We start from the raw sequence: 54650 nt of genomic DNA, 5'->3' as shown, positions 1-54650 counted from the left end.
GCTCGGGGCTGCGGCCCAGGCCGCCCGGATTGGCGAGGCGGATGGCTCGGTAAGCGTCCTCCGCGTCTTTCACGTCCAGGCGCTCGAGCAACGCCGCGAGCCGCTCCCGCAGCGCCATTCCAGGCTGAGCCGCCAAGGCCGCCTGGGCGAGGGGCGCGCAGGCGAGGACGATGCCCAGATTGGTGTTGCAGCCCACCGCCGCCCGGGTCGCCTCGACCGCCCGCAGGATGCGCGTTCCTACCTTGAGTCCCGGCGCGGTCAGGGGGGCCACGATGGCCTGGGCGCTTAGGACGAAGTCCTCGGCCATCATGCCGTGCCCGTCCGAGTACACGCTCACGTTGCCGGGTTTGAGGGCCCGCACGTCGGCGAGGCAGGCCCCCATCAGGGCTCGAGCGACTTGGGCAGCGCGGGACACGGGCTCGTCCATGCTCAGCCGGCCGCCTCCAGCCGGACGCTTGAGCGGCGGGAGACGAGATCGTCCACCAGGAAGCGGGCGATGGGGACGCCGGTGGCGCCCTGGAGGCTGCGCCACGCCGGCATGCCGTTCACCTCGATCACGTAGGGATCGCCCTGACGGTCGACGATCACGTCCACCCCCGCGTAGTCCGCCTCCACCGCCCGGGCGGCGTCGCAGGCGAGCCGGGCCAGGGCCGGCTCCAGGGCCACCGCTTCGCAACGAGCGCCGCACGCGGCGTTGCTCACCCAGCTCGTCCCCCAGCGGCGCATGGCCGCCACCGCCGCGCCGCCGACCACGAAAACCCGGTAGTCGTGCCAACGGCCTTCTCCCGAGTCGATGTAGCGCTGCAGGTAGGCGACCCCATGGTACTCGGCCAGATCCGGCATGTCCGTCCCCGCGCCCAGCCGGCGCAGCCCCACCCCCCGGGAGCCGAACAAGGGCTTGATGACTACTTGATGGCCGGCGGCCGCTTCCTTGTCCAGCACCGCCCGCGCCTGCTCCCGGCTCTCCACCACCCAGGTGGGCGGGGTCGGCACCCCGGCCCGCCGCAGGAGAAAGCTGGTCATCGCCTTGTCCACGGTGCGCTCGATGGCCCGGGCGTCGTTATACACGGGAACGCCCACTTCCCGCAGGGCGTGGAGCACGTCCAGCCGCCACACCACCTGCTCCAGGGTGCCGCCGGGCACGCTTTTCACGAACACCGCCTCGGGCAGTTGGCGCTCGAACCCCGGCATGACGATGCCATGCCAGGCGGCGGCGAGATCGAGCCGGCACTCGGCAAGTCGCACGTAGCAGGTCTTGAGCCCCCGCGCCTGGAAGGCGCGCTTGAGCCGGGCGCCATGCCAGCCCGGCCCGTCGGTCACGATGGCCACGCGCCTAGTCATTCCCGCTCCCGAAGGAAGCTTCCAGCAAGGCGGCATCGATCCGCCCGGCGTGGAAACTGCGGCCGCTTCTCAAGCTGGTCACCACCACCTGGGCCGGGGCGAACAGCAGGGGATCGATGCGGTAGAAGTCATAGCCGTAGTCCTTGAACACCTGGGCGAAGGGCTTGCCGTAGTCCCGGGAGGCGGAAGAGGGCAGCCGCTCGGCCAGAGAGCGGGCGTCCTCGTCGGCGGCGTCCACGAACAGGTGGACCTCCCCCGCAAAGAGGATGGCGTCGTTGGTGCGGCCCATGGCGACGATGAAGTCGGCCGCCGGCGGCGGGATGGGAGCGGCTCCCGCCCCGTCCACCACCCGCTCCAGGGGAAAACCCAGGGCGTGCACCTTGTGCAACGCCACCTCCAGCACCCGGGCCACCACCTGGACCACCCCGGCGAGGCTACGCGTCGGAGTGAGGATGAGGGTGAGCCGGGAAGAGGCGACGCCGCAGTCCCGGATGACCTTGTCCACCACTTCCGGCGGCGGGCGCCGGTCCACTTCCAGCACCAGGCAGGCCTGGTCGGCCCGGTCCCGGTAGCCCAGCTCCTCGAACAGGGTTTCCCGGCCGGCCAGGGCCCGGGCCGGTCCAGACCCCAGGGCGTGAAAAGCCTCTTTGCCGCTGCCGGCGGACAGGCTCCAGCCCGCGTACTGGCTGCCCAGGCAGGCGAGCACCGGGTTCGACGAGTGGACGCACACCGCGACCGGCCAGCGCCCGCTCCGGCACAGGAGACTCACCCGCCCGAGTCCGCCCATGCAGATCTCGGCGATGCGCCGCCCGGCCTCGAGCCCGCCGCGCCCCTCGATCCCGGCGTCCACTAGGATGACCCCGTTCGCAAGCCGCTCCACGCCGATGCGCAGCGCCGGGGCCTCGGCGATCAAAGCCGACACCAGGGGGGCCGCCAGGGCGTTTACGCTGGGCAGCCCGGCGACGGAGGGTTCCCGACCGCTTTCGGTGTTCAATCCTTTCTCCAATGAACCCCGTGGCAGGGGCGTCGCGTTTTATCTGTCCTCACGCCGCGGCCGCGCCCAGGGCGGCGGCGATCCGGGCTTTTCGCCGGGCGGCGAGCCGCCAGGCGGCGCCGGGGGTCGCACCCCGGGAATGCACGGTACACACCGGCGCCCCCGGAGGGATACGCAGGCCTCCGCGGGGCAGGTCGCTGCACCAGGCGGGCCAACGCCACCCACCCGGGATGCGCACGGGAGCAGGGGCGTACACGATGGCGTGGGCCCGGATCTGGACCCGGCGCACCAGGGGCTCCCGGGGCAGCTCCCCCCTGCAGGCCCGCAGGTGCCCGTCGAACAGGCTCTCCCGGCAATCGACGTCGTACAGATCCAGGGTGGCGGGCGGCCGCGGGTTCACTTCCAACACTTGGACCTGCCCCAGGGGGTCCACCAGGAAGTCGAGGCCGTTCAGGCCCCGGAGCCCGGTTGCAGGGACCAGTCGTGCCAGGATGGCTTCCACCGCTTCCCGGATCCGGGCGGGAAGCCGGGCATGGCTGACCGCGCCTCCATAGAGATAGGGGGCGGAGGCCTCGTCCGCCGTGCGCTGCTCGCTGAACCCCACCAGGCGGGCCTCCCGGCCGTCGGCGAGAAACAGGGCGGAGCAACTGCGGCCGGGAATCCAGCGCTGGTAGTAGGTGCGCCCCCGTCCCCGGCGGGCCTTGTCCCCGGCTGGTGCCACGTGCCCCCCGCCCGCGCCCCCCGCCTGCTTGCGCAGCCATCCCTCCAGGACCGGCGGCCGCCTCAAGCGGGTTTCCGGGTACGGAATTTCCAGACGTTCCAGGAGGGGAAAGAACCGGCCCGGGTCCTTGACCAGGGCCAGGGTTTCCGGGGTATTGCCCCAGAGCCGGCGCCCGCGGGCAAGCCGGGCCAGCAGCCCGGGCCGGCGCTCGAATCCGGCCCCGTACACTAGGCCCGCGCAGGCCTCAGGCGGGCACAGGGCCTGGGCCGCACGGAGCAGCCGCCCGGCGTCGAAGCCGCCCGGACCCGCGCAGGCCCGGGAATGGATGGCGCAAGCCCGGGTGTCCAGGTCGTTGAAGAAATCCAGCACCACCACCCCGTGGCCCGCCCGCCGGGCCGAAGCCGCCAGCGCCCGGCCGGAAACGGCCGCGATCAGGAAGGGCGCCTCAGGCCGCATAGCGGCGCGCGGCGGCGAAAGCGTCCCGGAAGTCCAGGTAGAGCGCTTTGTCGCCCTTGAGCATTTCCTCGAACAGGCCCCGCTGAACCTGGTACTTGATGTTGCCGATGGCGAGGGCCCCGATGCCCACGGCTTTGCCCGAAGCCGCTTCCAGCGGGGCGCCGTCGTCCATCACGCCGACGCCCTCGATGCCCGCCGGCGGCACGGCGTTCACGTCCGCCGCCACGAGCAGCCGCGTGGCCCGGGCCAGATCCTTCTTGCTCGCCACCTGCACCCCCGCCTTGGCGGTGGCGAGCAGGATTTCCGTCTCGGCGATGAGGTCCGCCCGCTCCGCTGCCGAGGTGGCGCCCACCGCCTCGGTGCTGACCCCGTAGCGGGCGTTGGCCACCTGGGCGGTCATGCGGGCCCGCTCCAGGCTGGTGTGGCTGGCAACTTTCACCCTCGCCCCCGCCCCGGCGGCCAGCACCGCCGCGGCGGTGCCCACGGGCCCGGTGCCCCCGAGGATCAGCACCTGGCGGCCGGCGAAATCGGTCTGGTGGACTTTCTTGAGCTGGCGCTCCACCGCAGCCACCATGGCCGCCGCGGTGGTGAACGCCCCGCTCGGGTCGGCGAACACCGACACCTCGAAGGGCGGCACCATGGCGTTCCTCGCCGCGTCCAGCATGTCGGCGGCGAGCCCGATGTCCCGGCCGCCGATGAAAATGCCGGTGCGCTTCACGCCCTTGGGGCCGCGGGAGAAGATGGCGTCCTGGGTAAGGGAGGCCACCTGGTCCAGCATGACATCGGTATAGGGCACAACGGCGTTGTAACCCGCGTCCAGCGCCATGTTGACGTCGAACGGGCTCGCCTGGCGGGTCGGAGTAAAAAGGTGAAGGATGTAGGGCCTTTCCATGGAACGCGAGGGTCCTGTCGCTTAGCTCAACGGCGCGCCATGCGCAGCGCCGCCCGGATGCCGGGCCGTTGCTCCTCTTCGACGCTCAAGGCCGCGCCCTGGTTGCGGGCCCGGCACACCCGGAAGGAAAGGGGGCCGCCGTCGCCCCAGCGCGCCTCGAGGTCCCGCACCAGGGCAAGCGCCTCGGCCTCGCTGCCCGCCAGCGCGAAACCGGTGGGTCCCCAGGAACTCTGGCCGACCCCGGCCGCTCCCTGGCCTTCCAGCCAAGCCAGAACCTGGGCCACCCGGGGGCTGGCGAAGCGTCCGCCCTGGGCCGGGGCGAAATGGTCCCCCACCACCCGCTGCAGCTCGCTCACCGCCGCCCCGAAACTCGCCACGTCCGCCTCCAGCAGGGCCGGCAGGGCCTTGAGCAACACCAGCCGGCACAGCCGTCCCGCCGCCTCCTCGGGGAAGGGCGGAAGCCGACGAAAAGCCTCCATCTCTGCGGGGCCGTGCAGGCCGCGGGCCTCCCGGTCGAAAATCAGGATCACCCGCCACGCCTCGGGAAAGGGGACGCGGCTCACCACTGGGGGCGGAGCTTCACCCCGGCGGCCTCCGTCCACGATGAACCCGCCCTGCTCGAAGGCGCCCACGCCGATCCCGGAGCGCGCCCCCCGATCCAGCAGGCGCGCGATTTCCCGCGGCGGAAGGTCCAAATCGTACAGCCGGGCCACGGCGGCCCCCACCGCCAGGGCGAGCTGGGTTCCCGAGCCTAGGCCCACGTGCTCCGGAATCGCCGTCTCCACGGTCAGCCGCACGCCGCCCGGGAGGGAAAGCTGCTGCGCCAGCAGGCGCAGGCTGCCAAGGACCCGCTCGGCTTGAGGGCCCGAGGCGCTCAAATCGCCGGCCGGCTCGGCCCGCAGGCGCGTGGCCAGTCCTTCCAGGGTGAGCCCCAGGCTGCCGTAACACCGGTCCGCCGTTTCGCTCAGGTCCAGGAAGCCGAAGTGCAAGCGACACGGCGCTTCCACCACGACCACGCGGCGGCGATTCACGGATTGAAACATTTTCTTATTCTAGGGGCAGTCAGCGGGTGCCTCGAGTTCGGAACAAAGGGTTCAGCAACTATCATGCCACTACCGCCCGCTCCGCTGCATCAAGCCTTCCCGACGCCGGGCACCGAGAACCTGCGACGGGAGCGGAGCATTTTGTCACAGGGCACCCTTTTGAGGATTTCACAGAAACCGGGGCGCAGCCGTGTTTGCCTTGTCCGGCGCCCGTTTCGCTTTTATAAGGAGGGTAACGCGAGCACGGGAGGCTTTCTCCGCTGGCACGCTCTGTGCATTACTACCCGACCGCCAGATGCCATGGGCCCCCTTGCATTCCCAGCGCTACGATTCCTGCCTCGGATGCATCCCCGGCTGAGCCGCCGATGAGTTCCACCGGAGTGCTTGACCCTGTCGCCTGCCCGTTCTGCGGGCTGCTCTGTGACGATCTGCGCATCGCCGTCGACGAAGACCGTCTGACGGTGGCCGCCCACGGCTGCCCCATCAGCGTGGGCGCCTTCGCCGGACTGCCTCCTCAGGAGGCGGCACCCCGGATCGCGGGCCGCGCGGCGAGCCTCGAGGAGGCGGCGGTGGCGGCGGCTCATCTCCTCAAGGGCGCCCGCCAGCCGCTCTTTGCCGGCCTGGGAACGGACGTGGCCGGCATGCGCCGGGTATTGGAGCTGGCCGATCGCTGCGGCGCAGTGCTGGACCACATGAACGCCGAAAGCCTCTTGCGCAACGTGCGCACCCTGCAGGAGGCGGGCCTCATGTCCACCAGTTTGAGCGAGGTGAAAAACCGCGCCGACCTGGTGCTCATCGTGGGCGGCAACGTGGCGAGCCGTTATCCCCGCTTCTTCGAGCGGGTGGTGTGGAACGAGGACGCTCTGTTCCGCCCGGAGGGCGCCTGGCCCGAAGTGGTGTATCTGGGGGAGGCGGCCGACCCGTCCCCGGGAACGTCGCCGGACGGGCGCCCTCCCTGGGTGGTGCCCTGCCCCCGGGGGAAACTGATCGAGGTCATCGGCGCCCTGCGCTGCCTGGTGGCCGGCCGTCCCCTGGACGCCCGGGAGGCGGGCGGCGTACCCATGGAAAAGTTAGAGGCCCTGGCCGATCGGCTGCGCCGCGCCCGCTACGGGGTGGCGGTGTGGAGCGCTACCGACCTAGACTTCCCCCACGCCGAACTCACGGTCCAGTCTTTGTGCGATCTCGTCAAGGAGCTCAACCGGGAAACCCGCTTCTGCGGGCTACCCCTAGCGGGAAGCGACGCCGACTTCACGGCCAACGAGGTGCACGTGTGGCAGACGGGGGTTGCCTTGCGCTCAAGCCTCGCGGCCGGCTATCCCGAATACGATCCGTACCACTACGCCGCGGTGCGGCTACTCGCGCGCGGCGAGGCGGACGCCCTGGTGTGGATCTCCAGCCTAAGCGACCGTCCCCCGCCCGAGACCGACGTTCCCACAGTGGTGCTCGGCGGCGCGGGCCTCCTCCCGCCGCGGGAGCCCGAGGTCTTCATCCCGGTGGGAAGGCCGGGGGTGGACCACGCCGCCCATTTGTTCCGCGCTGACAAGGCGGTCGTGATGAGGCTCGGGCCCTTGCGGACGAGCGCGCTCCCGAGCGTGGCCCAGGCACTCTCCGCCATCCTGGACGCCTATTGCGCCTGACGGCCCACCGAGGAAAACCATGCTCATCCAGCTCGCCCGCGGCAAGGTCTACGATCCCGCCCACGGGGTGGACGGGGAAGTGAGGGACATTTACATCCGCGACGGGCGCATCGTCTCCGCTCCCGAGCCCGGCGCGCCGGTGGACCAGATTTACGATCTTGACGGCAAGATCGTCATGGCGGGCGCCATCGACCTACACACCCACATCGGCGGAGGCAAGGTGAACATCGCCCGGGCCATGCTGCCGGAGGACCACCGGGATAAGCGTCACCCCCGCACCGCCCTCACCCGCTCCGGCAGCGGCCATGCCGCCCCGTCCACCTGGTCCACCGGCTACCGCTACGTGGAGATGGGCTACACCGCCTGCTTCGAGCCCGCCATCGTGCCGGTCAACGCCCGCCAGGCCCACCTGGAGATGGGGGACACCCCCATCGTGGACCACGGCGGCTACGCCATGCTGGGCAACGACGATTTTCTCCTGCGCCTGATCCAGGAAGGCCGGGATCAGCGCTTGATCAACGATTACGTGGCGTGGATCCTGCACGCCACCCAGTGCATCGGCATCAAGGTGGTCAATCCCGGCGGCATCAGCGCGTTCAAGTTCAACCAGAGGAGCCTCGACCTGGACGAGCCCCACGCCCACTACGGGGTCACCCCCCGCCAGGTGGTACAGGCCCTCGCCCGGGCGGTGTACGAGCTGGGCGTGCCCCATCCCCTCCACGTGCACGCCTCCAACCTGGGGGTGCCGGGCAACGTGGAGACCACCCTGGCCACCATTGCGTCGGCGGAAGGTCTGCCCCTGCACTTGACCCATGTCCAGTTCCACAGCTACGGCACGGAAGGCGACCGCAAATTCTCTTCTGCGGCTGGGCGCATCGCGGAGGCGGTCAACGCCCATCCCAACGTCACCGTGGACGTGGGCCAGATCATGTTCGGCCAGACGGTGACCTGCTCTGGCGACACCATGGCCCAGCACAGGAACAGCGGCCACGCCCACCCGAAGAAGTGGATGGCCATGGACATCGAGTGCGAAGCCGGCTGCGGAGTGGTGCCCTTCCGCTACCGGGACAAGAACTTCGTGAACGCCCTGCAATGGGCCATCGGCCTGGAAATCTTCCTGCTGGTGAAGGATCCCTGGCGGGTTTTCCTCACCACCGACCATCCGAACGGGGCGCCGTTCACCAGTTACCCCCATCTCATTCGTTTGCTGACGGACCGGTCCTTCCGCCGGGACATGCTCGCCACCCTCCACCCGGACGCCGTCGCGATGAGCGCGGTGGGCGCGATCGAGCGGGAGTACTCCCTGTACGAAATCGCCATCATGACCCGGGCCGCGCCGGCCCGCATCCTGGGCCTCTCCGACCGGGGCCATCTGGGCCCGGGGGCCGCGGCGGACATCGTGGTCTACACCGAGCATCCGGACCGGGAGCGCATGTTCGCCGCGCCAGATTACGTGTTCAAGGACGGAGCGCTGGTGGCCCAGGGAGGGCGCATCGTGCAGGTCACCCGCGGACGGGTGCACATGGTGCGCCCGGCGTTCGACCGGGGGATCGAGAAGGAGCTCGAATCTTATTTCGACCGCTACCAGACCCTGGGCATGGAGCGCTTCAAGATCGGCGACGAGGAGATCCGGGAGTTGAGCGGTGAGCCAGTGGTGCATCCCTGCGCCGGGAGGGCGTCGGCGTGAAGGTGAACGGCGTGCTCATCGACGACACTTTCGCGGAGGCCTTCCCCATGCGGGCCACCCGGGTGATCATCACTGCCGACAGCCTGGAGTGGGCCTGCCACGCGGCCCGATCGGCCACCGGGTTCGCCACTTCCGTGATCGCCTGCGGCTGCGAGGCGGGCATCGAGCGGGAGCTCGCCCCCCACGAGACCCCCGACGGGCGGCCCGGCGTGGCAATCCTGCTCTTCTCCGTCTCCGGCAAGGAACTGGCCAAGCAGCTCGAGCGCCGCATCGGCCAGTGCGTCCTCACCTGCCCCACCACCGCCGCCTTCTCCGGCATCGAGGGCGGCGAGCCCATCCCCCTGGGCAAGAACCTGCGCTATTTCGGCGACGGGTTCCAGCTCTCCAAGCTGATCGGCGGCCGACGCTACTGGCGCGTCCCGGTGATGGACGGGGAGTTCTTGTGCGAAGAGTCGAGCGGCATGGTCAAGGCCGTGGGCGGGGGCAACTTCCTGATCCTGGCGGCCAGCCGGACGGCGGCGCTGCAGGCCGCCGAAGCGGCAGTCGCGGCGATGCGCCGCGTTCCCAACGTCATCCTGCCTTTCCCCGGGGGCGTGGTGCGCTCGGGCTCCAAGGTAGGCTCTAAGTACAAGGCCCTGCCCGCCTCCACCAACGACGCCTTCTGCCCCACTCTGCGGGGGCTCGTTGCCACGGCCCTCAGCCCGGACATCGAGGCGGTGCTGGAGATCGTGATCGACGGGTTGACGGATGCGGACGTGCGCTCCGCCATGGGCGTTGGTCTCAGGGCGGTGTGCGGGCTCGGCGCCGACGCCGGAGTGCGGCGCCTGAGCGCCGGCAACTACGGCGGCAAGCTGGGCCCGTTCCACTTCCCTCTGCGGGAGATCGTGGCGTGAGCCCCCTCACCTTCACCCTGCGCGAAACTCCGCGGCAGCGGGTGGACCTCTCGCCCCTCACCCCGGAGCGCCTCGCCGGAAAAGCCCTGGCGGAGATCGAGGCCCTGGAGCTCACGAGCGGCAACCGCAGGCTGCAGGTGAGGGAGCTGTTCGAGGTGAGCGGGACCGACGCTGCCACGCTGGTGATCCGGGGAGGCTGCGACCGTCTGGACCGCATCGGTCAGGGCATGGGGAGCGGCTCCATCCTGGTGGAGGGGGACGCGGGGGCCTACCTGGGTCTCGACCTGCAGGGCGGCGCGATCGAGGTGCGGGGCGATGCCGGCGCCTATTGCGCGAGCCGCATGGCGGGGGGGCTCATCCACATTCACGGCAACGCCGGGGACTTCCTGGGAGCCGCCTTGCCCGGGGAGCCCCACGGCATGCGGGGAGGGACCGTGGTGGTCCGGGGCAGCGCGGGGGACCGGGCCGCGGACCGCCTGCGGCGCGGCCAGGTGCTGATCGAGGGGAACGCGGGCCGGTATTGCGCCTCCCGTATGATCGCCGGCACCGTGGCCGTGCTGGGGCGGGTGGGGGAAGGCGTGGGCAGCGGCATGCGGCGCGGAACCCTGCTCCTCTCCGAGACGCCGCCCCTCCCGTCCACGTTCAACGAGAGTGGGACGTTCGAGCTCACCTTCTTGCCCCTGTTGATCGGCTCCTGGCGGGGATTGCCGGGGGCGTTCGCGACGCTCGCCCCTGCCCACCGAGCACGCCGCTACGTGGGCGACCGGGCGGCGGGAGGCCTGGGAGAAATCTTGATCCGGGCGTGAACGGTCAGTGGTTGGAGGAGCGCTTGACCAGGGCTTCCGCCCCGCTGAAGGTCATGGTCTCTTCGATCAGGGGCTTGCCATCGCCCGCGGCTTCTCCAGGGACGACCGTGCGGACCTGATAGACGCCCCCCGGCAGCTTGGGCGCCAGCACGAAAACGTAGACCTTGTCGGCGAAGCGTTGGTAACGCTCCTTTCTCGGGTCGCTCACGTAGGGAGCGACCTTGATCTCCGTGCCGGCGAACTCCTCGCCGCGGAAGGACACCTTAACCGGACGCACCTCCGCGCTCTCGGCGAACGCCTTGCTGATCAGGCGCTTGAAATAGCGCCAGTTGCCTCCCGTCAAGCGCTGCATCTCCAGGATATCCCGGTTGAGAAAGTACATGAGCACCGGATTGCCGCGGGCGTTTTCCACCGGGGGAAAGCTCTTCTCCCGGTCACCGGTCAGGAACTGGGTGGATACGAACTTGCTGCCATCCGGTTGCACCCGTTCGACGAACACATCCACGTTATCCTGGAACCCGGACTCCAGAACCCCCTCCTTCTTGAAGCTGTAATGGAGGGTGTTCGGCCGGGTGATGGGCTGCAGGTGGTCGGTGAGGAAAAGGAGCGTCTCGGCGCTGGAATATTTTTCCCCTCTCTCCTCCGCCTGGGCGGTGGAAAGGACAAGGCCGGCGGCGACGAGCACCGTCAGACCAAGGGACTTCACGGGATTCAAGCGGCTCATGATGGCAGAGTTCCTTTCGATCAAAACGATTATTTCCGCTCCCAGGCGTCGAGGCCCAGGAGGGCCGAAGCGTTCAATGCAGCGCCATGGACTGCCGAAGTTTTTCCGCCAGCCGGGGACTCAAACCCGCCAGGACCTTGAGGGCGTAGTCCGCTTCCGCGTTTTCCGCCAGGGCCACCTGGGCGAGCCCCAGGTAATACCAAGTCTCGGCGCTTTCCGGGTCTAAGGCCAGCGCCCGGCGGTAGGCCTGGACGGCCTGGTGATCCTGGTTCAGATAGTGCAATGCCTTGCCCAGGGCGAGCCAGGCGTTGGCGTTGTCCGCCTCTTTCCAGGACCAGGCCTCCGCCACCTCCCGCAGGGCCGTCCATTGGTTTCCCGCCTCCAGGGCCGCGGCCCGCAGGAAATAGGGCTGGTCTTCCAGGGGCCGCTCCCAGAACGCCCGACCGCCCGTGAGGGGCTCCACTTTTTCCAGGGCGTGGTCCAGGTTGCGGAAGATCCATTCCAAGGGCAGGGAAAAGTGATAGGCCTGCTCGCCCCGGTATTTGAAGGTCACCAAGCCCACAAGGCGCCCTTCCTCGTCGAACAGCCCTCCGCCGCTTGCCCCCGAGGTGAAGGGGGTCGTGCTCTGGATGACGCCCCCCCCGTCGTAGTCGTAGAGGGCCTTGATTTCTCCCTTACTCATCTGGGGCGCAACGCCCCCCACGTAGCCCACGGCGATCACCGCCTGTCCCACCTTGAGCTTGTCGGGGCTGAAGGCCACCACCGGGGCGGTAGCATGGGGCACGTGCAGCAGGCACAGGTCGTGGTCCATATCCCTGGACTGGGTATGGGCGGTCCATCGGGCGCCGGCTTGCCCCACCTGGATGGAGCGGGCCTTGCGGGTCACGTGGCAGTTGGTGGCCACGATCCCCTCCTTCACCACTACGCCGCTGCCGATGTTGACGCTCCCGTCGGCGTTGTAGGCCTCCACCTTCACCACGCTCGGGATGAGCTTGAAAAACAGCTTGGGATCGAAATCGGCTCGGACGGAAAAGGGGAGCAGGACACCGACCATCGCCGGAAGCCACATGCAGCGTCGCATCACGTCAACCTCGCGCCACCGCCCTGCCCTCCCCTTGACCGGGCAGCAACCTGATCAAACCATTCTGCCTATCCGTATCCCGCGATCCTCGCCGCGCCCTCCCGGGGGTTCAGTTGGCCTTCCCGTGGATGATCCGACCTTGGTCGTCCACTAGGGGCACATTGTAATCCTCCAGAATCGCCCGGATGCCCGGGGCGTTGCGCTCGATCAACTGTTCGACCTGCGCCTTCCATTCCCGTTCGCCGAAACGAACCCCCATGGCGATGGGGTAATCGAACTTGATCTCCGGGTCCGGCCCGAACGGCACCACCGCGAGCTGCGGGGAATTCAACCGCTTGGCGAAGTAGCCGGCGATGGGCCCCCAGACGAAGGCCACGTCGATTCTCCCGGAAGCTAGGTCCCGCTCGATGATCTCGCCGGGGTAGTCCTCCGGGTCGCCGCTCATGCGCTGGTAGAAGATGGCCTGGCCGATCAGGCCATGGCGCAGCAGCCAGTCCACCGGCGGCGTCTGGGCGAAGACCCCCAGTTTCAGCGCTTTGAGCGTGGTTCCCTCCAGCCGCGGCAGATCTTCGGGCGTCTTCACGCCGTCCAGGCCTCTGCCTTTGACGTAGACCAGGGCGTAGGTGGAGCGGTAATAGGGCTTGGTGGTGGAAGCCAGCTCGTAGCCCACCGGCAGGCCCATGATGAGATCGCACTTGTAGTTTCCGCTCGCCGGGTCCCGGGCTCGCAGGGTGTTGCGCACGAAGCCGATGCGCTGGGGAAACCAGGTGTAATCGAGCCCCCAGCCCAGGTCCCGGGCGAACAGCTCGGCGATCTTGTTTTCGAAGCCTTCCTGGTTGCGGTGGGAGAAGGGCAGGTTGTTGGGATCGGCACAAACCCGCAGCACCTTGCCCTCGGCGCTGGCCCTCTCCTGGGCCTGGGCCGCCAGGGCGAAGCCGGCAAGGGCCGCGGCGGCCAGGACGACCCGCCACCCGGCACCGCCCCGCGGCGAGATTCGGTTTTTCATCCGGAATTCCTCGGGAAGGAGGCCTTACTTCAACTCCTCCAGCCGTCCCGGCGGAATCTTGCCGTCGGAGCGGCCCTTGAGATAAGCGTACAGGTTGTCCAGGTTATCGGTCACCATCTTGCTGTTGGCGAAGCCCGGCATGCCCCGCTCCGGCCGGCCGTTGAGCAACGTTTCCTTGAACTGCTCCCTGGTCATGACCTTCAGGCTCTCGATCAGGGACGGGCCCACCAGGCCCTCCTGCCGGGCGCCGTGGCAACGGTCACAGGCAAGCGCCCGCCAGGTTTTCCACCCCGCCAGGGTATCGGGATCCACCTTGTTCCCCTCCACCCGGTAAAGGGGTTTGCCCTCGCTCTGGCCGAGCGGCGCGGTCCCTGCCGCATGAGAAGCCGAGGTTACCATCAAAAGCGCCGCCGCTACCGCAATCGATCCTCTCATCTTCCTTTCCTAAGAAACAGTGGACGCAGAAAAAATTACTGACATCCCGACGCGGGTCTCGGCCGGGATGTCAGTAACGAAGCTTAGAACAAAGGGACCCTGAAGGGTTAGCCTTGTCCCTGGGTTACGGCAGGGAGAAGACCGTCAGCACGCCGCCCAGCTCGGTGTAGCGGGCGAGCTCCCGGTAGCCGCCCACCGCGCCCAGGCCGTCGGTATCCTTCTCCAGGCCCGCCGCCAAGCCGATGCCGGCCCAGCCGCCGATCCCCGAGAGAATCCCGATGTACTGCTTGCCCTTGTATTCCCAGGTGGTGACGTTGCCGATGATGCCCGAGGGGGTCTTGAATTTCCACAGCTCCTTCAGGTCTTTGGTGTCCACGGCCTTGATCCAGCCGTCGAGGGTGCCGTAGAAGGCCACGTCGCCGGCGGTGACCAGGGCGCCGCTCCACACCGAGAACTTCTCGGGCTTGGAAGCTACGATTTTGCCCTTGTCCGCGTCCCAGATGATGAAGTTGCCCATGCCGCCGTGGCTACCAGGCGCGGGATACATGGACAGGGTCGCCCCCACGTAGGGCTGGCCGGCCACGTATTCCACCTGGAACGGCTCGTAGTCCATGCACACATGGTTGGTGGGCACGTAGAAGAGACCGTTCTTGGGATTGAACGCCGCTGGTTGCTGGTCCTTGGACCCCAAGGCCGCCGGGCAGATGCCCTTCACGTTGATGTCCGGCCCGCGATCCGGCGAGGTGTGCTTGGAGGTGGCGTACTTCTTCACCACCTGCGGACGGCCGGTCTTCATGTCCACGTGGGTCGCCCAGTTCACCTTCGGATCGTATTTCTCGGCCACCAGCAGCTCGCCGCTCGCCCGGTCCATGGTATAGGCGAAGCCGTTGCGGTCGAAGTGCACGAGCGCTTTACGCTTCTTGCCCTTTACCGTGATGTCGGCCAGGATCATCTCGTTGACGCCGTCATAGTCCCACTCGTCGTGGGGCGTCATCTGATAGACCCACTTGGCCTGGCCGGTGTCCACGTCCCGGGCGAAGATGGTCATGGACCACTTGTTGTCGCCGGGGCGCTGGGTCGGGTTCCAGGTGCTGGGGTTGCCCGAGCCGTAGTACATCAGGTTGAGATCCGGATCGTAGCTGTACCAGCCCCAGGTGGTGCCGCCTCCGATCTTCCACTGGTCCCCCTGCCAGGTCTTGAGCGACGAGTCCTTGCCCACCGGCGCCATCTTGCCGTCGGTCCAGGTCATGGTCTTGTCCGGATCGAAGCACATCTCGTTGTCCGGACCGGTGCTGTAGCACTTCCACACCTGCTTTCCGGTGTTGATGTCGTACGCCGCAATGAAGCCGCGCACGCCGAACTCGCCGCCGGAAATCCCGGTGAAGACCTTGTCCTTGAACACGTGGGGGGCGTTGGTGTTGGTCTCGCCGATCTTCGGGTTGCCGTTGACCGTCTTCCACACCTCCTTGCCGGTCTTGGCGTCCAAGGCCACCAGGGTGGTGTCCGCCTGCTGCAGGAAGATCTTGCCCTCCGCGTAGGCGAGGCCCCGGTTCACCGTGTCGCAGCACATGACCGGGATCACGCTCGGATCCTGCTTGGGCTCGTACTTCCACTTGATGCTGTAGTCGTCCAGGCTGATGGCGAAGACCTTGTTGGGGAACGGCGTGTGGACGTACAAGGTGTCGCCGAGCACCAGGGGACCGCCTTCGTGCCCGCGCAGCACCCCCGTAGAGAACTGCCAGGCGACCCGCAGGTTCTTGACGTTGTCCTTGTTGATCTGCTTGAGCTCGCTGTAGCGCCAGTTGTAGAAGTTCCCGGCCGGCATGACCCATTGCTTGGGGTCTTTCTGCAGCTTCGCCAGCTCGGCGTTCGCCGCCGCCAGCCCCGGCACCGCCAGGGCCATCAACGCCAGCGGCCATTTGAATTTCGCTCTCATCGCCAGATCCTCCATTGTCGTTCAGCACGGGTTTGAGAATCTCATCCCCCTCACAGCGCGCAACACCTTCCCCCGATTCCGGGAGAAGGTGAAGGGTAATGCTTCCATTACCTGATGGGCGCGAAGCACATCGTATGCCAATCCGGAAAGCGCCCCTGGGCCGGGACGGCGGCGACACAATCCTTCTTTTTCATCGGGTTAGAGAAACGCTCGGGACTTCTCCCGGTGTGTCAGAATTGACTCTGTGCAACCGCGTGCGTGAACATGTTGTGTCACACCTCGCCGCCGGCGAGGGGCGGCGGGGGAACGGCAAGACCGCCGCCGAGTCCGGGAAAGACGGTGGGCGAACGTCCCCCGGACGCCCGTTTCTTCAAACCCATAGCGCATGAGGTGGCAGCGATGGAGCCCAAGACAAGCCTCCGGGTCTACACGGAAGAAGAGATCAAGGAACGCCTGGCCCGGGAATTGCCCCACTGGTATTACGAAGACGGCTGGATCCGCAGGAAATACCGCACCCACGGCTGGAAGGGCACCCTGATGGTGGTCAACGCCGTGGGACACCTGGCGGAGGCCGCCTGGCACCACCCGGACCTGACGGTGTCCTACGCCTTCGTCATCGTGAAGCTGGTGACCCACGTGGCCCGGGGCGTCACCGACAAGGACTTCGCCCTGGCCAAGAAAATCGAGGAAGTGGTGCAATGGCAACCGGGCAAGGAGGGCGGACCCCTGGAGGGCACGCCCCAGGACGATCCCCGAGTCTGGTACATCAAATACGACTAGCGAGGCGAGGGCCCCGGCGGGTTCTCGCTGCGGCGCAGCGAAGACTGGCCGTCCTCAGGTCCCTCTTGGGGTGGATGGCCCTCGGCTTCGCGGCCGCCGCCGGCGCCGCGCCCCTCACCGCCGAGGAGGTGAAGGAGCGGCTCGCCCGGGCGACCCGGGAGCAGCCGGCCGACTTCACCGGCCAGGATCTCTCCAACCAGGACCTGAGCGGCCTGGATTTCCGCAACGCCCGGCTCCCCCGGGCCAATCTCTTCGGTGCCAAGCTGGTGAACGCCAACCTGGCGGGCGTCGACCTCTCGGGCGCCAACCTGGACGCCACCTGGCTCATGGGCACCGATCTCACCGGGGCCAACCTGGAGAAGGCGAGCCTCTTTGCCCCGGTCATCCGCCAGCCGAAGCTCAAGGGGGCGAACCTGTCCGGCGCCCGGGTGATCGCCCATCTGGCCGGGTTGGACCTCTCGGGTGTCAACTTCGCCAACGCCCGGCTGGGCGTGGATATCCGCAACCAGCCCATGGGACAGATGCGCAACGACTTCACCAGCGCCAACCTCTCCGGGGCCAACCTGGAGGGGGCGGACGTGAACCGGGCGCTGCTGCGCTTCGCCAATCTGCAGGGGGCCAGCCTTCGCGGCGCCAACCTCTTCCGCGCCGACCTCTCAGGCGCCGACTTGACCGGCGCCGATCTCTCGGGGGCCGATCTCACCGAGGCCGACCTGGAGCGGGCGGTGCTCAAGTGCGCGAAAGGCCTGGACACGGTCAAGGGGCTCGACCAGGCGCGCAACCGGGACAAGGCGATCTACTAAGCGGCGCGGAAGCGGCGGCGATGGGGAAACGCCTTCTGTTCGTCTGGCTCGCCGGCCTAGCGCCGGCACTGGCCGGCGCGCCTCTCCCGGTGGAGGAGGTGGCGCCGGGCGTCTTCGTCCATGGGGGCGCCCAGGAGGAAACCTCCGCCGCCAACCGGGGGGCCATCGCCAACATCGGCTTCGTCGTGGGAAGCCGCTGCGTGGCGGTGGTGGATACCGGCGGCAGCCTCTCCGTCGGCCGGGGGCTGCGGGAGGCGGTGCGCGCCAGGACAGCCCTTCCCGTCTGCTACGTGATCAACACCCACGTCCACCCCGACCATCTCCTGGGCAACGCCGCCTTCGTCGGGGACAAGCCCCAGTTCGTAGGCCACGCCCGGCTTCCCGCGGCCCTCGCCGCCCGGGCCAGGACCTATCTCGCCGCCCTGTCCCGCGCCCTGGGCCCCGCGGCGGGGATGACGCCCCTCGTCCCGCCGGACACCTCCGTCCAGGACACCCTGATCCTGGACCTGGGCGGGCGGCGCCTGGAGCTGCGCGCCTGGCCCACGGCCCACACCGACCAGGATCTCACCGTGTTCGACGAGCAGACCGGCACCTTGTGGCTCGGCGACCTGCTGTTCGTCGAGCGGATCCCGGTGATCGACGGCAGCGCCCGGGGCTGGCTCCAGGTGACGGGAGCCCTGCGGGGGCTTCCAGTGCAGCGCGCCGTGCCCGGCCACGGCCCGGTCACCGTGCCCTGGCCGGCAGCCCTGGAGGCCCAGGAGCGTTACCTCGCCACCCTGGTGGAAGAGACCCGGCGGGCGATCAAGCACCGGTTGACCCTTCAGCAGGCGGTCGACTCGGTGGGACTGGCGGAACGGGGGAAGTGGCTGCTCTTCGACCTCTACCACCCCCGCAACGTGACCGCGGTCTATACCGAGCTGGAGTGGGAGGATTAGCGATTGGGAGAGGGTTCTTCCGATCGGCGCCGGCGAGAGGTGCTCCCGCCGGGGGGAGAGGGCCAAGCAGCGCCAGGGCCCCGGCCGGCGCGACCCCTCCCTCCGGTACAATGCAGAAGTCCGCAAGGAGACGTCCCATGAGAAACTTTCCCTTCGCTCCGGTCGTGGGCTTGGCGCTACTCCTTCTCGCCGGGAGCCCAGCCCAGGCCGCCGGCCCCACCCCTGACCCGGACACCGAAACATGGCGCAAGGTGAAGAGCGCCCTGTTCGGCGAGCGCCCCGTCGCCGCAGGCGCGCAAGAGGTGATCCAGTTGGAGGCGCCCGCCCGGGCCGAGGACGCGGCCACGGTCCCCATCGCCATCAAGACCTTCCTGCCCCAGGAGTCGGAACGGCACATCCGGCGGGTCTACCTCATCATCGACAAGAACCCTTCGCCGCTGGCTGCCGTCTTCCACTTCTCCCCCGACGCCGGCCGGGCCGACCTGGAGACCCGGGTGCGCATCGAGGAATACACCCATGTGCGGGCGGTGGCGGAGACGAGCGACGGCCGGCTCTACGCGGCCACCCGCTACGTGAAGGCGTCGGGGGGCTGTTCGGCGCCGGCGGGCAAGGATCCCGCCGCGGCGCTGGCCCGCCTGGGCAGGATGAAGTTCCGGCTGGACGCGCCGGTAACCCTCCACCAGCCCAACCTAGCCCAGCTCATGATCAGCCACCCCAACCACTCGGGACTCGCCATGGACCAACTCACCCGGCTCTACACCCCGGCCCACTACGTGCGCCAGGTCACCGTGAGCTACGCCGGCAAACCGGTGCTCACGGCGGAGGTGGACTTCTCCATCAGCGAAAACCCCAACTTCCGCTTCTACTTCGTGCCCCGGGAAGCGGGGGAACTCAGGGCGGAGGTGGTGGACTCCAAGGACCTCAAGTTCGAAACCAGCGTCCTCGTCCGGCCGGGGATGGCCGGCGGCTCCTGATCAACGGCAGCCTTGCCCTTTTTCCCGCATGTCCCGCACCAGGTAGGACACGCCCCGGCGCCAGGAGGTGTCGGTGTTGCCGCGGATGTCCACGGACTTGTTGAGCCGGGTCGCGCCGGTGGCCACGTCCTTGATCTCCACGTTGATGTTGAGGATCAGGTTGCTCACCTTCTGCACCCAGGCGAGGGCCACCAGGTCGGCGCCCAGGGCCTTGCCGATATCCAGCTCGCAGCCGTTGCACTGGCGCAGCTCCTGGGAGGCCTTGTACTTCTCGATCAAGGCCTGGGCCGGCCCGTTGTCCAGCACCCGGCACAGGCCCGCCTGGGAGAGCTCTTCGCGCAACTGCCGGGAGATCATCGCGAGCCGCTCCCGCTGGGCGGACACGGACGCCTGGTCCCCGGAATCGTCGATGATCTCGAAGTCCATGACCGCGACGGACTTGACCGGCCCCGCCGGGGCGGCGTAGGCACTGCAGCCCAGGAGCAGCGGGAGCGCCAGCGCCGCGGGGGCTGCCCTGCGGAAAAGCGGTTTCCATGACTTCGTCATCGGCGAGGGCCCCCAGGCTCAGACGCCGCACGCCTTGAAAGCGCGCGCCTGCACATCCCGATATTTCTTGATCATGTCCTTGACGAAGTCCGGGTCGCGGAAAACCCCCATGCGCTCGCCGCCCATCTCCCGGTAGCGGGCCGCTGCGGAGGCTTCCACGTACTCCTCGTAGGGCATCTCCTTGGCGATGAAGTCGATGGCGCAGGAGCACTTGTAGAGGTACTCCTGCTTGCCGCGATGATCGTACATGCACGCCAGGACGTACTCCACCCGGTCCTGGGTCGGGTAGTCGTAGGCCGACGCCACGCCGGGCGCGAATAAAACGAGGATCACCAGCAGCCGCCATTTCATCCGGGGTCTCCTTTACGAGGAATGCAGCGATGGACGGGACGCGGTCGCCGCGATTGCGCGGGCGCGGCGCGCGTGCAATAGTAAGCCAACTTCGTCCGGGAATGCCAGCGACGGCGTCCGCGAGCCCGCTTCGATGGTCCGGCTTTTGCCCTCGAAATCCCACGGCATGTTCCCCTTCCGCGCCTTCGCCCGCCGCTTGGTACTCCTAGCGATCGCCGCCGTCTTCCTCGCCTTGGCCGCGCCCCGTCCGGCGGCCGCGCAAGGCCTGACCCCCGTGCCGGTGGCGCCCGACGTGTACGCTTTCGTCGGCGCCCTGGCCGAGCCCGCGGTGGAAAACCTGGGCTTCGTCGCCAACCAAGGATTCATCGTGGGCGACTCAGGGGTGATCGTCATCGACACGGGGACCCACCACGCTCACGCCGAGGCGATGCTGGCCGCCATCCGACGGGTGACGGACCGCCCGGTGGCGCTGGTCATCAACACCCACGCCGCTCCAGAGCGGGTGCTGGGCAACGGGGTCTTCGCCGCCCGGGGCGCGCCCATCCTGGCCCACCGGGACGCCGTCCGTTACATGGAGGCGAACTGCCACACCTGCATCCGGCGGCTGGCCGATGCCCTGGGCGGGGAAACCATGGCCGGCACGAGCGTCACCCTCCCCACCCGGGCCGTGGACGGAAGCGTGACGCTGGAGGTGGCGGGGCGGCGGCTTTCGCTGCTGCACTTCGGCTGGACCTTGGCGGGGGATCTGGCGGTGCTGGACCAGGAAAGCGGCGCGCTCTTCACCGGCGACCTGGTGTGCCTGGACCGGGTACCGGAGGCTCGGGACACCCGGTTGGACGTCTGGCTCGCCGCCCTGCAAGCTCTACGGGATCTCCCCGTGCGCGTCCTGGTGCCCGGCCGGGGGCCGGTATCCGATCCCCGGCGCGTCGCCGACACGCGAGCCTATCTGGAAGCGCTGCAGCAGGCGGTGCGGGCCCGCTACGAGGAAGGAGACAGCTTGAGCGAAGTCACCGCCCGGGCGGCGGTGCCGGCGTTCCAGGGCTGGGCCTTGTATGCCCGTTTACATGCCGCCAACGTCCACCATTTGTATCTGGAGCTGGAGAACAAGGCCCTCGCCGAATAGCGCCCGCTTCGGAACTTGTGTCTAGACGTAAGGTGCGTTGAGCCGTAGGCGAAACGCACCGACAGCCGAAACGCCCCGCTGTAGGATAAGACCCCCCGAAACGGTGCGCCAAGGCGCACCCTACTATCTGGAAGCGCCGCAGCAGGCGGTGCGGGCCCGCTACGAGCGGTAGGGTGCGTTGAGCGGAAGCGAAACGCACCGTTGCCGGGTGAGTCGCTCGGGGCGGTCGCGCCAAGTCGCCCCCTGCCTGGCACGGCTCTTGCGCAATACCGGAGGCGACAGGCGCAAGGGGTGGTTCAATGCGGATAGCAGCGCCCCGAGTGGTGTCGTTTCCTCCGTTTTCTCCTCCACTTGGCTTGGGAGACCGGCGTTGAACCGGTCTCCCATTTTCTTTTCCCGTCCGCAAGTGCGCAAGGAATTGAGCATGGGGCTGTCACACAATGTAGCGATTGCGTTGCTCCCCGTGTGACACCGGGATTGTCTTCCCGTGGCGCCGGCCGCCATCCCGCCGGATTCCCCGTCTTTACCCTAACCCTTTCCCCGCATTCGATTTTTTTTTCTTTTGCCCGGGCGAGCCGGCGGCTTCCGGCGGGCCCGTCCCCCGGCCGGGAAGCCCCGGATTCCATTGGCATATTAATTGCCAAAGGCGTACGGATTGGCTTTGGCGAGGAGGGTTCTTAGCGCTCATTTCGCGCACGCACCGGTTTCAAGCAGGTTTCCCTGGGCACTCATCAGGGAGCAGAGCGAAGCGGACGATTCGATTCGGGCGGCGATGGATGTTTGCGTGCCCGAAGACGAAGAAGGGGTGTTGTTGACTTCAACTTTGCTTCACTTCTGAAGAGGGGAGGTTGGGCGATGGTACAGCGCAAGAAAATCTGCACGGCAGTGGCGGGAGCGCTCGCGCTCCTGGGCGTCTCCAGCGCGCAGGCGGAATTGAGCTGGAAGGCGGGGGACTGGGATCTGTCCTTCAGCGGCAACGTGAACGGCTTTGCCACCTTCAACGACTGCGACAACAACCCGGTTACGGTGGCAGGGGGGCTCGCCTGTAACGGCGCAGGCCAGGACGAGCAGAACATCGAGTCGGGGCTACTGCCGAGCGCCTTGGTCTTCTCCGCCAAGACGCGGCAAATGGATTTCGACATCAGCGTCACCCTGGGCTTCTATCCGGGCCTGAACGACACCAACGTGGGCGGCGGCAAGACGGGGATCGGCTCCACCAGCATCGACATGCGGCAGAACTTCCTGACCTTCGGTGACAAAAGCTGGGGCACGATCAAGGTGGGCCGAGACCTGGGGATTTTCGGCAGCGACGCCATCCTCTCCGACATGACGCTCCTGGGGGTGGGCTCCGGTGCCGCCTTTCTGGGGGGCAACACCACCCTGGGCCGCATCGGCGCAGGCTACATCTACGCCGACTGGATTCCCCAAATCACCTACTGGTCTCCTAACTTCAACGGCTTCCAGTTCGCCGGCGGTATTTTTTCAGGCTTTGACTACATTGCGTTTTCCGGGCATCCGAACACGGCCACGCTCAGCAAGCAGGACGAGCCGGGTTTCCAAGCCAAGCTCACCTACGACTGGTCGGGGATCGGGGGCACTTCGGGCCGGGTGTGGCTGGGAGGGATGACCCAGAAGACAAAATCGAACGGGGGTACGGATAGTGCACCGGCCGGATCGAGCGTGGATGGCCGGGGCTTTGACGTGGGCGCCAAGGTGGGCTTCGGCGGCCTGGAAGTGGTGGGCTATTACTACAACGCCAAGGGTCTGGGCACCACCGCCATCGGCTTCGACGGCGCGGCCGTCGTCGGTGGCACGGTGGACGAGCGGGATTCGGACGGCTTCTATGTCCAGGCCACCTACACCTTCGGCAAGCCCAAGCTGGGGGTGAGCTATGGGGAAAGCCGGCTGGACCTGGCGGGCAACGAAACCGTGGCCACCAGCGGGACCCTGGTCAAGAAAAACCAGTCCATCGTGGTGGGCCTCTACTACGCCCTCACCAAGAGCCTGAACCTGGTGGCCGAGTACATCAACACCGAAGCCGAGGCCCATAACGGCGTGAAGAACAAGGACGACGCCGTCGCCCTGGGCGCCATCCTCTTCTTCTGATCCATCCCCAGAGACGTTCCCGCCGCCCGGGCGCCATGCCCGGGCGGTTTTCTTTCAAGTTCATGAAAATCATGAGCGCCTCCTCACGATTTCGCGGCTTTCGGGCCGACGGACGCGAAAGCAAAATGCCGTATTGAGCGCCCGTCGCCGGGCGAACCATCGGGGCGTGCGCCGGCCTTTTTTCCAGGCCCTCTCCCCTGTCCCCTCTCCCTGGGGAGAGGGAAACCGGATGGGGCCGCCCGTCCCTCTGATTCGAGGCCGCAAAGCGCCTGATGAAAGTCCGAGTCCTCGGCTCCGCCGCCGGCGGCGGCTTCCCCCAATGGAACTGCAACTGCCCGAACTGCCGGGGGGCACGGGCTGGCCGGCTCAAGCCCCGCACCCAGTCCTCCATCGCGGTGGCGGGGGACCACGGCCGCTGGGTGCTGTTCAACGCCTCCCCGGACGTGCTGGCCCAGATCGCCGCCTTCCCCGGCATGTGGCCTCGGGAGGGGCTGCGGGACACGGGGATCGCCGCCATCGTGCTGATCGACGCCCAGATCGATCACACCACCGGGCTCTTCCTGCTGCGGGAGGGCGCCCCCCTGGAAGTCCACTGCACCGAGCGGGTGCGGGAGGATCTGACCCGCGGCAACCCCGTTTTCCGCGTCCTGGAGCACTACTGCGGCGTGCGCTGGCACCGGGTACCCATCGACGGCTCCCCCTTCGAGGTGGCCGGGGCGAGCGCGTTGCGCTTCACCGCCGTGCCCCTGAAGAGCAACGCGCCTCCCTTCTCCCCCCAGCGCGACCGGCCGCTTCCTGGCGACAACATCGGCGTGCGGGTGGAGGATCGCGATAGTGGCAAGAGGCTGTTCTACGCCCCTGGGCTGGGGGAAATGGAGCCCCATTTGGAGCCCCTTTTCGCCTCGGCCGATTGCCTCCTGGTGGACGGCACCTTCTGGACCGACGACGAGATGGTGCGGCTCGGGATCTCCGCGAAGCGGGCCCGGGACATCGGCCACCTGCCCCAGTCCGGGCCCGGGGGCATGATGGAAGTCTTGGACCGTTACCCCCGGGCGCGCAAGATCCTGATCCACATCAACAACACCAACCCGATCCTGGACGAGGCGAGCCCCGAGCGGGCGGAACTCGCCGCCCACGGTATCGAAGTGGCCTGGGACGGGATGGAGATCGAGCTGTAGGAGGAGCCATGGGCGCCGGCGACGAGCGGCCTTGGACGCGGGAAGAGTTCGAGCAGAAGCTGCGGGAGAAGGGGGCTGGATACCACATCCACCACCCCTTCAACGTGCGCATGAGCGCAGGCCAGCTCACCCCTGACCAGATCCGGGGTTGGGTCGCCAACCGCTTCTATTACCAGATCAACATCCCCTTGAAGGACGCGGCCATCCTTTCCAACTGCCCGGACCGGGAAGTGCGCCGCCAGTGGATCCAGCGCATCATTGACCACGACGGCCGCGAGGGGGACGAAGGCGGCATCGAGGCTTGGATAAGGCTGGGCATGGCCTGCGGCATGACCCGGGAGGAGATCGTGTCGCTCAAGCATGTGCTGCCGGGGGTGCGCTTCGCCGTGGACGCCTACGTGAACTTCGCCCGCACCCGCCCCTGGCAGGAAGCGGTGTGCGCCTCCCTGACCGAGCTTTTCGCGCCCCAGATCCATAGGGAGCGGCTGGCCAACTGGCCCCAGCACTATCCCTGGATCGACCCGGCCGGCTACGAATACTTCCGCAAGCGCCTGTCGGAGGCCCGCCGGGACGTGGCCCATGGCCTGGAAATCACTCTGGACTATTTCAAGACCCGGGCCCAGCAGGAGCGGGCCTTGGAGATCCTGCAGTTCAAGCTGGACGTGTTGTGGACCCTGCTGGACGCGATCCAGCTCGCCTATTGCCCGAAGGAGCGGCCATGATCCAGGCGGTAGGGCGTATAGAGCGCAGCGAAACGCACCGATCGACCGCCGGAGTCACGGTGCGCCAGGGCGCACCCTACAACGATTGCCGAGCGTTCTGTCGGCTCCCGCGGTCGAAGCTTGAGGAGGCGGCCCGATGATCCAGCCTCTTGCTTTGGAAGACGTGCCCCAGTTGACCCGGCACTTCCGCTTGCAATGGGAGGAAGCCCAGCAGGCCTGGGTGCTGCTCTACCCGGAAGGAATGGTGCGGCTGTCCCCCAGCGCGGCCGAGATCATGCGCCGGGTGGACGGGGCCACGACCGTGGCGGGAATCGTGGCCGACCTGGAACGGGCTTACCCCGGCGCCGACCTTCGCCGGGATGTGATGGAATTCCTGGAGGTGGCTCATGAACGAGGCTGGATCCGCAGACAAAGCGAATAATCCCTTGTGGCTGCTGGCGGAGCTCACCTACCGCTGCCCGCTGCACTGCGTCTACTGCTCCAACCCGGTGGACTACACCCGTTACGGGACCGAGCTCGCCACCGAGGAATGGCTGTGGGTGCTGCGGGAGGCCCGGGCCCTGGGCTGCGCCCAGTTGGGCTTCTCCGGCGGAGAGCCCCTCCTGCGGGACGATTTGGAAGTGCTGGTGCGGGAAGCCCACGCCCTGGGCTATTACACCAACCTCATCACCTCCGGCGTGGGGTTGAACGAGAAGCGCATCGCGGCCCTGAAGGCGGGGGGCCTGGACCACATCCAGCTCTCCTTCCAGGACTCCACCCGGGAGCTGAACGACTTCCTGAGCCACACCCGCACCTTCGACTTGAAACAGAGGGTCGCCCGCCTGATCAAGGCCCACGGCTACCCCATGGTGCTCAACGTGGTGCTGCACCGGCAGAACATAGACCACGTGGAGAAGATCCTGGAGATGGCGCGGGAACTGGGGGCGGAGTACGTGGAACTCGCCAACACCCAGTACTACGGCTGGGCCTTCGTCAACCGGGACCACCTGCTGCCCTCCCGGGAGCAGATCGAGCGGGCGGAGGCGGTGACCCACCGCTTCCGGGAAAAAGTGGGCAATGCCATGCGCATCTACTTCGTCGTGCCGGACTACTACGCCAACCGGCCCAAGGCGTGCATGAACGGCTGGGGCTCGGTGTTCATGTGCGTCTGTCCCGACGGGGTGGTGCTCCCTTGCCACGAGGCGCGCGGGCTTCCCGGGCTCACCTTCCCCAGCGTGCGGGAGGCAAGCCTCAAGTGGATCTGGTACGAGTCCCCTGGGTTCAACCGGTACCGGGGCGAAGGGTGGATGAAGGAGCCCTGCCGCTCCTGCCCCGAGCGGGTGAAGGACTTCGGCGGCTGCCGCTGCCAGGCCTACCTCCTCACCGGAGACCCGGCCAACGCGGACCCCGTGTGCGAACTCTCCCCTCATCACCACGTCGTGGTGAAGGCGATCGACCGAGCCCAGCGGCCGGCGGCGGCCGCGAGGCCCATCTTGTTCCGGGACGACCGCAACTCCCGGGCCTTGAGCGAGGCGTCCCTCGCCCAGTGAGCGAGAGCCTTTAAACTTTCCTCATGGACGCGGCTCGGCAAGCCTCCGTTCCGACGCCTCCCGCCATCGAGGCTTTCGAGCTTACCAAGCGCTACGGGGATGTGCTGGCGGTGGACGGGCTTTCCCTGGAAATCCCCGCTGGCCAGTTTTTCGGCCTCCTCGGGCCCAACGGCTCGGGCAAGACCACTACCGTGCACCTCCTCTCCACCCTGATCCGGCCCACCCGGGGCGAGGTCCGGGTGGCGGGCTTCGACGTGCTCGCCCGGGCGCTGGAGGTGCGCCGGGCCATCGGCGTGGTGTTCCAGGACCCGGCCCTGGACCCGAGCCTGTCGGTGGCGGAAAACCTCCGTTTCGCCGGGATGCTCCATGGCCTTTCCAGCGCCGAAATCCGCCGCCGCGCCGAGGAGCTGCTCGACCTCTTCGGGCTCGCCGAGCGGCGCAACGATCCGGTCAACCGCCTCTCCGGCGGGCAGCGCCGGGCCCTGGACATTGCCCGGGGGGTGATCCACGAGCCCCGCATCCTGTTCCTGGACGAGCCCACCATCGGCCTCGACGTGCCCAACCGGCGGCGTATCTGGCGCTTCATCGGGCAATTGCGGGCGCGCAAGGGCATGACCGTGCTCCTCACCACCCATTACCTGGAAGAGGCGGTGGCCTGCGACGTGGTGGCCTTCATCAAGGAAGGGCGCCTGGTGAAGTCCGGCCCGCCCCAGGCCCTCATCGAGAGCCTCGGCACCCACGTGCTCGAGATCGAGGCCGAGGCTCTGGAAGAGCTGGCCGCGGCCCTCGCCCCCCGTCTCGGCGCGGGCCTCCTGGAAGGGGAGACCCTCAGCTTTCGCTTCCGGGGCGAGGCGGCGGCCCTCGCCGCCCTCCAGGCGGAGCTAGCCCCCCGGGTGGCGGCGCTGCGGGTGCGTCGGCCTAATCTCAACGACGTGTTCCTGTGGACCACCCAGGCAGGGGCCCGGGCGCCTGGGGAGGCGGAAGCCCCCTGCCCGGCGCGGGAACGGGTGCATCCGTGATCGCCCGCCCCCTTTACGCCGTGCTGGAGCGGGAGCTGATCAAGCTCTTCCGCCAGCGCGGGCGGCTCGTCTCCGCCCTGGTGCGGCCCTTGATCTGGCTGTTCGTGATCGGCGCGGGTTTCGACGCCCTGCTGGACCGTGGCGGCCCCGAGAGCTACCAGTATTTCCTCGTGCCCGGGGTGACCGGCATGGCCATCCTGTTCGGGGCGATGCTAGCGGCGCTGGCTACGGTGTACGACAAGGAATCGGGGGTAATGCGCATGCTCATCATCGCGCCCCTGCGGCACGCCTGGATCGTCGCGGCCAAGGCGATCTCGGCCGCCTGCGCGGCCCTGGTCCAGGCGGCGCTTCTCCTGGTGCTACTGGGCCTGCTGGGCTATCTCTCCCGGGGAATCGACGCGCCCATGCTGGCCGCCGGGCTTCTCGCCACCGCCGGCGCTTGCGCGGCCCTGGGGATGCTGGTGGCCGCCTTCACCAAGACCCTGGACAACTATGCGGTCATCATGAACTTGGTGATCTTCCCGGTGTTCTTCCTCTCCGGGGCGCTCTACCCGGTGAGCACCCTGCCCGATCCCTTGCGCATCGCCGCCCTCCTGAACCCCTACACCTACGGGGTCGATCTCCTGAAACACGGGATGCTGGCCAATGCGGGCTCGGCCCTGGCGCCGGACTTCAGCCCCAGCGTCGATCTCGCCGTGCTGGGGGCCTTCACCGCGGCGGCGATCGCCCTCGCTTGCTGGCGCTTCTCCCGGGACAGCGCCTACGAACCCCTGATCCACGCCATCGCGCGTAGGCGGGACTGATGCGATGCTCCCGTAGGGTGCGTTGAGACGCAGGCGAAACGCACCCGCCACCGGGCGAGCGCTGTTGGAGTGGTGCTACGGCCTACAACCGCCCCGCCTGCAGCATTTGGCGCACCAGGTCCTGGAACGCCGCTTCGTAGGCCTGGCGGAAGCCCTCTTCCCGCCGGCCCCGGCCCGTCCCTTCCCCTTGGAAGCGTCCCAGGGCCGTTCCGTCCGGGGCGGAGAAGGTCACCACGACGCTGGCATAGTAGGTGTCAAAGGTGGGATTGAACGTGCTGGAGCCCTGCACCCGGGCGAGCGGATCCTGGCCCGACGGCCGATCCGCGGTCCGCACCTCGGCGAAGAGCTGCTTGAGGGCCTGGAGGGCGGCTTCTTGAACGATCCGGCCCTCCTCGAACCAGTAGTGGGCGTAGCCGCCGGCACCTCCCATGACGTAAGTGTTGCGGGCGATGTCCTTGGGTGCCATGTACAGGGTCACCGCGCCGGCGCTGGGGAGGGAAATCGTCCCCGGGGATGCGCCCGCGAGCCGCAACTTCTCGGCCGGCGGAGGCGCCTGGAGCGCCGCCAGGACCGCCCCGTCCTGGGCCAGCGCCTCGGCGAGTCTCCGGAACGCCGCCTCATACGCCCCCCGGGCACCTTCGTCCCCGGTCGCCCGGAACGACCCTTCCGCCGTGTACTCCCCCACCGTCTCGCCGGCGGCGGAGGAGAGGGTCACGGCGGCGGTGGCGTAGTAGGTGCCCAGCAAGGGGTTGTAGGCGCTCCAGCCCCGCACCTGGGCTACGGGGCGGGAGCCGCGATTTTCCGCCACCATCGTTACCCGCTCGAAGATCCGGGCGAGGGCCCGGGAGGCGGTCTCCCGGACGATCCGGCCCTCTTCTACCCATTCCCCCCCGTAGGAGCCGCTGGTGGCGATGCGGGTGCGGCGGGTGGCCTCCTCCGGCTCCATGTAAAGCGCGAGCTCCGCCTTCAGGGGCAAGGTCACCGGTTGCGGGACGGAGGGCGCCGGTGGAGAGACGCTCGGGGCAGCAGCGGCCGGGGATGGCCGGGCCATGGCGGTAGTGACGCCTTGAGGTGCAGCGGCGGCCGGTTGCGGAGGCGCCTCCGCTCCCGGGGCCGGGCCGCCGGCCTGGGCCGGGGCGGAAGTCGCCGTTTCCGCCTCTGACGGCGCCGGGGCGGATGCCGCGGGCGCCGGAGCCGCCGCGACGGGACTGGAACGGGAAGCGCCTCGCAGCGCCGCCACCAGGGTCCCGTCCGCCCGGAGCCGCCGGGCAATCTCCTGAAATGCCGCGTCGTAGGCCTGCTGGAAGCATCCCTCCCCGCCGCCCCGGGACGAGGCTTCCGCCTCCAGCCTCCCCAGGGTCTCGCCGCCGGGGGCGATGAAGGTCGTGACCGCCGTGGCGTAGCAGGCCTTCAGGATGGGGTTGTAGGTGCTCCAGCCCTGGACATGGGCCACCGGATGGGACGCGGCGGGCTGCTTGACCGGTGCCGCCCCCTCGAAGAGCTGCCCGAAGGCCTTGAGGGCCGTCGCTTGGACCATGCGCCCTTCTTCGAACCAGTAGCCGCCCGCGTAACCGCCCCCTAGCACGTGGGTGCGCTTGGTGGCTTCCTTGGGGGCCATGTAGATTCCCAGCGCAGCGGCGATGGGGATGGAGGTTCCCGCCGCAGGCGCAGTAGCCGAAGCCTCCCGCCCCGGCGCGGGGGAAAAGGGGTCCAGCCGGCCGGTCCATTCGCCGAGCCGTGGCGCGCTGCACCCGGAGAGGATTGCCATGATGAGGCTCGCCAGGGCGAGCCTCGAAGGCTTGAGGGCTAAGTTTTTCATCGGGGTCTCGACGAAGGCGGTGAAGAGTAAGGGCATTTTCCCCCACCGGCGCCCGCCGTTGGAAGATTTTTTGAACGGCCCAGGTGGCGGCTTGCAAGCGCCGCTGGCAATTTCATGAAAATCATGACGGGGGATGACGCTATGCTTTTTCTGGACCGACTTCAACGCGAAGAAAAAACATGCGCCAGACCGTTGCCATCACGTTCCTCGCCAGCGCCCTCGCCTCCTGGGCCCCCGCCCCCTTTGGGGCGGCGGCCGCCGAGCCCGAAGAGGCAACCCCGGTGCGCGCCTCCCCGGTGGTGGTCACCGCCACCCGCATCGAGCAGGAGAGCTTCGACTTGCCCCTGGCCATCGACGCCATCGGCGCCCAGGTACTCCAGGAGGGCCGGGCGGCGGTCAACGTCTCCGAGGGCCTCACCCGGGTACCGGGCACGGTGGTGCAGAACCGGGAGACCTTCGCCCAGGAGCAGCAGATCGTTCTACGGGGCTTCGGCGCCCGCTCCCAGTTCGGCGTGCGGGGCATCCGGCTCTATGCCGACGGGATTCCCGCCAGCACCCCCGACGGCCAGGGAGGCACGGGGCTGTTCGACCTGGACTCGGCGGCGCGCATCGAGGTGCTGCGGGGCCCCTTCTCCGCCCTTTACGGCAACCACTCAGGGGGCGTAGTGCAAGTCTTCACCGAGGAGCCGCCGGAGCGGGCGTTTGTCGAACCCTATGTCCGCTTCGGCTCCTTCGACACCTGGAAAGCCGGGCTCAAGCTCGGCGGCTCCTGGGGCGACGGAGGTTATCTCGCCAACGGTTCCCGGTTCGAGACCGACGGCTTCCGGGACTGGAGCGGCGCGCGGAAGGATCAGTTCAACGCCAAACTGACCCAAGCGCTCTCGGGCGGGGGGCGGCTGCAGCTCAGCCTCAACGCCCTGGACCAGCCGGACAACCTGGACCCCCTGGGGCTCACCGCGGATGAAGTCCGGCAAAACCGGGAACAGGCGAGCCCCGTGGCGCTGCAGTTTAAAACCCGCAGGAGCCTCTCCAACCTGCAAGGGGGCGCAGTGTGGGAGCAGCCTTTCTCGGCCACCGATACCCTGCGCCTCGCCGCCTACCTCGGCCAGCGTAGCAACGAGCAGTTCCTCGCCATTCCCCTGGCGACCCAGAATGGGCTGCGCCACTCGGGCGGGGTGAGCGTCTTCGACCGGGACTTCGGCGGCGCGAGCCTGCGCTGGACCCGCAGGAGCGAGGCCTTCGGCACGCCCTTCACCTTGACCGCCGGGCTCGACTACGATCGGGCCCAGGACGACCGCAAGGGCTTCCGCAACGAACTCGGGACTCTAGGGGCCCTCAAGCGGGACGAGGATAACCTGAGCGAGAGCTGGGGCGGTTACCTCCAAGGAGAGTGGCGTGCGACCGAAGCCTTGAGCCTGCACGGGGGGCTGCGCTATACCCGGGTGGATTTCGAGTCCAAGGACAAGTTCATCTGCACCACCACGGTGAACACCACCGGCACGCCCCTCGGTACCTGCAGCGGCAGCACGCTCCCCGTGACCGCCACCAACTTCAACCCGGACGATAGCGGCAGCCGGCGCTTCTCCGCCTGGACGCCGGTGGCGGGGCTGCTCTACCGACTCAGCCCAGCGGTGAACCTCTACGCCAACGCCGGCCGCAGCTTCGAGACCCCCACCTTCATCGAGATTGCCTACCGACCTGACGGCAGCTCCGGGCCCAATCTGGCGCTGGAGCCATCCAAGAGCAACCATTACGAAGTGGGGGTCAAGGCTTTCCTCGGGGCCGACACCCTGGTGAACGCTGCTCTGTTCCAGATCGACACCCGGGACGAGATCGTGGTGTTCTCCAATTCAGGCGGCCGGGCCACCTTCCAGAACGCGGGGGACACCCGCCGCCGGGGCGCGGAGCTGTCCCTGGACAGCCGCCTGACCCGCGGGCTGTCCGCCTACCTGGCCCTCACCTACCTGGAGGCCCGGTTCCAGGAGAGCTTCCCCACCTGCGCCGGATTTTGCACCGCCCCCAACGCCACCGTGGCCGCCGGCAACCGCATCCCCGCCGTGCCCGAGTACACGGTGTACGGGGAGTTCCTGTGGGAGCACCGGCCCCTCGGATTCTCCGCCGCGCTGGAAGCTCGCTGGAACGCCAAGGTGTACGTGAACGACTTGAACACGGACTTCGCCCCTAGCTACTTCGTCGCCAGCGCCCGGGCCGTCTTCAAGCAGCGTTTCGGCGACTGGCTCTTCCAGGAATTCCTACGGGTGGACAACCTCCTAGACGAGGAATACATCGGCGCGGTAATCGTGGGGGATGCCAACGGCCGTTTCTTCGCCCCCGCGCCGGGGCGCACCCTCCTCGTGGGCGTCTCGGTGCGCCACCTTTTTTGACCCGCCGCCGGCTTGCCCCAGTGTGTCAATCCTGGGACAGGCGCGCCATTCTGGGGCACCGGGTAGCACTGGAGAGGCATTCTCCCCCGGGGCTTGAGACCCGGGGGCCGGGGCACGATCCTTGCTCACAGGCGCCGAATGCCGCCTGCCTGCTGCCCCCCTTTACGCCGCAGCGGTATCATGGCGTTTTGGATCCAGAGGTTAGAAGGTTCGTCAGGCTCAGGAAGAGGAGGAGTTTCATCCCATGCTGAAATCCCTACATATCAACCCGGACAAATGCACCGGCTGCCTCCAGTGCGAAATGGCCTGCAGCTTCGAAAACGAAGGCGTGTTCAACATCGCCAAGTCCCGCATCAAGGTGTTCGACTTCCACCACGCGGGGCGCAAGGTGCCCTACACCTGTACCCAGTGCGCCGAGGCCTGGTGCCTGCACGCCTGTCCGGTGGAGGCGATCAAGATCGACGCCACCACCGGCGCCAAAGTGGTGGTGGACTCCATCTGCGTCGGCTGCAAGGTGTGCACCATCGCCTGCCCCTTCGGCACCATCAACTACAACGTGGACACGGGCAAGGTTATCAAGTGCGACCTGTGCGGGGGCAAGCCCGCCTGCGCCGAGGCCTGTCCCACGGGGGCCATCACCTACATCGACGCGGCCTGGACCGGGCTGGAGCGCATGCGCGCCTGGGCTGCCCGCACCGACACCCAGGCTCGCGCCTCTCACTGAGGAGGAATCGACCATGGCATGGCAAGGCAAGATCCTGCGCGTGAATCTTACCAAGGGCACCTGCACCCCCGAGCCCCTCAACATGGACTGGGCGCGCCAGTACCTGGGCCAGCGGGGCCTCGCCACCAAGTACCTGGTGTCCGAGATCGATCCCAAGGTCGATCCCCTGTCCCCGGACAACAAGCTCATCTTCGCCACCGGCCCCTTGACCGGCACCATGGCCTCCACCGGCGGGCGCTATTCGGTCATCACCAAAGGGGCGCTCACCGGGGCCATCGCCTGTTCCAACTCGGGCGGCTTCTTCGGCGCGGAGCTCAAGATGGCCGGCTGGGACATGGTCATTTTCGAGGGCCGCAGCCCGACCCCCGTCTACCTCTACATCGAGAACGAGGAGGCGCAGCTCCTCCCCGCCGACTTCCTGTGGGGCAAATCAGTGTGGGAAACCGAGCCGGCCATCCAATCCCGGCACCAGGACCCCTTGATCCGGGTCGCCTGTATCGGGCGCGCGGGGGAGAACCGGGTGCTCTACGCCGCCATCGTCAACGACCTACACCGGGCGGCGGGCCGTTCGGGGGTGGGGGCGGTGATGGGCTCGAAGAACCTGAAGGCGGTAGCGGTGCGCGGCACCAAGGGCGTGGGCAAGATCCGCGATCCCAAGGCCTTCATGGAGGCGGTGCGCGCCGCCAAAGAAGTGCTCAGGAACCATCCCGTGACCGGCCAGGGCCTACCCAAGTTCGGGACCCAGGTGCTCATGAACGTGATCAACGAGGTGGGGGCTCTGCCCACCCGCAACCACCGGGACGTGCAGTTCGAAGGCGCCCCCAAGATCTCGGGCGAGGCCATGCACCAACCCCGGCCCACCGACGGCAAGCCCAACCTGGTGACCAACCAGGCTTGCTTCGGCTGCACCATCGCCTGCGGGCGCATCTCCAAGATCGACGAGACCCACTGGACGGTGAAGAACAAGCCCGAGTACTGGGGTGCCTCCGGGGGCCTGGAGTACGAGGCCGCCTGGGCCCTGGGGGCGGCGAACGGCGTGGACGACCTGGAAGCCCTCACCTATGCCAACTTCGTCTGCAATGAAGACGGCATGGACCCCATCTCTTTCGGCGCCACGGTGGGCGCGGCGATGGAGCTCTACGAAATGGGGGTGCTCACCGAAGCGGAGATCGGCATGCCCGCCCCCTTCGGCTCGGCGGAAGCCCTGTGCCGCTTCGCCGAGTGGACCGCCCGGGGCGAAGGCTTCGGCAAGGTGCTGGGGCTGGGCTCGAAGCGGCTGTGCGAGAAATACGGCCATCCCGAGCTCTCCATGAGCGTGAAGGGGCAGGAATTCCCGGCCTACGACGGGCGGGCGCTGCAGGGCATGGGGCTCGGCTACGCCACCGCCAACCGGGGCGCGTGCCATCTGCGCGGCTACATGGTGGCGACCGAAGTTCTGGGCAACCCGGTCAAGACCGATCCCAAGGCGACGGAAGGAAAGCCCGAGATGCTGAAGGCGTTCCAGGATGCCACCGCGGTGGTGGATTCCACGGGCCTGTGCGTGTTCACCACCTTCGCCTGGACCCTGGCGGACATCCAGCCCCAGCTCCAGGCGGCCTGCGAAGGCGACTGGTCCATGGAGTCCCTGAACCTGCTGGGCGAGCGCATCTGGAACCTGGAGCGGGAGTTCAACCTGAAGGCGGGCTTCACCGCCAAGGACGACACCCTGCCGCCGCGCCTGCTCAAGGAGCCTTGCAAGACAGGCCCGCAGAAAGGGGAAGTGTGCCACCTGGACGTGATGCTGCCCAAGTATTACCAGGTGCGCGGCTGGACCCCGGACGGGGTGCCCACGCCCGAGACCCGCAGGCGGTTGGGATTGTAAGAAGCAACCAATCTTGTTCCGAGGTTGCGATGAAGCACGTGATCATCGGCAACGGCCCCGCCGGGGTGATCGCCGCCGAGACCCTGCGCCGGGCCGATCCCCGGGGCGACATCGTGCTGCTGGGGGACGAGCCGGAGCCGCCCTATTCCCGCATGGCCATTCCTTACCTGCTGGAAAACCAGATCGACGAACGCGGCACCTGGCTGCGCAAGGATCCGGACCATTTCCAGCGGTTAGGCGTCCAACTCAAGACCGCCCGCGCGGTCCGCGTGGACACAGCGGACCGGCAGGTGGAGCTCGCGGACGGAAGCCGCCTCCCCTACGACCGGCTGCTCGTCGCCACCGGCTCGCGCCCCAACCCGCCGCCCGTGCCCGGAGGCGATTCCCCCGGGGTGCTGCCCTGCTGGACCCTGGCGGACGCCCGCCGCATCATGGCGCGGGCCAAACCCGGCGCGCGGGTAGTGCAGATGGGGGCGGGCTTCATCGGCTGCATCATCCTGGATCCCCTCATCGCCCGGGGGGTCCAGCTTACCCTGGTGGAGATGGGCAACCGCCTGGTGCCCCGCATGATGGGGGAGACCGCGGGGAACCTGATCCGCCGCTGGGTGGAACGCCAGGGCGTGAAGGTTTACACTTCCACCCGGTTGGAGCGCATCGAGACGAAAACGGGCGCGGAGACCCTGGAGGTGAGCCTGAGCGACGGCACCCGGCTCCCGGCGGATCTGGTCATCAACGCCACCGGCGTGCGACCCAACGTGGAGTTCCTGGCGGGGAGCCGAATCGCCACCGACGCGGGCGTGAAGGTGGACGCCGCCATGCAGACCAGCGTTCCCGGCGTTTACGCCGCGGGGGATGTGGCCCAGGCGGCCGAGCTGAGCACGGGAAAGATGATCGTCAACGCCATTCAGCCCAACGCCGCCGACCAGGCGCGGGTCGCCGCCCTCAACATGGCGGGGAAAGCGGCGAGCCTGTCGGGCACCCTGGTGATGAACGTGCTGGATACCATGGGCCTCATCGCCACCTCCTTCGGCCAGTGGATGGGAGTGCCCGGGGGCGAGGGCGCGGAGCGCGCCGACCCGGAGCGCTTCCGCTACCTGCGCCTGGAATTCCAGGACGACGTGCTGGTGGGAGCCCACTGCCTGGGGCTGACCGAGCACGTGGGGGTGATCCGGGGCCTGATCCAGACCCGCGCCCCCCTGGGGCCTTGGAAAGACCGCCTGCTGAAGGACCCGACCCGGCTCATGGAAGCCTACCTCGCCCGCGCCCAGGGCGCGGTCGCATGAAAGTCACCCTCAAGCTCTTCGCCATGCTCCAGGACTACCTGCCGCAGGAGGCCCGCGGCCAGCGGGCGCTGGAGCTGACCCTGCCCGAGGGCACCACGGTGGCCGCGGTGGTGGAACGATTCCGTCTGCCCGAGAAACTGGTGCATCTCACCCTGGTGAACGGGGAGTACGTGGAGCGGGAGGCCCGGGCGAGCCGCCCGCTCCAAGACGGCGATGTGCTGGCCATCTGGCCGCCGGTGGCGGGAGGTTGAATGGCGGAACGAACGACGGAACCGGTGCGCATCGAGCGCCATCTGGCGATCAGCCACAAGGACTTCATGCGCACGCTGCCCGCAGCCCTGGGACGGCGCCCGGACACGGAGGATCCGGCCAACATCCTGGTGAAGAGCGGCCCCGACAAGCGCCTGGAAATCCGGCTCTCCCCCGAGGGCAGCCGCCAGATCGGCTCCCTCACCCTGCCCCAGACCGGCGTCGCGCTGGAGTTCGTGGGCTACACCCCCCAGGAAGTCGAGCAGTTCATGCAGCGCTTCGACGCCTATTACCGGCGCGGCGGCGGCTGACGGACCGCTTTTCTAGCCGCGGATTTCCGCCCTTGGACCTGACGCCCCTGGTGGAAATCGTCCGCGCCGCGGCCCGGTTCGATCCCGGCGGCCACCTTCCTTTCCATGCCGCGGGCCAGCAGGTGGGATGGGTCACCCCCCAGCTCGCCGGGCGGCTGGAAGCCATGACGGAGGTATTCCTGGTGGGGGACTTCGGCGTTGCCCTCCATCCCGACCTGACAGCGCCCGAGGACCGGACCCGGGCCCTCGCCCGGGCGGTAGACAGGCTTGCCGCCGAAGGCTGGATCTCCGGCGTGCGCCACGAGCCCTACGCCATTCGCGGCCGCTTCGACGAGCCGCCCCTCTTCGCCATCGAGCGGGCGGCGGCCCGCCCCTTCGGCCTCACCACCTTCGCCGTCCACGTGAACGGCCTTGCCCATCGCTCGGACGGGGGGACGGACATGTGGATCGCCCGCCGCAGCCCCACCAAGCCCATCGATCCGGGCCTGCTGGACAACCTGGTGGGCGGGGGCGTCGCCGCGGGGCACACCGCTGCCCAGACCCTGGTCAAGGAATGCTTCGAGGAGGCGGGCATCCTGGAGCCTCTGGCCCGCAAGGCCCGGCCGGCCGGCCTGGTGGGGCTTCTGCGGGAAGTGCCCGAAGGGGTCCAGTCGGAGGTGATCTTCGTCCACGACCTGGCGCTGCCGCCCGAATTCGCCCCGTGGAACACGGACGGGGAAGTGGCCGAATTCCGTCGGGTTCCCCTTCAGGCCTTGCCGGAGATGCTGGCGCAAGACGCGCCTTCCTTTACCCTGGACGCCGCCCTGGTGATCCTGGACTGCCTGGTCCGCCACGGGGTGATCGGCCCCGACGACAGGGGCTACCAGAGCCTGGTGACGGGTCTGGGGCCGAAGCCTCTCGGCTGAAACCGGCGGCGGTGCCCCCGCGTCCAAAAATTGTCCTCCGGCAAAGAGGAGCGCTGCCATGCTCATCGGCGTACCCAAGGAGATCAAGACCCACGAGTACCGGGTGGGCCTCACCCCCGCCAGCGTGAAGGAGGTGGTGGCCCATGGCCACCGGGTCCTGGTGGAACGGGGCGCCGGGGCCGGCATCGGCGCCTCAGACGCCGAGTATCTGGGCGCTGGGGCCGAGGTGGCGGCTTCCGCCGAAGAGGTCTACGCCCGGGCCGAGATGATCGTGAAGGTCAAAGAGCCCCAGCCGGTCGAGCGGGCCCGCCTTCGGGAAAACCAGATCCTCTTCGCCTATCTGCATCTCGCCCCCGACCCCGAGCAGGCCCGGGACCTCATGGCCCGAGGCGTGGTGGCGATCGCCTACGAGACCGTCACCTCCTCTGGCGGCGGGCTGCCCCTCCTCGCTCCCATGTCGGAGGTGGCCGGCCGCATGGCGATCCAGGCGGGCGCTCGCTGCCTAGAACGGGAAAACGGCGGCATGGGGGTGCTGCTGGGCGGCGTGCCCGGCGTGCCGGCGGCCCGCATCACGATCCTCGGCGCGGGCGTGGTGGGAACGAACGCGGCCCAGATGGCGGTGGGCACCGGCGCCCAAGTGACGGTCCTGGACCTCTCGGTGGAGCGGCTGCGCCGCATCGACCACGTGTTGGGCGCGCGGGTCGTCACCTGCTTTTCCAACCGCCACAACATCGAAGAGCACGTGCTGGCGGCGGAGCTGGTGATCGGGGCGGTGCTGATCCCCGGCGCCGCCGCGCCCAAGCTGCTGCCCCGGACGCTGGTGCGGGCCATGAAGCCGGGCTCGGCCATCGTGGACGTCTCCATCGATCAGGGCGGTTGCGCCGAGACCTCCCGCCCCACCACCCACGCCGAGCCCACCTACGTAGAGGAAGGCGTGGTGCACTACTGCGTGGCCAACATGCCGGGGGCAGTCCCCCACACTTCTACCTACGCCCTCAACCACGCCACGCTGCCCTTCGTGCTGGCCCTGGCCGACAAGGGCTGGCGGCGGGCGATGGAGGAGGACCCCCACCTACGGGAGGGGCTCAATGTGTGCCGCGAGCGCATCACCCACCGGGGTGTGGCGCAGGCCCTGGGACTGCCCTACACGGACCCGGCGCGAGCGCTCGCCGGGTAAGGCGCGCCGTCCGCCCGGGATCGCGTCACCCGCGGAGCCACGGATTGACGACCTTCGCTCCGACGCCTTCGAAGTGGCGCGTGTTACGGGTGGCGATCACAGCCCTACGCGCGCGCTGCGGCGATGCCAGCAATCTGCACGTCGTGGAACCCGACCCGACGACCCGCACGGCGGCGGCGCGCGGCGATCCTGGCGGCTTCGGCCGCAGCCGCCTGCTCAAAGGGCAACCCATGGCCTTCCAGATCTTCTTCGAGCGCCCTGTCAAAAGCCCTCATCGGTCATGGCGGGGTCTCTTCGCCAGTTCAGCTCCTCGCCACCACGCCCACCAGGGGGTTTTCCGCCCGCAGGCGGCACAGGAGCACCCGGTCGAAGCGCCGGGTGAGGGCGAGGGCGGCCTCGGCCGCCTGCCGGGCCAGGGCCTCCCGCTCGGCGTCGTCCACCATGTTGATCACCGGCACCACCCGCGCCGAGCCCGTGCCCTTCATGAGGCCCTCCTCGGAGGCCATGAGCCGCGCCACCTGCCCCGGCGTGAGCGGCTCGCCCCGCTTCCCCCCGCTCACCGCCTCGATCCGGTCGATGCGGTGGGCGACGCGCTCGGACAGGGGCTCACCGATGGCCCTGGCGGAAAGAAGCGCGATGACGGTGGCGGCACCCGCAGGAATCCGCGGCTCGTCCTCCTCCGGGCACTTGATCCAGCGCATGCGGGCCCCGTCGGCCTTGACCAGGGTGACGGCGAAGCCGGCCGTCCGGTGGATCTGCGCCACCAGGGCCGGCGACACGCCGCCGAGCCTCCCTTCCTTCGCGCTCGGCGCGAAATAAGCCACCTTGGGGTGACGGGCAGCCGCGGCCCTCACCCGCTCCGACAGCAGTGGCTCCTCGGCCACCACCTGGGCCACGGGAAGGCTCGTAGGCAGCCGAGGCGTCAGGACCGTGGCGGTGAGGGCGACCGGCCCCGGGTGAAGGGCGGCCAGGCGCTGCAGCACGCTCTTCTTGCCCCCCGCGCCCACGGCGCACACGATGCCGGAGCGGGCGCCGAACAGATCGAGCAGGTCTTCGCCCCTCATCGGTCCGGGTCCCGGGCCACGACCGCCGCCCGCACCGACAGGATGCGCGGGAGGAACCGGGCGAGGACTCGCCAATGCTCGCCCCCATCCCGGCTGGCGAAGAGCTGCCCGTTGGTGGTGCCGAAATACAGGCCGCAGGGCTCGATCCCGTCGGCGTCCATCGCCTCCCGTAGCACGCTTACGTACGCCCTACGTTGCGGCAACCCCCGGGTAAGGGGCGTCCAGGTGCGGCCCGCGTCCCGGCTCCGGTACACCCGCAGCCGGCCGCCCACCACGGTGCGCATGTGGCTGCTTTCCTCCGGGATTTGGAACACCGTGTCCGGGTCCCGGGGATCCACCGCCAGGGCGTAGCCGAAATCGCTGGGCAGGCCCGCCGTGACGTCGATCCAATGTCCGGCGCCGTCGTCGCTGCGGAAGGTGCCGGCGTAGCACTGGCGGTACAGCCGCTCCGGCTGGGCCGGGTGCAGGACCAGGCGATGCACGTTGTGACCGCACTGCCTCGAAGGATCGGGGACGTGGGCCACCGGCACCCCCTGGTTCGCGGCACGCCAAGTCTCGCCGCCGTCTTCGCTCCCGTAGACGCCGCCCGCGGAGACCGCGGCGTACATCCGGCGCTCGTTTCGGGGATCCACGTGGATCGAATGCACGGCGAACATTCCATGGGCCGGCTCCCAGTAAGCCCGGGTCGGGTGATGGTTAAGACCGGCGACGGGCGACCAGGTCGCGCCCCCGTCGCGGCTCACGAACAGGCCGGGCGGATCGATCCCCGCGTAGAGGGTGCGCGGGCTTCCCGGACCGCCCGGCGCCAGGTACCACACCGCCTTGAGGGGCGGATCCATCTCGCCGAGAGCGTGATGGGGCACGGCGGGCAGCGGCGTCCAGCGCCGGCCCGCGTCCCCGGTGCGATAAAGATGGGCGCCCCACACCGGATGAGCCGCCGCAGCGTATCCGGTCTGCGAGTTGCGCGGATCGAGCCATGCGTGGAGGATTTCGTACCCCGCGAGATGCGGCTCCTCCAGGCGCCAGCGCGCCCGCGCGAGGCTCGAGCGGGCGACGAACAATCCTTTTTGCGTCCCGATCACCAGCGCCACATGGGACGCTCCGCGCTCGCTAGGCATCTTCGCTCGATGGGTCGAAACGGTCCCCCTGGTTGGGCATCCGCACGGCCTCCGCGTTCGGCGGTGGCAGGCCGAGGGATCGGGAAAGGTTCGCAAAGCGGGCGAGCGCCCCAAGTTTTTCTGCGACGCTCGATAACCGCAAGGCAAGGAGGGTGGCGCGCCCGGCGAGATTCGAACTCACGACCTTCGGCTCCGGAGGCCGACACTCTATCCAGCTGAGCTACGGGCGCGCGGGGCCTGTATTATGCCGCTTTCCCGCTAGGGCGTCCACGCCCGTGCTTTGAGGGCTTTTGGCAAAGCCGCTATAATTTCACGACTTTTTTGCGTGCGGGACCCGGCATGGCAGACATCCACATCGAAGAGCACTCTTCCCTCATCAAGACCCCGAAGCAACTCATCATCACGGTGGTGCTGGCCTTCCTCGTGCCGGTGGTCGTCATCGTGATGATCGCCCACTTCATGACGGGCGGCATCAAGACGCCGAAAGAGGCGATGGCGCCGGAAGCCGTGGCCCAGCGGTTGAAGCCCGTGGGAACCCTGGTGGTGGCGGGAACGCCCGCCGCCGAAGCCGAGGCCCAGCGCCTCGCCGCGGCCGCCCCCGCCCCGGCGCCCGCCCAAGCCCCGGCGCCCGCGGCCGGAACTCAGACCGCCGCCCTGGACGGCCAGGCGGTCTATCAAAAAACCTGCGCCGCCTGTCATGCCGCAGGCGTGGCAGGCGCGCCGAAGCATGGCGACAAGGCGGCCTGGAGCACCCGCATCGCCCAGGGCAAGGATGCTCTATACGCAGCCGCGCTCAAGGGCAAGGGCGCCATGCCGCCCAAAGGAGGAAATCCTGTCCTGTCCGACGCGGAGGTTAAGGCCGCGGTAGACTACATGGTGGAGCACGCCAAGTAAGGGCAGACGGTCACCAGAGGCGTAGATCCGAGTCTGCGCCTTTTTTGTTTCTGATGCCATGGCGACCTACGCGATCGGCGACGTGCAGGGGTGCTACGCCCCGCTGCAACGCCTGCTGGAGAGAATGCGCTTCGATCCGGCCCGGGACCGGCTATGGTTTACCGGCGACCTGGTCAATCGCGGCCCCGCCTCCCTCGAGACCCTGCGCTTCGTGAAAAGCCTGGGCGCGGCGGCGGTGGCGGTGCTGGGTAACCACGACCTCCATCTGCTGGCGGCGGCGCGCGGGGTTCGCCGCCTCCACCGCCAGGACACCTTGAGGGACGTGCTGGGGGCGACCGACCGGGACGAGCTGCTCGACTGGCTGCGCCGCCGCCCCCTGATCCATGCCGAAGGCGCCACCGTCCTGGTGCACGCGGGGCTGCTGCCCGAGTGGAGCGTGCCCCGGGCGCTGGAATTGGGGCGGGAAGTGGAGCGAGCCCTGGTGGAAGACCTGGACGGCTTCTGCCGCCACATGTACGGCAATCACCCGGACCGGTGGGACGAGGCCTTGACCGGCTACGAGCGCCTTCGGGTGATCGTCAACGCCATGACGCGGCTGCGGATCCTCACCCCGGACGGGCGCATGGAGCTCACCTACACCGGCCCGCCCGAGCACGCGCCCGCCGGCTGCGTGCCCTGGTACGCCGTGCCCGAGCGCCGCAGCCGGGACTATTTCATCGTCTGCGGCCATTGGGCCGCCCACGGGCTCGCCATCACCGAGGCTCTGGCGACGCTGGATACGGGCTGCGTATGGGGCGGGAAGCTGACGGCGCTGCGCCTGCAGGACCGGCAGGTGTTCCAGGTCGCCTGCGGGGAAGAGGCAGACCGAGAGCGGCGGCGATGGCCTGTTCCGACGCCCGGGCCAGCTCGTGGCGGGTGAGGCTGCGGGGGTCGATAGGCTCGCAGAAGACGATTTCGGCCCGGGTGTAAGGCTCCCCCAGGATGCGTTTGAGGGACCCGGCGAAGCTCATGTCTCCGTAGTAGGGGACGGCCCGGGAAAGGGCCCCTGAGGCATCCCGGTAGCGCAGGGCGGCCGGGTGGACCGGCGCCACGACCTCCACGGCGGGCTGCAGCAGGGAGGGGTGAAAGATTTTCAGCTCGGTGCCGTCGGTGGTGGTGCCTTCGGGGAAGACCGCCAGGCGCTCCCCGGCGGCCAGCAGCCGCCGGATCTCCCCGTTCACCCGCGCCGCGTCGTGGCGCCGGCTGCGCTCGACGAAGATCGTCCCCGCCCGCTCGCTCAAGTAGCCGATCAACGGCCAGCGCCGGATCTCCGCCTTGGCCACGAAACGGCACGGGCTCACCGCGGAGATGACGAAGATGTCGAGCCAGGAGACGTGATTCGCCACCACCACCCCCGTGCGCGGCTCCACGCCAGGAGGATCGCCCCCCACCGAAAGCTCGACGCCCAGAATGCCCAGGAGCTGGAGGGACCAGCGGCGCATGACCCGGGCCCGGGCGGACCGATCGAGCCGCGGATACTGGAAAGTCACGCGAGCGAGCCCCGCCGCCAGGTGATACGCCAGGCGCGCGATCCGCCACGCGGAACGGACGAAGGGATGGAGGCTAGGCGTGATGATCTTTCAGGAAATGGCGCGCGTAGCGCCCGTTCAGGCGTTGCATGGGCAACAGGAGGAGGAGATCCGCGGTATTGAAGTCGGGATCCCAGGCCGGATCGCCGCACACCCAGGCGCCGAGGCGCAGGTAACCCTTGATCAGGGGCGGGATGGCGGCGTCCAGGTCCCCTTTCAGCGCGGCGAGGGGAAGCGGGCAGCGCGGAAACACCCGGTATTCCACCGGACTCATGAAGCGCTGGCACACCTGGTTGTAGATGCTGGCCGCCACCCGCCCGCCGTCGCCCATGGCGATGCTGGCGCAGCCGATCAGGTAATCGTACCCGTGGCGGCGCATGTAAGCGGCGATGCCCGACCAAAGCAGGGCGATGATGGCGCCGTTGCGGTAACCGGGATGCACGCAGGCGCGCCCCACCTCCACGAGGCGGCCGCCCAGGTGGGCCAGCCGCACTAGGTCGAACTCGTCCTCGGAATAGTAGCCGCCGATGCGCTCGGCGTTCTCGGGGCTCAGGATGCGGTAGGTGCCGACCACTTCGTGGGTCTCGCGGTCGCGCACCAGCAGATGCTCACAGTACGGGTCGTACAGATCGCGATCGATGCCGAGATGGGCGCTTTTCAGGCGCGCGCCCATCTCCTCCCCGAAGACCCGGTAGCGCAGCCGCTGGGCCTCCAGCACCTCCCCGGGAGATTGGGCGAGCTGCACCAGGAGCCGCCGGCGCTGGGCCGGTCGTATGCGCGATTGTTGGGTCAGCATGGTCGATCCCTTCACCACGGTCGGCGCCACTGTAGGCCGGAACCGTGACGCTTGCGTGAAAGACCTGCTAACCCTGGATGAAATCCCCGCCCGTCCCGGGTGCACCGGGCAGCCCCTCGGTTCAGTAATGAGTGACGCGAGTCACGCCCCCGCCGGACACCACCCTCACCCGGTCGCCGGGCTTGAAGCTCTCGTCGGCCTCCTGGGTCACCGCGATCAGGCTGCCGCTGTCCAGTTTCACCGTGATCTCCAGGCCGGGCCTGCGGGTGAGGGCCTCCTCGGCCGCCGCGCCGGCGAGCCCTCCCAGCACGGCGCCGCCGATGGCCCCGATGGCCGCGCCCTTGCCGTGGCCGATCTCGCTGCCCGCAATGCCCCCCGCGGCGGCGCCGGCCGCCGCGCCGATGGGGGTCTTGGTGCCCTCGATGGTCACCGGCCGCACGCTCTCCACCACCCCCAGGCGCACGGTCTGCTCCTTGCGCGCCTGGTCCCGGCTGTAGGCACCGCCCGACAGGCTCCCGGCGCACCCCGCCACCGCCACCGCGATAGTCGCCAGCACCCAAGCCAATATCCGCTTGCTCATGACCTTCTCCAGCTCTGGTTCACCACAAACGATAGCCGAACGCCTCGTAGAAACGCTCGTCGATTTCCTCGCGGCTCGGTTGGTGGTTCTGGGCACCCCGATGGGCGATCTTGATGGCGCCCATCGCCGAAGCGAGCCGACCGGCGTCTTCCAGGGTGAGCCCGTTGGCGATGGCGTACAGCAATCCCGCCCGGTAGGCGTCCCCGCAGCCGGTGGGATCCACCACCGCATCGGCCCGCACGCAGGGGATGTGGATCTCCCGGCCCTCGGCATGAATCACCGACCCCTGGGCCCCCCGGGTAACCACGAAGGCCCTCACCCGCCGCGCCAAGGCTGCGACCGGCAGCCCAGTGCGCTCTTCCAGGAGCTTGGCTTCGTAGTCGTTCGCCGCCACGTAGTCGGCCGCGTCGATGAAGTCGAGCAGCTCCCGGCCATTGTACATCGGCAGTCCCTGGCCCGGATCGAAGAGGAACGGGATGCCCGCCTCGCGGAATTCCCGGGCGTGCTTGAGCATGCCTTCGCGGCCGTCCGGCGCCACGATCCCGAGCCCGATGCCCTCGGCTTCATGGACACTGTTCAGGTGGGAATGGTTCATGGCCCCCGGGTGAAACGCGGTGATCTGGTTGTCGTCCAGGTCGGTGGTGATGAAGGCCTGGGCCGTGTAGGTCCCCTCGACCCGCAGCACGTGGGTGCGCTCCAGCCCGAGCCGCTCCAGGCGGCTTTCGTACGGGTGGGAGTCCTCCCCCACGGTGGCCATCACCACCGGCTCACCGCCCAGCAGCCTGAGGCTATAGGCGATGTTGCCGGCGCAGCCGCCGTATTCCCGCCGCAGGTCCGGCACCAGGAAGGACACGTTCAGGATGTGAATCTGATCGGGAAGGATGTGGTTCCTGAACCGATCGCGAAACACCATGATCGTGTCGTAGGCGATGGAGCCGCAGATCAGCGTGCGCATAGCTGGTCGATTATACAAGAGCAAGAACAGCGCCGCGGGTCCGGTTGTCCGACCTCCGTGGCGTCGGCAAGGTTCGGATGTCGGCAAGCGGTGCACCGGCGAGCGCGACCATTATGCTTCATGCATGCCCCCGTCGTCGCGAGACGGATCTCCTAGCGAAATGTCACCACCACCTCGGGTTCTCCTGACAGCCCCCGGTACCGAACTCGGATCGAGGCGCCTGGCTCGGGTGTCAGGGGCGCGCTGAAGGCGCCCAGGCTCACCAGGTCCCCGGGCTCGAGCCGCTCGCCCCGGCGCTGGAGGTCCCGGGCGAGCCAGAGCAGCGCGTTCAGGGGGTGGCTCAGCACCGCCGACCCTGGGGCGCGGGCGAGGACGCGCCCCGCCCCGTCCTCCACCACCACTTCCATGGTCCCGAGGGCCACCGGATCGAGCCGCGCCGCCGGAAGCGGCGTGCCCAGGACGCCGAGGCGGGCACCCACGTTGACCGCGGTAATGAGGGCTGCGTTGACCGGCGCCCCTTCCGCCAGGGCCAGGTCCGCCAGCTCGATGAAGGGGATCACCTCCCCCAGGGCGGCCAGGGCTTCCCCCGGCGTGGCCGCCTCGTTGACCGCAGCGCTTCCTATCCGCACCAGCAGGTCCGCCTCCACCACCGGCCGGGCCCCGTAGGCGGCCGGCACCGCGGCCCCGCCGGAAAGCAGCATCTTTTCCAGGAGCACCCCCCGTACCGGCGCGGCGGCGCCGAAGCGACGCTGCAGAGCGGGATGGGTGAGCCCCACCTTGTAGCCCACTCGGGGTCCAAGCCTGGGCTCGAGCCGCGCCACCAGCTTGGCCTGGGTGCAGAGTGCCTCCTCCAGGGTCATGGCGGGATCCAGGCCTCCCAAGGGGATCCGAGCGTGCCAGGCCGCCGCCAGAACGTCGGCTTCGGCCTCGGTGGCGCAGGCGCCCCAGGCGCCGCCGGCGGCCCAGGCCAAGGCCCAGGCGAGCCCCGCCAGCCACCGGGGCCGGTTTCGAGGGAAGGGTCGATGAAGCGGAGCCGGCGCAGGGGACATGGAGCCAGCGCAGGAAAGGAAACAAAGGAAACGAGCCCCGCCCGCTGGAGGCCTGCCACGGCGCGGGCGGGGCGGGATGGGGTCAGCTCAGGTGCTTGTTGACCAGCTTGGTCATCTCAAACATGGACACCTGGCTCTTGCCGCCGAAGACAGCCCTGAGCTTGTCGTCGGCGTTGATCATGCGCTTGTTCACGGTGTCCTGGAGCTTGTTTTTCCTGATGTAGTCCCAGACCTTCTTGGTGACCTCGGTGCGGGGCATAGGGCTCGAGCCCACCACGGCCGCCAGGGTGGCGTCGGGGGTCATCGGCTTCATGAAGGCGGGGTTCGGCTTGCGCTTGGCTGCCGGCTTGGCCGCCTTCTTGACCGGCTTTTTCGCCGCGGGCTGCTTCTTGGCCGCCGGCTTCTTGGCCGCCGGCTTCTTGGCCGCGGGTTTCTTCGCGGCCGGTTTCTTGGTCGCCGGCTTCTTCGCCGCCGGCTTCTTCGCGGTTTTCTTGGTCGCCATAATCTTCCCTCCAATCGATGCGTGCGGTCGCCTTTTCCCCTCTATGCCGGTGCCTGGCTCAAGGCGATAGCTAGGCGACGAGAGAATGCCTAAGCTTTTGGCTCTGCGCAAGGGGTTTTTGCCCGTAGGCGCCCGTTTTTCCGGGCTCCGCGCCGATCGAGGCCGTTTTGCGGGCGTCCGCAGGGCTCCGTTGGGGGACTAAACCCAGCGGCGCCGGCCTCCAGAGGCCCGTTCGCCGGAAGAAGCGCCGCCAGCCGCCGGGGGGCGGCTTGGGAGGTGCCCCGGTGGCTCGGCCGCCCGGTGGAGGGGAGCTGCGGCACCGTCCTGATCCCCCAGCGCCCCGGTACGCCGAAGCGGTACGCCGAGGGTTCCTCTAGGCCCATCCGTCCGCCGGGCTCCGCCTCCCGGAACGCCTCGGGTAAACTTTGAGTTTTCCAAATAAACCGGTTCCTGCCCCCGTCCATGTCAGCCCCCAAGCCCGCCCCCAAGGCCCCCGCGGCCCACGTCACCAACTTCCTGCGCCAGATCATCGAGGAGGACCTGCGCACCAACAAATGGGGGGGGCGGGTCGCCACCCGCTTTCCCCCGGAGCCCAACGGCTATCTCCACATCGGCCACGCCAAGTCCATCTGCATCAATTTCGGCCTGGCCCGGGACTACGGCGGCGAGTGCCACATGCGCTTCGACGACACCAACCCGGAGAAGGAGGAGCAGGAGTACGTGGACTCCATCCTGGAGTCGGTGCGCTGGCTGGGCTTCGATTGGGGCGAGCACCTGTACTACGCTTCGGATTACTTCGACAAGCTCTACGAGTTCGCGGAATATCTGATCCGCCAGGGCAAGGCCTACGTGGACAGCCTCTCGGCCGAGGAGATCCGCGACTACCGGGGCACCCTGACCGAGCCGGGCAGGAACAGCCCCTACCGGGACCGCCCGGTGGAAGAGAACTTGGACCTCTTCCGGCGCATGCGGGCCGGCGAGTTCCCCGACGGCGCCCACGTGCTGCGGCTCAAGATCGACATGACGTCGCCCAACATCAACCTGCGCGATCCGGTCATCTACCGCATCCGCCACGCGCCCCACCACCGCACAGGAAATCGGTGGTGCATCTATCCCCTGTACGACTATGCCCATTGCATCTCGGACGCCTTGGAGCGGATCACCCACTCCATCTGCACCATGGAGTTCGAGGATCATCGGGCGCTTTACGACTGGATCCTGGACGAGCTGGCCGAGGTGCTGCCCTGGCATTCGCGGCAGTACGAGTTCTCGCGTCTGAATCTCCTCTACACGGTGCTTTCCAAGCGCAAGCTGATCGAGCTGGTGGAAGGCGGGCACGTGGACGGCTGGGACGACCCGCGTATGCCCACCCTGGTGGGCTGCCGGCGCCGGGGCTATACCCCCGAAGGGATTCGCCTGTTCGTGGAGCGCATCGGCGTATCCAAGCAGGAATCGTGGATCGACATGACCGTGCTGGAGGACTGCATCCGGGAGGACCTGAACGAGCGGGCGCCGCGGCGCATCGCGGTGCTCGATCCCCTGAAGCTGGTGATCGTGAACTACCCGGAGGAGCGGGAAGAGACCTGCCGCGCGCCCAACCATCCCCAGAAGCCGGAGCTGGGCACGCGGGAATTGCCCTTCTGCCGGGAGCTATGGATCGAGCGGGACGACTTCATGGAGCATCCTCCCAAGGGCTTCTTCCGCCTGTCGCCCGGCGCGGAGGCGCGGCTACGCTACGCCTACCTCGTGAAATGCGTAGACGTGAAGAAGGACGCCGAGGGGCGCGTGGTGGAAGTGCATTGCACCTACGACCCCCAGACCCGGAGCGGCACCCCGGGGGCGGAGAGCCGCAAGGTCAAGGGCAACATCCACTGGCTCTCGGCCCGGCACGCGGCGGCGGCGGAGGTGCGCCTGTACGACCGGCTGTTCTCGGTGCCCCATCCCGGCGCGGGGGGCCGGGATTATCGGGAAGACCTGAACCCCCATTCTAAGCGGGTGATCCGCGCTTGGGTGGAGCCGCTCGCCGCCGCCGCCCAGCCCGAGGAGCGGTTCCAGTTCGAGCGACACGGCTATTTCGTCGCCGACCTGCGCGACCACGCGCCCGGGCGTCCGGTGTTCAATCGAAGCGTCACCCTGAGAGATTCCTGGGGCAATTCGCGACAATAGCCGTGGTCGTAGGGTGCGTGGAGCGCAAGCGAAACGCACCGGAATCGACCGACGGATCCACCAGCGGCGTCGCCTTTTGGGAGGAGACGAAGATCACGGCGTCGGACAAAGCGACGACATCGTGCTCCTCGCCGGGTTCGGTGAACAGATAATCGCCTTCCGACAACTCGGCGCCCCCCGATCGATACCTTTCCCGCGAGGACCACCACCTCTTCCGTGCCGTGATGGGTATGGCGGGGTAAAGCGCGATCCAGCCGCCAGACGCACCACCGAGGAACGCCCTCCGGATTCGTTGTTGCGGTAAAGACTGCGCTCGATACCGGGATGGCCGGTGGGCCGCCAGTTCCGCTCGCTTCAGTTGCTTTTCCAAGCCCTTCAAATCGCCGAGCACCCACACGTCCGCAATCTTCTCCCCACGGAATGTGAACAATGCGCACCCCGCCCAGCTTACGCGCTTTTGAGTGGGCGGATAACCCAAAAGCTCGGCTTGATCAATGCCGGTTTGTGCGTCCTCATTTTTCTGTCACATAAGGCTGGCGCTGAGCCTCGAAGCGCTGAGACCAAGGCAGGGAAGCGCGGCAACGCCGTTCCCCGCGCCCGCTGAAGCAGAAACCTAGCAGAGCGTCTGGGGTGCGGGCCAGGCACAGGTCCGGGCTGGACACCTAGGAACAGATAGGGCGCGTAGGGTGCGCCTTGGCGCACCGCTCGGGGGATGCCGGTACGCTTCGCCCGCCTGCCGCGACACGTGCGGCGCAGGCGCCACGTTCAGGTTAGGAAGCGGCGAAGCGACAGACGGCGCTCGTCGAAGCGCCACAGGCCGGCCCGCCGCGCCGCCGCGTAGGCGGCTTCCAATTCGGTGGGAAGCGGCCGCCGGTCGATCTCCACGTACAGCCGGCGCCCGTCGTCGGCGATGGAGCCCACCTGGTACTCGGGACGGTACTGGCCCATGATGTTCACGTAGGTGTCGGGGGACACCTCGTTGGCCAGCCACTCGAAGATGGCCGCGGCCTCCTCCGCCAGGCCAGGCATCACCAGGTGGCGTACCAGCACACCCCGCTTGGCGAGGCCGTCAGGGCCGAACTTGAGGGGTCCCACCTGCCGGTGCATCTCCAGGATCGCCTCCCGTGCCCGCTCCGGATAGTCCTTGGCCTTGGCGAAGCGGCGAGCGCTCTCCCGCGTCCAGAACTTGAAATCGGGCATGTAGATGTCCACCAGCCCGTCTAGCAGCTTAAGCGACTCGACCGAGTCGTAGGCGCTGGTGTTGTAGACGATGGGGAGCTTGAGACCCTGGGGCACCGCCGCGGCGATCGCCTCGATCATCTGGGGAACCACGTGCTCGGGGGTGACGAAGTTGATGTTGTGGCAGCCTTGGGCCTGCAGCGCCAGGGCGAGGTCGGCGATCTCCTCCGCCGTGCACTCCCGGCCGGCGCGCTTCTGGGAGATGTCCCAGTTCTGGCAGAACACGCAGCGCAGGTTGCACAGCCCGAAGAAGATGGTGCCCGAGCCGTTCCAGCCGCGCAGGCAGTCTTCCTCGCCGAAATGGGCGAAGGCGCTGGAGACGACGGCGTACCGCCCCGTGTTGCACACCCGCATCTGGTTTTCCAGGCGGTTGACGTGGCAGTTGCGGGGACAAGCGCAGCAGTCGGCGAGCTCCGCCAGGGCCGCCCTCACCCGCGCTTCCAGGCCGCCCTTGCGGTAGGTCGCCAGGTAGGCGGGCTCGAAGTCCCTTACCTGGAAGCGGGGGTCGGGCTCCCAGGAGGTCCAAGGCGTCAACATACGGACCCGAGACGGCAGGGAATTGCTCTCGATCGACCACTCTATTAGACAACTCCCGGCGTCCTTGGTCCAGCGGGAGGGCAGGTGCCGGTAAGCTGCGCCCTTGCGCCGCGTGCCCGGCCTGGCGCTTCGAGCATTGGGGGTGCCCCCGCACCCCGGGGACTGTACCCAAACCCTTTTGGGCGCCGCCGATGACCGTGCCCTACAGATTCTCGGGCCAAAGGCCAGTGAGCTTGGCGATGTCTCGCGAGCATTCGCGGACCGATTTCTTCGCGGGTCCGCGTTAAGGTACGCGACGCTTGCGGCCCGTCGCTCTTGAACGTATTTGTAGACCCCGTCGTATTTTCGCCAGCACGTTGTTTACGGCAGCGATGTCGAACCGCTCCGGGTCGAATCCGGCACCGAGCCAGTCGAGCGTTTCCTCATGCTCGGGATTCGAGGGATCTGCAATGATCTTCAATAAGTCCGCATAGCCCCAGACGCCGCCGCAGTCCTCCGGCGGGCACGCCCTGGCGCCGGCAATGCAAGAGAGTCGGGCGTCTTCCTTGGCGCCCCCGAGCACTTTTTCCAGTACGATCTTGTGTTCCCAACCGTCACCGAAATCGTACTCATAGATCATCGCGTCTTTGACGGTCCTTAAGACCTCGTCCAGGCGCACGCGCTTTTCGTTGATCCGTTCCATCGCGAATTCAGGATCGGGCTCCCCGTAAAGCACGCCCCTTGCAACGAACTGATGCAAGTGCGAGTCTGTCCAGCCCATGGCGACTTGGAGGACTTCGTGCAGGTCGGCCAGCGAAAGGGAACTCGGCACAAGCAGCCGGCGCCAAATCGGCGGCCTGACGCCGTTCAGCGTCACCTTGATCTGATACATCATCGCGTCGGTTGCCATTTGTCGGCATCTCAGAAAGTCAAGGTGTAACGGTTTGAGCCGCTACCTCCGCCCGCGCCAGTAGCCGGGACGTCGGCTATGGGAGCGAGCGAAAGAATACGCAGTTGGTGACCAACTACGGTGTCCCTCGGGGTGCAGCCAGTAGTTCACTGGAACCGGGCCTTCAGCTCAGCCAACGCCCCGGAACCAGGGATCAACAAGACGGCGCCGCTTTCCATCTCAGCACTCCGGCGCTCCACCTCTGCGGCCCATGCCTCCTCGACACCAGGATCCATGTCAAGACTTGGAATCAATCGCTCGACCAATCACGTCCACCCTGTGGTCGGCGGTTGCAACGCTTCAGCTTCCAGCAATTCGACAGTCGAAACCATGGCTCACTCCACGAGAGCTAAAGCAAAGGTTAGATTGCCATAGTGCCGTGCATATAGGCAAACGTCGCGACAGCCTCAGAAAAGGTGGCAACGCTTCGCGTCACCAGCAGCAAGAGGCAGAGCGAGAATGAGCAGCGCTTTTTGTTGCCCACGTGCATAAGATTGCTAGCGGCTTTCCTTCACTTAGAAACGATGGATTTGTAGGTTCAGAGCCTACCTCAAAATTGTTGTTGGCGTGAGGATGAGTTCGTAGAATCGGATGCATGCTGCGTCTGAGCGACGAACAGTGGGAGCGAATTCGGGAGCATTTTCCCGAAGAGACCCTTGCCGAAGGTCGAGCAGGCGCAAGCCGGTGCCGACGCGCCAGGTGCTTGCCCACTTCTTGCGGCGCAAGCGCTATCCCACAGCGCTCAACGATCGGCTGTCACACCGCCAGCCGGTTTCACCGGGCGAAGGCCATCTTCAACGGGTCCGGTGCCTTGTCGCAGATCAGTCGGCGAGTCTCGGCCTCCTGGCTGGGCTTGGCGAGCTGCGCTCGCCAAGCTTGCGCCGCCGCGCTTGTCTCTCAATGCGCACGCCTTCCTGTACATGACATTGGCAGAGGTTGAACACCCCGATGCGCGACAGGCACTCTCCTCGGCGATAGCTTCATATGCCTAGCCGCGCCGACGCAGACCGACTACTTACCGCCGCTGTTCCGCGCGCTTCAAACCACAACGATCTTATGATGCTTTGTCTTTTCATGCCAGCGGGATTGGGCGGCAACGAGAATGTCAAGACCAGATGTTTCCGCTCAATATAGGGACGCTCCGCCATGGGGAGCAGGGCTTCGGCGGAGCTTTTTAGGCGATAAAGACTTGTCGAGCTGGGCGGGGTGAGGACTCCCGTCTCCCCCACATGGCACTCCGGCGTCGCCGCCGTGCTACGGCCGGAGATTCACCGCGTCGCCCGCCCAAGTGAAAATGATGTCAGGGAAGGCGGATGGGAGGCCGGCCGTCCCTCCATCCAAGACCCCTGACTGGGCCGAGTAACCGGACGCCGAAAATTTCCGGGGTCGTCACCCGCCGTTTCCATGATACCCCTGTCGCGGGCTTCCTAGTTTTTCAAACCAAGTGCCGCCCGTCAGTCACCGTCACTTGCCTTCGCTCCTGTCCCGGAGCTACCATTAGCACTCTCTCGCATCGAGTGCTAACAAATCCCCGTCATCGACCACAACCTATTGAAGGAGAAAAACTTTATGAAAATCCGTCCGCTGCACGACCGGGTCATCGTCAAGCGCCTGGAAGAGGAGCGCAAGACCGCGTCCGGCATCGTGATTCCCGACACCGCCGCGGAGAAGCCCGATCAGGGGGAAGTGGTCGCCATCGGCAATGGCCGGCTGCTGGAAAACGGGACCCTGCGCCCCCTGGAGGTCAAGGTGGGCGATCGGGTGCTCTTCGGCAAGTATTCGGGCCAGACCGTGAAGGTGGAAGGGGAAGAGCTCCTCGTGATGCGCGAGGAGGACATCATGGGCGTCATAGAGAACGGTTAATCGTCCTAATCATCAGAGGAGTCCGCACAACATGGCAGCCAAAGAAGTCAAGTTCCATGAAGCCGCTCGCCATCGCATCGTCGCTGGCGTGAACATTCTCGCCGATGCCGTCAAGGTCACGCTGGGGCCCAAGGGCCGCAACGTGGTGATCGAGCGC

53 protein-coding genes, 1 tRNA gene and 1 pseudogene (1 of these 55 running past the window's edge) are annotated in these 54650 nt (G+C 67.9%); 28 read left to right on the top strand and 27 right to left on the bottom strand.

Annotated features, from left to right (window positions below):
* The 6 genes in view from ACUVYZ_RS07570 to ACUVYZ_RS07545 are tightly spaced (at most 49 nt apart) and all read right to left on the bottom strand, a layout consistent with a single transcriptional unit that may run on beyond the window.
* Positions 1-427, bottom strand: the 5' end (the start) of a protein-coding gene (locus ACUVYZ_RS07570) for a triphosphoribosyl-dephospho-CoA synthase (RefSeq protein ID WP_439933842.1). Its footprint begins 506 nt before the window's first position; the window shows 427 of its 933 coding nt (coding positions 1-427); it begins with the start codon at positions 425-427; the stop codon falls past the left edge of the window.
* A 2-nt stretch (positions 428-429) separates the two neighbouring features.
* Entirely contained in the window at positions 430-1341 is a 912-nt protein-coding gene (locus ACUVYZ_RS07565) for an ATP-grasp domain-containing protein (protein ID WP_439933841.1), read from the bottom strand.
* A complete protein-coding gene (mch, locus tag ACUVYZ_RS07560; protein ID WP_439933840.1) occupies positions 1334-2335 on the bottom strand; it encodes a methenyltetrahydromethanopterin cyclohydrolase in 1002 nt (333 codons plus the stop codon). The genes ACUVYZ_RS07565 and mch overlap by 8 nt, the downstream gene beginning before the upstream one ends.
* A gap of 49 nt (positions 2336-2384) precedes the next feature.
* Positions 2385-3512, bottom strand: coding sequence for an ATP-grasp domain-containing protein (locus ACUVYZ_RS07555; protein ID WP_439933839.1), 1128 nt, complete (start codon positions 3510-3512; stop codon positions 2385-2387).
* Positions 3502-4404, bottom strand: a complete 903-nt coding sequence (locus tag ACUVYZ_RS07550) for an NAD(P)-dependent methylenetetrahydromethanopterin dehydrogenase (protein WP_439933838.1) — start codon at positions 4402-4404, stop codon at positions 3502-3504. Before ACUVYZ_RS07550 ends, ACUVYZ_RS07555 begins: the two co-directional genes overlap by 11 nt.
* A gap of 26 nt (positions 4405-4430) precedes the next feature.
* Entirely contained in the window at positions 4431-5447 is a 1017-nt protein-coding gene (locus tag ACUVYZ_RS07545) for a beta-ribofuranosylaminobenzene 5'-phosphate synthase family protein (RefSeq protein ID WP_446033050.1), read from the bottom strand.
* Positions 5448-5812: 365 nt separating this feature from the next.
* On the opposite strand from ACUVYZ_RS07545, the gene ACUVYZ_RS07540 reads away from it, so the two are divergent.
* Genes ACUVYZ_RS07540 through ACUVYZ_RS07525 form a run of 4 tightly spaced genes read left to right on the top strand, consistent with a single transcriptional unit; the run spans position 5813 to position 10470 of the window.
* A complete protein-coding gene (locus ACUVYZ_RS07540; protein ID WP_439933836.1) occupies positions 5813-7084 on the top strand; it encodes a formylmethanofuran dehydrogenase subunit B in 1272 nt (423 codons plus the stop codon).
* Between the two features lie 19 nt (positions 7085-7103).
* Entirely contained in the window at positions 7104-8771 is a 1668-nt protein-coding gene (locus ACUVYZ_RS07535; protein ID WP_439933835.1) for a formylmethanofuran dehydrogenase subunit A, read from the top strand.
* Positions 8768-9664 (top strand): formylmethanofuran--tetrahydromethanopterin N-formyltransferase, encoded by an 897-nt coding sequence (gene fhcD, locus ACUVYZ_RS07530; RefSeq protein ID WP_439933834.1) that lies wholly within the window; start codon positions 8768-8770, stop codon positions 9662-9664. The genes ACUVYZ_RS07535 and fhcD overlap by 4 nt, the downstream gene beginning before the upstream one ends.
* A complete protein-coding gene (locus ACUVYZ_RS07525; RefSeq protein ID WP_439933833.1) occupies positions 9661-10470 on the top strand; it encodes a formylmethanofuran dehydrogenase subunit C in 810 nt (269 codons plus the stop codon). The genes fhcD and ACUVYZ_RS07525 overlap by 4 nt, the downstream gene beginning before the upstream one ends.
* Before the next feature lie 4 nt (positions 10471-10474).
* Here the strand turns inward: ACUVYZ_RS07525 and ACUVYZ_RS07520 are convergent, their stop codons facing one another.
* The 5 genes from ACUVYZ_RS07520 to ACUVYZ_RS07500 form a co-directional block, all read right to left on the bottom strand.
* Entirely contained in the window at positions 10475-11194 is a 720-nt protein-coding gene (locus tag ACUVYZ_RS07520; RefSeq protein ID WP_439933832.1) for a hypothetical protein, read from the bottom strand.
* Between the two features lie 73 nt (positions 11195-11267).
* Positions 11268-12275 (bottom strand): S1 family peptidase, encoded by a 1008-nt coding sequence (locus tag ACUVYZ_RS07515; protein ID WP_439933831.1) that lies wholly within the window; start codon positions 12273-12275, stop codon positions 11268-11270.
* A gap of 109 nt (positions 12276-12384) precedes the next feature.
* Positions 12385-13281: a substrate-binding domain-containing protein gene (locus ACUVYZ_RS07510; protein WP_439933830.1), complete on the bottom strand. Its 897-nt coding sequence runs from the start codon at positions 13279-13281 to the stop codon at positions 12385-12387.
* A 24-nt stretch (positions 13282-13305) separates the two neighbouring features.
* The gene (locus ACUVYZ_RS07505; protein WP_439933829.1) at positions 13306-13716 is read right to left on the bottom strand and encodes a c-type cytochrome; all 411 of its coding nucleotides are present in this window, start codon (positions 13714-13716) and stop codon (positions 13306-13308) included.
* Positions 13717-13840: 124 nt separating this feature from the next.
* Entirely contained in the window at positions 13841-15652 is a 1812-nt protein-coding gene (locus tag ACUVYZ_RS07500; RefSeq protein WP_439933828.1) for a methanol/ethanol family PQQ-dependent dehydrogenase, read from the bottom strand.
* Between the two features lie 399 nt (positions 15653-16051).
* On the opposite strand from ACUVYZ_RS07500, the gene ACUVYZ_RS07495 reads away from it, so the two are divergent.
* The 4 genes from ACUVYZ_RS07495 (at position 16052) to ACUVYZ_RS07480 (ending at position 19144) form a co-directional block, all read left to right on the top strand.
* The gene (locus ACUVYZ_RS07495; protein WP_439933827.1) at positions 16052-16432 is read left to right on the top strand and encodes a 4a-hydroxytetrahydrobiopterin dehydratase; all 381 of its coding nucleotides are present in this window, start codon (positions 16052-16054) and stop codon (positions 16430-16432) included.
* 74 nt (positions 16433-16506) lie between these two features.
* Positions 16507-17235, top strand: a complete 729-nt coding sequence (locus tag ACUVYZ_RS07490; protein ID WP_439933826.1) for a pentapeptide repeat-containing protein — start codon at positions 16507-16509, stop codon at positions 17233-17235.
* A 20-nt stretch (positions 17236-17255) separates the two neighbouring features.
* The gene (locus ACUVYZ_RS07485; protein WP_439933825.1) at positions 17256-18170 is read left to right on the top strand and encodes a quinoprotein relay system zinc metallohydrolase 2; all 915 of its coding nucleotides are present in this window, start codon (positions 17256-17258) and stop codon (positions 18168-18170) included.
* A gap of 137 nt (positions 18171-18307) precedes the next feature.
* Positions 18308-19144 carry a quinoprotein dehydrogenase-associated SoxYZ-like carrier gene (locus tag ACUVYZ_RS07480; protein WP_439933824.1) on the top strand — a complete coding sequence of 279 codons (837 nt, stop codon included), beginning with the start codon at positions 18308-18310 and terminating at the stop codon, positions 19142-19144.
* Here the strand turns inward: ACUVYZ_RS07480 and ACUVYZ_RS07475 are convergent, their stop codons facing one another.
* Positions 19145-19690, bottom strand: a complete 546-nt coding sequence (locus ACUVYZ_RS07475) for a DUF3280 domain-containing protein (RefSeq protein ID WP_439933823.1) — start codon at positions 19688-19690, stop codon at positions 19145-19147.
* Positions 19691-19708: 18 nt separating this feature from the next.
* Positions 19709-20041 carry a hypothetical protein gene (locus ACUVYZ_RS07470; protein ID WP_439933822.1) on the bottom strand — a complete coding sequence of 111 codons (333 nt, stop codon included), beginning with the start codon at positions 20039-20041 and terminating at the stop codon, positions 19709-19711.
* 133 nt (positions 20042-20174) lie between these two features.
* On the opposite strand from ACUVYZ_RS07470, the gene ACUVYZ_RS07465 reads away from it, so the two are divergent.
* The 8 genes from ACUVYZ_RS07465 (at position 20175) to ACUVYZ_RS07430 (ending at position 28521) form a co-directional block, all read left to right on the top strand.
* Complete coding sequence (locus ACUVYZ_RS07465) at positions 20175-21164, top strand: MBL fold metallo-hydrolase (RefSeq protein WP_439933821.1); 990 nt, start codon at positions 20175-20177, stop codon at positions 21162-21164.
* A gap of 855 nt (positions 21165-22019) precedes the next feature.
* Positions 22020-23270 carry a porin gene (locus tag ACUVYZ_RS07460; RefSeq protein WP_439933820.1) on the top strand — a complete coding sequence of 417 codons (1251 nt, stop codon included), beginning with the start codon at positions 22020-22022 and terminating at the stop codon, positions 23268-23270.
* A gap of 272 nt (positions 23271-23542) precedes the next feature.
* Positions 23543-24448, top strand: coding sequence for a pyrroloquinoline quinone biosynthesis protein PqqB (gene pqqB / locus ACUVYZ_RS07455; protein ID WP_439933819.1), 906 nt, complete (start codon positions 23543-23545; stop codon positions 24446-24448).
* A gap of 8 nt (positions 24449-24456) precedes the next feature.
* On the top strand, positions 24457-25170 hold the full coding sequence (gene pqqC / locus ACUVYZ_RS07450; RefSeq protein ID WP_439933818.1) for a pyrroloquinoline-quinone synthase PqqC: 714 nt from the start codon (positions 24457-24459) through the stop codon (positions 25168-25170).
* 136 nt (positions 25171-25306) lie between these two features.
* On the top strand, positions 25307-25591 hold the full coding sequence (gene pqqD / locus ACUVYZ_RS07445) for a pyrroloquinoline quinone biosynthesis peptide chaperone PqqD (protein ID WP_439933817.1): 285 nt from the start codon (positions 25307-25309) through the stop codon (positions 25589-25591).
* Entirely contained in the window at positions 25557-26699 is a 1143-nt protein-coding gene (gene pqqE / locus ACUVYZ_RS07440) for a pyrroloquinoline quinone biosynthesis protein PqqE (protein ID WP_439933816.1), read from the top strand. The genes pqqD and pqqE overlap by 35 nt, the downstream gene beginning before the upstream one ends.
* A 23-nt stretch (positions 26700-26722) precedes the next feature.
* A complete protein-coding gene (locus ACUVYZ_RS07435) occupies positions 26723-27718 on the top strand; it encodes an ABC transporter ATP-binding protein (protein ID WP_439933815.1) in 996 nt (331 codons plus the stop codon).
* On the top strand, positions 27715-28521 hold the full coding sequence (locus ACUVYZ_RS07430; RefSeq protein WP_439933814.1) for an ABC transporter permease: 807 nt from the start codon (positions 27715-27717) through the stop codon (positions 28519-28521). The genes ACUVYZ_RS07435 and ACUVYZ_RS07430 overlap by 4 nt, the downstream gene beginning before the upstream one ends.
* Before the next feature lie 82 nt (positions 28522-28603).
* Here ACUVYZ_RS07430 and ACUVYZ_RS07425 read toward each other — a convergent pair whose 3' ends face one another.
* Entirely contained in the window at positions 28604-30340 is a 1737-nt protein-coding gene (locus tag ACUVYZ_RS07425; protein ID WP_439933813.1) for a hypothetical protein, read from the bottom strand.
* Positions 30341-30519: 179 nt separating this feature from the next.
* Between ACUVYZ_RS07425 and ACUVYZ_RS07420 the strand changes: the two genes are divergently transcribed.
* From ACUVYZ_RS07420 to ald, 8 genes are all read left to right on the top strand, one after another.
* Positions 30520-32724, top strand: a complete 2205-nt coding sequence (locus ACUVYZ_RS07420) for a TonB-dependent receptor family protein (protein WP_439933812.1) — start codon at positions 30520-30522, stop codon at positions 32722-32724.
* Positions 32725-32968: 244 nt separating this feature from the next.
* On the top strand, positions 32969-33448 hold the full coding sequence (locus tag ACUVYZ_RS07415; protein WP_439933811.1) for a 4Fe-4S dicluster domain-containing protein: 480 nt from the start codon (positions 32969-32971) through the stop codon (positions 33446-33448).
* A 13-nt stretch (positions 33449-33461) separates the two neighbouring features.
* Complete coding sequence (locus ACUVYZ_RS07410) at positions 33462-35309, top strand: aldehyde ferredoxin oxidoreductase family protein (RefSeq protein WP_439933810.1); 1848 nt, start codon at positions 33462-33464, stop codon at positions 35307-35309.
* A 29-nt stretch (positions 35310-35338) separates the two neighbouring features.
* Positions 35339-36592, top strand: a complete 1254-nt coding sequence (locus tag ACUVYZ_RS07405) for an NAD(P)/FAD-dependent oxidoreductase (protein ID WP_439933809.1) — start codon at positions 35339-35341, stop codon at positions 36590-36592.
* Positions 36589-36843 (top strand): MoaD/ThiS family protein, encoded by a 255-nt coding sequence (locus tag ACUVYZ_RS07400; protein ID WP_439933808.1) that lies wholly within the window; start codon positions 36589-36591, stop codon positions 36841-36843. The genes ACUVYZ_RS07405 and ACUVYZ_RS07400 overlap by 4 nt, the downstream gene beginning before the upstream one ends.
* Positions 36844-37152: a hypothetical protein gene (locus tag ACUVYZ_RS07395; protein ID WP_439933807.1), complete on the top strand. Its 309-nt coding sequence runs from the start codon at positions 36844-36846 to the stop codon at positions 37150-37152.
* A gap of 32 nt (positions 37153-37184) precedes the next feature.
* The gene (locus tag ACUVYZ_RS07390) at positions 37185-38057 is read left to right on the top strand and encodes an NUDIX hydrolase (protein WP_439933806.1); all 873 of its coding nucleotides are present in this window, start codon (positions 37185-37187) and stop codon (positions 38055-38057) included.
* Between the two features lie 58 nt (positions 38058-38115).
* Positions 38116-39234: an alanine dehydrogenase gene (ald, locus tag ACUVYZ_RS07385; RefSeq protein ID WP_439933805.1), complete on the top strand. Its 1119-nt coding sequence runs from the start codon at positions 38116-38118 to the stop codon at positions 39232-39234.
* A 302-nt stretch (positions 39235-39536) separates the two neighbouring features.
* Here ald and yqeC read toward each other — a convergent pair whose 3' ends face one another.
* The 3 genes from yqeC to ACUVYZ_RS07370 all read right to left on the bottom strand — a co-directional run bounded on the left by yqeC (position 39537) and on the right by ACUVYZ_RS07370 (position 41646).
* On the bottom strand, positions 39537-40298 hold the full coding sequence (yqeC, locus tag ACUVYZ_RS07380; RefSeq protein ID WP_439933804.1) for a selenium cofactor biosynthesis protein YqeC: 762 nt from the start codon (positions 40296-40298) through the stop codon (positions 39537-39539).
* Positions 40295-41416, bottom strand: a complete 1122-nt coding sequence (locus ACUVYZ_RS07375; protein WP_439933803.1) for a WD40/YVTN/BNR-like repeat-containing protein — start codon at positions 41414-41416, stop codon at positions 40295-40297. The genes yqeC and ACUVYZ_RS07375 overlap by 4 nt, the downstream gene beginning before the upstream one ends.
* A 153-nt stretch (positions 41417-41569) precedes the next feature.
* A tRNA-Arg gene (locus tag ACUVYZ_RS07370) sits at positions 41570-41646 on the bottom strand.
* A 109-nt stretch (positions 41647-41755) separates the two neighbouring features.
* Here ACUVYZ_RS07370 and ACUVYZ_RS07365 point away from each other — a divergent pair.
* Together ACUVYZ_RS07365 and ACUVYZ_RS07360 are read left to right on the top strand one after the other, a co-directional pair.
* Positions 41756-42310, top strand: a complete 555-nt coding sequence (locus ACUVYZ_RS07365) for a c-type cytochrome (protein WP_439933802.1) — start codon at positions 41756-41758, stop codon at positions 42308-42310.
* A 58-nt stretch (positions 42311-42368) separates the two neighbouring features.
* Complete coding sequence (locus ACUVYZ_RS07360; protein ID WP_439933801.1) at positions 42369-43229, top strand: symmetrical bis(5'-nucleosyl)-tetraphosphatase; 861 nt, start codon at positions 42369-42371, stop codon at positions 43227-43229.
* Between the two features lie 157 nt (positions 43230-43386).
* Here the strand turns inward: ACUVYZ_RS07360 and ACUVYZ_RS07355 are convergent.
* From ACUVYZ_RS07355 to ACUVYZ_RS07330, 6 genes and pseudogenes are all read right to left on the bottom strand, one after another.
* Positions 43387-43791, bottom strand: a pseudogene (locus ACUVYZ_RS07355) (lysophospholipid acyltransferase family protein); the annotation flags it as partial.
* 121 nt (positions 43792-43912) lie between these two features.
* On the bottom strand, positions 43913-44674 hold the full coding sequence (locus tag ACUVYZ_RS07350) for a GNAT family N-acetyltransferase (RefSeq protein ID WP_439933800.1): 762 nt from the start codon (positions 44672-44674) through the stop codon (positions 43913-43915).
* A 121-nt stretch (positions 44675-44795) separates the two neighbouring features.
* Positions 44796-45254, bottom strand: coding sequence for a glycine zipper 2TM domain-containing protein (locus ACUVYZ_RS07345; protein WP_439933799.1), 459 nt, complete (start codon positions 45252-45254; stop codon positions 44796-44798).
* A gap of 19 nt (positions 45255-45273) precedes the next feature.
* Positions 45274-46209, bottom strand: coding sequence for a carbohydrate kinase family protein (locus ACUVYZ_RS07340; protein ID WP_439933798.1), 936 nt, complete (start codon positions 46207-46209; stop codon positions 45274-45276).
* Positions 46210-46361: 152 nt separating this feature from the next.
* Positions 46362-47258, bottom strand: coding sequence for a 2-keto-4-pentenoate hydratase (locus ACUVYZ_RS07335; RefSeq protein ID WP_439933797.1), 897 nt, complete (start codon positions 47256-47258; stop codon positions 46362-46364).
* An 82-nt stretch (positions 47259-47340) separates the two neighbouring features.
* On the bottom strand, positions 47341-47760 hold the full coding sequence (locus ACUVYZ_RS07330) for an SWIB/MDM2 domain-containing protein (RefSeq protein ID WP_439933796.1): 420 nt from the start codon (positions 47758-47760) through the stop codon (positions 47341-47343).
* Between the two features lie 462 nt (positions 47761-48222).
* On the opposite strand from ACUVYZ_RS07330, the gene ACUVYZ_RS07325 reads away from it, so the two are divergent.
* Positions 48223-49926, top strand: a complete 1704-nt coding sequence (locus ACUVYZ_RS07325) for a glutamine--tRNA ligase/YqeY domain fusion protein (protein ID WP_439933795.1) — start codon at positions 48223-48225, stop codon at positions 49924-49926.
* Here the strand turns inward: ACUVYZ_RS07325 and ACUVYZ_RS07320 are convergent.
* The 4 genes from ACUVYZ_RS07320 to ACUVYZ_RS07305 form a co-directional block, all read right to left on the bottom strand.
* Positions 49889-50422 carry an ester cyclase gene (locus ACUVYZ_RS07320; protein WP_439933957.1) on the bottom strand — a complete coding sequence of 178 codons (534 nt, stop codon included), beginning with the start codon at positions 50420-50422 and terminating at the stop codon, positions 49889-49891. The two genes, ACUVYZ_RS07325 and ACUVYZ_RS07320, sit on opposite strands and share 38 nt — an antisense overlap.
* A 269-nt stretch (positions 50423-50691) precedes the next feature.
* The gene (locus ACUVYZ_RS07315; protein ID WP_439933794.1) at positions 50692-51702 is read right to left on the bottom strand and encodes a radical SAM protein; all 1011 of its coding nucleotides are present in this window, start codon (positions 51700-51702) and stop codon (positions 50692-50694) included.
* A 283-nt stretch (positions 51703-51985) separates the two neighbouring features.
* Positions 51986-52591, bottom strand: coding sequence for a plasmid pRiA4b ORF-3 family protein (locus tag ACUVYZ_RS07310; RefSeq protein WP_439933793.1), 606 nt, complete (start codon positions 52589-52591; stop codon positions 51986-51988).
* A gap of 146 nt (positions 52592-52737) precedes the next feature.
* The gene (locus ACUVYZ_RS07305) at positions 52738-52884 is read right to left on the bottom strand and encodes an addiction module protein (RefSeq protein WP_439933956.1); all 147 of its coding nucleotides are present in this window, start codon (positions 52882-52884) and stop codon (positions 52738-52740) included.
* Positions 52885-54199: 1315 nt separating this feature from the next.
* On the opposite strand from ACUVYZ_RS07305, the gene groES reads away from it, so the two are divergent.
* On the top strand, positions 54200-54493 hold the full coding sequence (gene groES / locus ACUVYZ_RS07300; RefSeq protein WP_439933792.1) for a co-chaperone GroES: 294 nt from the start codon (positions 54200-54202) through the stop codon (positions 54491-54493).
* Positions 54494-54650: the final 157 nt, after the last annotated feature.

The sequence above is a fragment of the Pelomicrobium sp. P1 genome (assembly GCF_052805615.1).
This window is presented reverse-complemented; position numbering and strand designations above follow the sequence as displayed.

What these genes read in the sequence shown, in the direction of transcription:
- ACUVYZ_RS07565 (WP_439933841.1), bottom strand. Translation starts at nt 1,341, where the DNA reads ATGACTAGGCGCGTGGCCATCGTGACCGACGGGCCGGGCTGGCATGGC.
- ACUVYZ_RS07555 (WP_439933839.1), bottom strand. Translation starts at nt 3,512, where the DNA reads ATGCGGCCTGAGGCGCCCTTCCTGATCGCGGCCGTTTCCGGCCGGGCG.
- ACUVYZ_RS07550 (WP_439933838.1), bottom strand. Translation starts at nt 4,404, where the DNA reads ATGGAAAGGCCCTACATCCTTCACCTTTTTACTCCGACCCGCCAGGCG.
- ACUVYZ_RS07545 (WP_446033050.1), bottom strand. Translation starts at nt 5,447, where the DNA reads ATGTTTCAATCCGTGAATCGCCGCCGCGTGGTCGTGGTGGAAGCGCCG.
- ACUVYZ_RS07540 (WP_439933836.1), top strand. Translation starts at nt 5,813, where the DNA reads ATGAGTTCCACCGGAGTGCTTGACCCTGTCGCCTGCCCGTTCTGCGGG.
- ACUVYZ_RS07535 (WP_439933835.1), top strand. Translation starts at nt 7,104, where the DNA reads ATGCTCATCCAGCTCGCCCGCGGCAAGGTCTACGATCCCGCCCACGGG.
- ACUVYZ_RS07520 (WP_439933832.1), bottom strand. Translation starts at nt 11,194, where the DNA reads ATGAGCCGCTTGAATCCCGTGAAGTCCCTTGGTCTGACGGTGCTCGTC.
- ACUVYZ_RS07515 (WP_439933831.1), bottom strand. Translation starts at nt 12,275, where the DNA reads ATGCGACGCTGCATGTGGCTTCCGGCGATGGTCGGTGTCCTGCTCCCC.
- ACUVYZ_RS07510 (WP_439933830.1), bottom strand. Translation starts at nt 13,281, where the DNA reads ATGAAAAACCGAATCTCGCCGCGGGGCGGTGCCGGGTGGCGGGTCGTC.
- ACUVYZ_RS07505 (WP_439933829.1), bottom strand. Translation starts at nt 13,716, where the DNA reads ATGAGAGGATCGATTGCGGTAGCGGCGGCGCTTTTGATGGTAACCTCG.
- ACUVYZ_RS07500 (WP_439933828.1), bottom strand. Translation starts at nt 15,652, where the DNA reads ATGAGAGCGAAATTCAAATGGCCGCTGGCGTTGATGGCCCTGGCGGTG.
- ACUVYZ_RS07495 (WP_439933827.1), top strand. Translation starts at nt 16,052, where the DNA reads ATGGAGCCCAAGACAAGCCTCCGGGTCTACACGGAAGAAGAGATCAAG.
- ACUVYZ_RS07490 (WP_439933826.1), top strand. Translation starts at nt 16,507, where the DNA reads ATGGCCCTCGGCTTCGCGGCCGCCGCCGGCGCCGCGCCCCTCACCGCC.
- ACUVYZ_RS07485 (WP_439933825.1), top strand. Translation starts at nt 17,256, where the DNA reads ATGGGGAAACGCCTTCTGTTCGTCTGGCTCGCCGGCCTAGCGCCGGCA.
- ACUVYZ_RS07480 (WP_439933824.1), top strand. Translation starts at nt 18,308, where the DNA reads ATGAGAAACTTTCCCTTCGCTCCGGTCGTGGGCTTGGCGCTACTCCTT.
- ACUVYZ_RS07475 (WP_439933823.1), bottom strand. Translation starts at nt 19,690, where the DNA reads ATGACGAAGTCATGGAAACCGCTTTTCCGCAGGGCAGCCCCCGCGGCG.
- ACUVYZ_RS07470 (WP_439933822.1), bottom strand. Translation starts at nt 20,041, where the DNA reads ATGAAATGGCGGCTGCTGGTGATCCTCGTTTTATTCGCGCCCGGCGTG.
- ACUVYZ_RS07465 (WP_439933821.1), top strand. Translation starts at nt 20,175, where the DNA reads ATGGTCCGGCTTTTGCCCTCGAAATCCCACGGCATGTTCCCCTTCCGC.
- ACUVYZ_RS07460 (WP_439933820.1), top strand. Translation starts at nt 22,020, where the DNA reads ATGGTACAGCGCAAGAAAATCTGCACGGCAGTGGCGGGAGCGCTCGCG.
- pqqB (WP_439933819.1), top strand. Translation starts at nt 23,543, where the DNA reads ATGAAAGTCCGAGTCCTCGGCTCCGCCGCCGGCGGCGGCTTCCCCCAA.
- pqqC (WP_439933818.1), top strand. Translation starts at nt 24,457, where the DNA reads ATGGGCGCCGGCGACGAGCGGCCTTGGACGCGGGAAGAGTTCGAGCAG.
- pqqD (WP_439933817.1), top strand. Translation starts at nt 25,307, where the DNA reads ATGATCCAGCCTCTTGCTTTGGAAGACGTGCCCCAGTTGACCCGGCAC.
- pqqE (WP_439933816.1), top strand. Translation starts at nt 25,557, where the DNA reads ATGAACGAGGCTGGATCCGCAGACAAAGCGAATAATCCCTTGTGGCTG.
- ACUVYZ_RS07435 (WP_439933815.1), top strand. Translation starts at nt 26,723, where the DNA reads ATGGACGCGGCTCGGCAAGCCTCCGTTCCGACGCCTCCCGCCATCGAG.
- ACUVYZ_RS07425 (WP_439933813.1), bottom strand. Translation starts at nt 30,340, where the DNA reads ATGAAAAACTTAGCCCTCAAGCCTTCGAGGCTCGCCCTGGCGAGCCTC.
- ACUVYZ_RS07420 (WP_439933812.1), top strand. Translation starts at nt 30,520, where the DNA reads ATGCGCCAGACCGTTGCCATCACGTTCCTCGCCAGCGCCCTCGCCTCC.
- ACUVYZ_RS07415 (WP_439933811.1), top strand. Translation starts at nt 32,969, where the DNA reads ATGCTGAAATCCCTACATATCAACCCGGACAAATGCACCGGCTGCCTC.
- ACUVYZ_RS07410 (WP_439933810.1), top strand. Translation starts at nt 33,462, where the DNA reads ATGGCATGGCAAGGCAAGATCCTGCGCGTGAATCTTACCAAGGGCACC.
- ACUVYZ_RS07405 (WP_439933809.1), top strand. Translation starts at nt 35,339, where the DNA reads ATGAAGCACGTGATCATCGGCAACGGCCCCGCCGGGGTGATCGCCGCC.
- ACUVYZ_RS07400 (WP_439933808.1), top strand. Translation starts at nt 36,589, where the DNA reads ATGAAAGTCACCCTCAAGCTCTTCGCCATGCTCCAGGACTACCTGCCG.
- ACUVYZ_RS07395 (WP_439933807.1), top strand. Translation starts at nt 36,844, where the DNA reads ATGGCGGAACGAACGACGGAACCGGTGCGCATCGAGCGCCATCTGGCG.
- ald (WP_439933805.1), top strand. Translation starts at nt 38,116, where the DNA reads ATGCTCATCGGCGTACCCAAGGAGATCAAGACCCACGAGTACCGGGTG.
- yqeC (WP_439933804.1), bottom strand. Translation starts at nt 40,298, where the DNA reads ATGAGGGGCGAAGACCTGCTCGATCTGTTCGGCGCCCGCTCCGGCATC.
- ACUVYZ_RS07375 (WP_439933803.1), bottom strand. Translation starts at nt 41,416, where the DNA reads ATGCCTAGCGAGCGCGGAGCGTCCCATGTGGCGCTGGTGATCGGGACG.
- ACUVYZ_RS07365 (WP_439933802.1), top strand. Translation starts at nt 41,756, where the DNA reads ATGGCAGACATCCACATCGAAGAGCACTCTTCCCTCATCAAGACCCCG.
- ACUVYZ_RS07360 (WP_439933801.1), top strand. Translation starts at nt 42,369, where the DNA reads ATGGCGACCTACGCGATCGGCGACGTGCAGGGGTGCTACGCCCCGCTG.
- ACUVYZ_RS07350 (WP_439933800.1), bottom strand. Translation starts at nt 44,674, where the DNA reads ATGCTGACCCAACAATCGCGCATACGACCGGCCCAGCGCCGGCGGCTC.
- ACUVYZ_RS07345 (WP_439933799.1), bottom strand. Translation starts at nt 45,254, where the DNA reads ATGAGCAAGCGGATATTGGCTTGGGTGCTGGCGACTATCGCGGTGGCG.
- ACUVYZ_RS07340 (WP_439933798.1), bottom strand. Translation starts at nt 46,209, where the DNA reads ATGCGCACGCTGATCTGCGGCTCCATCGCCTACGACACGATCATGGTG.
- ACUVYZ_RS07335 (WP_439933797.1), bottom strand. Translation starts at nt 47,258, where the DNA reads ATGTCCCCTGCGCCGGCTCCGCTTCATCGACCCTTCCCTCGAAACCGG.
- ACUVYZ_RS07330 (WP_439933796.1), bottom strand. Translation starts at nt 47,760, where the DNA reads ATGGCGACCAAGAAAACCGCGAAGAAGCCGGCGGCGAAGAAGCCGGCG.
- ACUVYZ_RS07325 (WP_439933795.1), top strand. Translation starts at nt 48,223, where the DNA reads ATGTCAGCCCCCAAGCCCGCCCCCAAGGCCCCCGCGGCCCACGTCACC.
- ACUVYZ_RS07315 (WP_439933794.1), bottom strand. Translation starts at nt 51,702, where the DNA reads ATGTTGACGCCTTGGACCTCCTGGGAGCCCGACCCCCGCTTCCAGGTA.
- ACUVYZ_RS07310 (WP_439933793.1), bottom strand. Translation starts at nt 52,591, where the DNA reads ATGGCAACCGACGCGATGATGTATCAGATCAAGGTGACGCTGAACGGC.
- groES (WP_439933792.1), top strand. Translation starts at nt 54,200, where the DNA reads ATGAAAATCCGTCCGCTGCACGACCGGGTCATCGTCAAGCGCCTGGAA.